The following is a 57305-nucleotide window of genomic DNA, read 5'->3' as shown; positions in this document are numbered from 1 at the left end:
ACGTGCGATCTGTATCAAAAAGACTAAAGCACAGGCAATGAGAGGAGGAGCAGACATGAATGCGACTGATCTTTTGATTCTGAATTTCGAGGAAGTCAGACGCCGCAGCATCAAGGTGTGGAGGGCGATCCCGGAAGACAAGCTGGATTGGAAGCCCGACAACAAAGCGTTTACTTGCGGGGAAATGATCCGGCACGTCATCGAGGGCGAGTTTTTGTACCATCAGATTTTGATTCAAAGAGGCAGCTCCGCTCTGTCTGCTCTGCCGAATCCGTATGACACCAAGCCGTTCACCTCGATTGAGGAAGAGTTGGCTTTTGCTAAGCCGTATCGGGACGAGTTTCTCGCCTTTGTCAAAGAGTTGGACAAAAGCGACCTGGAGAGCATCCGCATCGACCGTTCCGATGTCGGGTACGTCAGGACATTGGGCGACATGCTGCTCCGGATTGCGTACCATGAATCGGTTCATACCGGGCAGTTGCTCGATTACATGAGGACGATGGGAATCGAACGTCCGAACATTTGGGATTGAGTAGAACGGAAGAAGCTTGGGGGAATAATGCAAAAGAGCCAGCGTTCTCTGCATCGGGTGGAGACGCTGGCTCTTTTGCGTTTTTTGCGCACGGCTTTTCAGCTATACATGGTGGATGGCGTAGTTGGGAACGCTCAGGCAGAAAGGCAGCAAGAAAGCATTACGTAACCAACGAAGTATGAGAGTGGTATACTTTTCGAGTTGTGGCTATCGTTCAAAGCACGGTTCTTTTCCAGAGAATCGCGCTTCTTTTTATGCGGAATTTTGCAATAAATACAGGGGCATTTAACCCCGTTCGATCAAGAAAAGTCAAGGAAAAAAATGATTGGAAATAACTTGAACTGAAATGAATTGTATGAGATACTTGTACTAACAAAGAGAACAAACGTTCCTGTCTATCTTTTAGGGGAAGCAAACTATCTTATTTCCAAAAATGGAATCAGGCAAGGAGTGAGAGTATGCAAAAACAAGCGATAGGCCGTATCGGCTGCATAGGCGAGAGTTCTCATTGCCGAGTGCGCAGAGGACGGTCAGGAGAGTGCAAAGCGGTACTCACGAGCCAGTTCCCTGTGCTCTCCCCGAAGAAGAATCTCGTTTTGGCAGGCGAATGGACAAGCACGAAGCTCAGCCGAGGAAGCACGATCAGAGAGCGCCTATTGATTCAAAGTAAGGATGGGCAGCGATGATGTCGATGGATTATGTCCAGGTGCTCGCTGTGGTCGTTTGTTTTCTCGTGTTGGTAGTGACATTCAAGCATGTCGATTTGCAGATTCGCATCAACAACATTTTGGATGTGCAGTTGAAGGCGAACAAGGAGAAAGAGAAGGAGGCAGAACCGAGTGAGAAAAAAATCGATCCTCCTGCCCATGAAAAGCAGCATCCGCAAGAATAGTTGAGGAGTCGGCGCTGTCCTTTGTTTCCATATCATTCCATGGGGGAAGGGGATTTTTGCAGAGATGATACAGGCAGCATTGATCGTTGCTTGCGCCCTGTTGGTCGGAGTGATCATCGGGCAGAGCATTTTAGCAGAAAAGGTACGAAAAAGATAGATAGCAGCAAAACGAAACGATGTATCTCTACAGCTTTTACGAGAGAACGAGGGGGAAAGAGAATGACGACGACAACTTTGATCAGTAAAGACATGTTGATGGAAGCGGTGTGCGAAGGTTGCCCGGCGACGTGCTGGGGGAAGCGGACGCATTGCCAGGTCCATGACCAGCATATCGGCAAAATTGAATCGTGCCCGGAGTGGGACAGATATTTGCAGCAGCAGCAAGCAAAGCCAGCACGGCCGATTCAGAAAGAGGCGAGTAAACAACGGGAAGTCCGCTTTGATTTGCACGAGTTGGCTCCAGCCCTCTCTGTTTTGCAAAAGACGGAAGAAGAAATTCGCGATTACAGCTACATGCAAATCGAGATTGTCCGCATTCAGCGCTATTTGCGGGAAGCCGGGGAAGGCATGGTCAGCCAGTACGGATTGGATTCGGCCATGCCAAAAGGCCAAGGCTCCCACAGCGACAAAACACACGCGGAAGTCGTTCGCCGGGAACGGAAACAGAAGCGGCTGCAAAATTTGCAGGACAAAATCGAGCGGATCAACAGAGCGGTAGAAACGATTCGCAGCGAACAGGAGCGACTGATTGTGGAAGCGCTGCTGGATGGGGAGAAAAACAATTTGATCGCCAAAGCGATCGGGGTGTCCCGCCAACGCTACTACGAGATTAAGCGGAGTGCTGTGCTGAAAATGGCGTGGGCGATGTACGGGGATGAAATGCAGCAGACGGGATGAAAAAGCGAAAAGTGAATACGCAGAAGATGCGAGAAGCTCGATTTTGGCGCGACATGCCAGGATCGGGCTTTTTTTTTTGGAGCTGGAATGAAGTAGCTGGAATCGTTGAAAGAGCTGGAACGATCTTCGAGCGGCTTTTTCCAAAAGGGCGGGCGAATCACTGGCTAACAAGGCTGACAAGAGCTGACACTCCCTGACACTTACGTGAAAAATCCATTTTGATCCGCGCAAAAGGTTATAATGGACTCAAGCGAATCAAGTAAGAGACACAAGAAGCCATCTGGTCAATTGCCGGGTGGCTTTTCCTGTTCGCTAATCCGACGAAGGAGGGAGCTGGCATGTGACAAACAGCAGGCAAGCAGTGCAACCAAGGGAGGTGGGAGGATGGAGGATCGCGAGTTGTCCGTTCTTTCCGAACTGATCGGGGAAGCTTATCCGCAGCTGGCAACGGTCGTCAACGTCGACGACTGGATGGCTCAGCGTTTTTCCGCACCGGCCGCGTTTTTGCTGACGCAAGGCATCGGGGAGACGGGCAGGAGCCATGCTTCCTATCAAGTGCAGTCAGAGGCGTGGATCGTGCTGCATTATCCGAAAACAGCTGGCGTGTACCAGAGGCTGTCGGACGAGCCGCTGCGCCAGCTTTTGCGCAAGTCGCAGTACAGCTATCGCGGTACGGCGTCGGATTTGTCCATCGACATCGACAGCTCGACATTGCGAATCTGGCGGGATAAGCGGGATCGCACGGAAATTGCGTTTCGGTTTACGTACGTCGTCACGGTGCCGAAAGCGGCGGAAGCGACCATCAACGAATTTGAGATTGAGGAGGGACGTTCCTAGTGGCAAAAAAAGAGCAGCAACCTGATGTTGTGAAAACAAAACAGGAGTGGATTTTGAGCGCCGCCTATCTGGAAGCCGAACGGTTCGAGGTAGCAGGCGCTCTTTTTATGGCGGCAGACAACGAGCAGCTGTCGGAAGGGCAAGTAAAAAATCGATTGACCAAATACAAAGGCGGGGTGTAAGCATGACAATTCAACGTGAACGGCCGGGCGTAACGGTCGAACTGATCGCAAAGGCAAAAGAACGAGTAGTACCAAAGAGCGGTGTTGTTCTGGTTCCGTACCAGGCAGAGTGGGGAGCGCCGGATGAACTGGTGAAGCTGGGCAGCTACGAGGAGCGCATGGCGCAAACGTTTGGCAAAGCGGATACGGTCGAACTGGCGGCAGAAGGCGGGGCAACCGTCCTGGCGTATCGCATGACGAACGGAACAGCGGCGAAGGCAGCTTACGAGCAGGCGAATGCCGTGCGGATCGAGGCGCTTTATCCGGGCTTGCTGGGCAACGACTTGCGCGTCGTCATCGTCGCTTCTACTTCCGAGCCGGGCAAAAAGGAGCTGCAAGTAAAAGGGCCGCTGCAAACCGAGAAGTTTTCGTTTGCGGATGCAGATGAGCTGGTGGCGAAAACAAGCCAGTCGCTTTACCTGCGCGTGAAAAAGCTGGGCGATGCGGCGATTGCCGTAGCTTCCGAAGCGAATTTGACAGGCGGCACCAGCGGGACAGCGGCACTCTCGGCAGCGGATTCCAGCAAGCTGTTCATGGCTGTTTCCGGTGCGGATTTTGACGCCATGTACTTGCCGTTCGACGATGCTTCCGTGCAGGCAGCGGCCAAGCAGTTTATGAGCGATCGCCGCAAGCTGGGCAAAAAGCTGAGCACGCTGGTCATTGGCGGCAAGGCTGCGGACGATGAAAACATGGAGAAGCATGTGGAGCGCTCTGTCGCGCAAAATGCCCGTTATGTCGTCAATTGCGCCATCGCTGGCCAGCACAACAATGGAAACACATATGGCAGCCTGCAGTGGGCGGCATGGGTAGCGGGCATGATCGCGGCGACGCCTGCGCACGAATCGTTGACGGCGGTTGTCGTGCCGCTGAAAAAAGCGCTGAAAGACTGGGGCCACACCGACATTTTGCAAGCGCTCAGCTCGGGAACCTTGGTCGCCACCCGTGACGGCGAGGTGTACATCATCGAGAGCGCCGTGAACACGTTGGCTGTTTTGGGTGCACACGAGCGGGAAGATTACGGCAAAATCCGCGTCAGCATGACGCTCGACCAGATCGTCAACGACATCAATGCAGTCGGCAAAAAGTACAAAGGCAAGCTGGGCAACAACGACCTGGGCGGTGCGGTGTTTGTGTCTGCGGTCAACACTTATTTGACCGTGCGCGAGCAGCAAGGCGCGATTGAGACAGGCTGGACGTTTACAGACAAAAAGAACGGAAACGGCGATCGCCGCGGCTTCCTGCTGTCGGCCAAGCCATTGGATGCGATCGAATACTTTGACATTGACTGGGAGGTGCTGTAATTGGCTATTGCACGCGATATCAAACTGAAAAATTGCCAAGTTTACGATGAAAATGGAGATCCGATCTACGGAACACTGGAGGGCAAAATGGTCCTCAAGGTCGAGTACGGCGACACCAACCGTCTGCAAAAAGGGAAAATCCAGACGGTCAATGACTGGCATGTAGAGGTCACGCTGAAAATTACGGCTACCAACGCCGCTTTGAAATACTACTGCGTCGAGCAATTGACCCAGGGCAAAACGCCTGTGCTGCCGTTTTTGATTGGAGAGACGCTGGACAAGGAAGCGGGCAACTCCGAGCGCGTCCGCATTTCCAACATCGTGTTGAATCCGGAAGAAATCACGCTGTGGGAAGCGAAGGCAGACGGCAACGATCACGCTACCTACGACCTGAAAGGGATGTCCATCGACAAGCCGGACTACCTGGATGAATTGCCAGCTTACATCGAATAGGAGGAAGAGACATGAGCAAACTGCAAAAATATTTGGCAAAAGCGAATGAACAAGCGCCGCGCAAAGAGGTGGTTGTCGTCATCGACGGCGACGAGTGGAAAGTACGCCAACTGAACCTGTCCGAGCTGCGCGAATGCGAGCGCATGGCAGACAAGGGAGAAAAAACGGACTGGTTCCTCTATAACGATGCCCGAATCGTCAAGGCGACCGAGCATGAGTTTCCGTGGAACCAGGAAGAGCTGAAAAAGGCGTACAAGGCCGGAACGAAGTACGAGCTGGTGGAGAAAATTTTCCGCGACAATCCTGAGGGATACAGCAAGCTGCTCCAGGCAGTGCGCGATGTAAACGCAGGCCAGTCGGAAGAAGAGGCCATTGAAGAAGCAAAAAACTGATCCGATCTGACGGAGAGGCTTGGCACATGTGCCGCGCTTTTTTAAGAGGCCGGGGCCGTCCGTCGGATCTGTTGGAGTACGATGTGGACGCGTACAAGCAAAAGCTGTTCGTGATGGCTTGCCAGATGGTCGAGCTGGAGGATGAGGAAAGGGCCGGGTGAAGGGGCTTGGCTTTTTCTGATCCCGCTTTAGGATATAAAAGGAAGTTGGATGACAGTTAAGACAGGAGGTGAAATGAATGGCAACAGATGCTGCTAGATTGAAAGACACGCGTTCGGAAATGAAGCGCATGCTGCACGAAATGGGCGCGATGACCAAGGAAGTAGGCCGAGCAGGACGGGAAATGCAGAGCATGACCAATAAGCTCTCCGCAGGACTTAGTCGAATGAAGAGCGACGTTCAGAAAGTCAGGGCCAGCATGGATGAGCTGAACAAAGTGAAGCCTAAAGTCAAATTTGTAGACATTGCCCCCAAGTTTGACGACATGAAAAAGGAGTGGGCCAACTTAGGGGGACTCTGGAATGGTGTTGCTTTTGGCACATCGATGGATGGAGTCAAAACGGAAGCCAAGGCTGCGGGGCAAGAGCGGGCTATTTATGCAGGCAGTGGAAAAAGCGCTGCGGAAATGAGAGTTTTCGAAGAGATGGCCGCGAAATTGACAAGGCTCAATCCTTATCTGACCGAACCCGCGGCGATGGCTCTGATTGCAAAAAGCGGGAACGTCGATCCCAAAATGGTGGAAGAGGCAGCAAGACTGGCTGTCACGACTCGTCTTGCCGGGGAAGAAAGTGTAAGAATGATGACAGCGATTGGCGCCGCAACACAGGCTGATGCCAAACCTGAACAACTGGCGAATGCGCTTCAGTATATGAACAATGCGGGAGCAGGCAATCTTAGCCTCAAGCTGGTAGATTCCCTCGCGCAATTCAACACAGCGAATGGCAAAATGCTGAATACCCCAGAGAAACTGGCTGCCGTGGTCGGAGAAATCAGCCAGCTGTCCCTGAATAGCAAGGAGTTTGGCGCCCTGTTGATCAAGGGTCAGGAATATAACGCCAATGGTGGACTTGTACAGCTTCTTGCATCCAAATACGAAAAGCAAATTCAGGAGTCTGACCCGGAAAAGAAACTAACCGACGAGCAGAAAAAAGCCATGGCACAACAAAGAGCCGAGGAAGATTCCAAAAGGCTTGCTATAGGGCTGGCTTCTACAGACAAAGACGAGCAGCGAATCGCATTGGGAAAAATGATGATGCTGATTGCTGCCTCTTCGAACGCGGCGGAACAGCAAAAAGCCATGGCCAGTCTGGGCGGCGATTCGGGAAATATTGTGGAGAAGACGGTCAAGATTGCCTCCGGCGATATGAAGCCAGAGATGAATAACGAGGTAGATAAAGCATATGCAGCTTCATCCCAGGCCGACCCGTTTTTTGCTACGCTTCAGGCTCAGGCAGAGGCGAAGCATGAGGCGATGGACGCGATCGGAAAAGTAACTAGCGATTTGTCGGGTGTCACTGCGCTGGTCTCCAAAACAGCTGCACTTTTCACCGGCTGGTTCAACAGTTGGGATGAGACGGTAAGGAAAGGTGCCGTATATACGGTAACGGCTGTGACCGTCATTTTGACAGTCGGTGCCCTTGCAACAAACATCTGGACGAAAACGAAAGCTTTTTTCACTACGGTAGGGGGGCTTATAGCCAGAATAGGCAAAAAAGGAAAAGCAGCGGAGGAAGAAAAACCGCTCAATCCGGATGCAGGAGGAAAACGAGAGTGCTGCTGCTGTTGCTGCTGCGACGGTTCTGGCGTAGGTGGTAAAAAGGGGAATAAATCCAACAAAAACAATAAGGGTAACAAAAAAAATAACAGCAATAAAAACAGGAACGGGTCGAACAAGTCTGCTGCTGGTAATGAAGCGAACAAGCAGACGGGAGGCAACCGCAATGCAACCGCAGTTGGTGCAGTCGCAGTCGCAGGCGCAGCTCCTCTTGGCATCAGTGCAGCTGTGCCAGGTGCTTCTCCTCTAGACATGATGCCTGAACTGCCGGACATGACTGAACTGGATAGTGGCGGCCGAGAGAAAGCGGATAAAACCGAAAAAGCCGGAGGAAAAGGCTCCTGGAAAAAGATCGCGAAGGCAGGATTGAGAAGGGTACCGCTCGTTGGAACCTTGCTCGGTGTTGCGACAATCGCCGGATCGGAAAATAAAGTGGATACGGCAGCACAAGTAGGTGCAGAAGCGCTTGGTGGATGGGGAGGCGCAGCTGCTGGCGCGGCGATGGGAGCTGCTGTAGGCTCCATTGTTCCGGGACTTGGGACAGCAATCGGAGGAGCGATCGGCGGCATCATTGGTGGCTTCGGAGGTTCTATGGCGGGAGGCGCGATCTATGACACAGCAAAAAATTGGTGGCAGAACAGGTCGCTTGCGAAAGAAGGAGATACAGCACAAAAGCAGCAGCTTTTCGGAAAGGAGCGGCGCAGGACACGCGCACCTCAAGCAGCGCCGCAAAGGTCAACTGCCCCTGCCTATTCACCAGCAGGAAATCCGAATGCAAAAACACAGAGCGTCTCCTTGACGATCCCACAACTGACAATTTCTTTGCAGGCGGACGGTGTGCTGCAAGATATTCCGACGATGCTGAAAATGCTCAATGATCCAACTGTCAGCCAAAGAATCAGAGCGATCATCGAGAGGGCACTGTTGGACGCGCTGGAGACAAGAGGAGGAGTGGTGACATGATTCGCATGCAAGGCAAATACACACTGACATTCCCGGTCACTCCAGCCGAAATCCAATTTCGCGGCTACGGTAACGATGTCGAAGGCACCACGTCGATCACGTTGCTCGCCGCCAATCGCATCTCGGCCAGACGTCCGAAATCGATCAGTTTCGATTTCTTTTTGCCGGGAGACATTACAGCTCCTTACATCGAGGTCAAAGGCTACCAAGGTCCGAGATCGTGGCTTGCCGGATTGGAGCGGTTGACAGGATCAGAGGTGCTGCTGACGATCGACGAGTTGAATCTCGCCTGGAATGTGCTGATCGGGCCGTGCGATGGCAAGTTTCAGGGGAAAAACGTCGATTTTCACGGCTCGATTGAGCTGCCGCTGTTTGTAAAAGACGAATTTATTACCTGGAGCAACCAGACGCAGCTTCTCTCCCCTGGCGCCGTCATCTCGCGGCAGCAGCCGGTTCGTCCCAATACGAGCGGCAAGGTAGCGAAAAAGACGAAGAAGCAGAAGGCGATGACTCAGTCTGCTGGCAGCAGCCGGGCTGAGGACATGCGCATGCGGATTCAAAAAAAGCTGGAAGACGCACACGGATTTTAACGGAGATGATGAGATGAAAGTCATATATGGGAAGGAACAGACTCGATATGACCTTTCCCCGGCTGTCACAGAGCTGTCCTGGTCATCGTCCCGCGGGCAAATCGCCGGGCAGTTGAGTGTGCAAATCAAGGAAGCCCCGCCCCTGCAAGCGGCGGGCTTTTTGATGCTCTTTTCCGGCGATCAGCTAAAAGAAGCGCAGCAAATCTTCCACGGTCCGCTTGTCCGCCTCGATCGCGACGATCGGACTGGGGATTTGTCCGCGACAGCTTACGAGCTTGGCTGGTATTTGCAAAAAAACGAAGTCTCCCGCATCAAGCTGGACGGCGATGCCGGAACGGAGCTGGCGCGAGTCATCAAGGCGGCGGGCGTGAACATAAGCTGCCCGCCTTTTGGCTTCACGACCAAAGAGCGCATTGCTCCCCAATCATATACGGCTCTGTTCACATCGCTGACCGAGCAAGCGTACGAGAAAACAGGCGCCCGCTATTTCGTGCAGTACCAGCGCGACAAGCTGACCGTTTTGCCGGAGGGAGCAAACCCGATCGTTCCGCTGTTCAAGGCAAGCTTGCTTTCAACAAGCTCCACAGGCGAGAGCATCGAGGATGTGTACACGGTGGTGACAGCAGAGCGCTACCAGGACGACAAGGTGGCGAGCAGTGCGACGAAAGCGAACGAGAGCCTCGTCAAGCAAATTGGCCGCATGCAAAAGGTCATCGACGCCGGGGAGGACAAAAATGTTGCCGCTTTGGCAGCGAAGCAGCTTGCCGAGCTGTCCAAAATCCCGCTGACAAGGTCGATCTCGGTCCGTCATGAGGACGAGCAGGCGGCAAGGCTTCGCGCAGGCTGGCTGATCAAGATCATGGAAAAGAACAATCAGACCATTACCGATTGGATCGTCACCAGTTGCAACGCTCACTGGAAAGGCGGGCAATACACAATGGATCTGCAACTGGAAAGGAGGACGTAACCATGCAATCCGTCATTGCAAAGCTCAGGGGATATACACAGGACGGGCTGGTGAACACCCGAGGGGAGTTCGGACAGCTTTTGTCGCTCACGCCGTTGTCCGTCAAGCTCGACGAAGACCCAACGCCTTTGGAGCCGGATGAAATTGTCGCCTTGCGCTCTGCGGAGTTGCGCCAGGAGGACGTAGGGAAAAAGGTTGCCCTGCTTTCCTGCACGAACGATCAATACCTCCTGCTCGGGGTGGTGGAATGATGTTTCCCCAGTTGACGGGCACGGAAGACATTTTGACGGCGCAAACGGACGAGCCGATTCCTTGGACGTATCAGTTCGATTGGGAGACGAAGCAGTTGAAGCAAGGGCCAGATGGCCGCTATTTGCGCACGAGAACATATGCAGAATACTTGCAGGAGACGGTGCACAAAATTCTCCACACCCGCCGCTTTCGCTACGCGATTTACTCGGAGCGGTACGGGGTGGACTTTTTGGCGGAAAAAGGCCGGATGCGCTCCGGTTTGTCATTGCCGACGATCAAGGCGCAGACGGAGGAAGCGCTGGAGGCACACAGCGAGATTGAGCGCGCTGTCGTGCAGGACATTCGCTTTGCGGGCGGCCGGGTCATTTTGCAACTGGAGATAGAAGGAACAAGAGGCACAACCCGATTGGAGGTGGATGCATGGCAACGATAGACAGACCTGAAATGCCGATTTTGCGGGAGACGCCCGAACAGATTTACCAGCGGATCGCGAACCGGATGGCTGTGCTCGCGCAGAAGCGCGGGGAGACGCCGCCGGCTACGGGAGAGGGGGAAATCCACTACGATTTGGCCTACCCGATTGCCGAAGAGCTTAGCGAGCAGCAGCAGCTTTTGGAGTACGGCTTTTTGCAAGCCTTTCTTCCTTGGGCAGACGGTGAATATTTGGACGCGTCAGGCGTCTTTTTTGGCCTCCCTCGCAATGAGGGAGAAACTGACGATGCCTATCGTAAACGTTTGCTGGATCGAGCGCGCTCCGAAGAAGGCGACGGCCGCCGCCAGGACTATGAGCGCTGGGCGCGAAACGTTGACGGCGTAGGCGGAGCAGTTGCTGTGGAGAAGGCGTGGCACGATCTGTCGATTGATCTGTACATCACGGATGCGAGCGGTCAGCCTGCCACGGAAGAGCTGGCGAATACTGTGCGTACCAAGCTGGAAGACAAAAGGCGGGCTTTGCACGAACTGCGGGTGCTGCCAGCCAAGGTTTATCCCGTTTCGATTGCAGTGAAGCTGGCGCTGCGCCCCGATGCTGAGCAGGCGAAGATCGAGGAACAGATTGCTGCCCAGGTGAAAACGTATTTGAAAGGGCGTTCGCAGATCGTGTACCAGCAGATCGGGGCGCTCTTTTTCGTGGACGGGGTCGTCGACTTTGCGGATTACACGCTGAACGGCCAGGAAGCCAATTTAACCGTGCCTGCTGACTCTGTCGCTTCGCTCGCTTTGGCGGTGACGACATGATCCCAGAACGCTACAGGCAAATGTTGCCGCCGCAATGGTACGAGAACAAGGTAGCGGAGTATCATTTCGAAGGCGCAGCAACTGCAGTCGATGCTTTTGCCGCGGAGCGGGAAGACGTTTTGCGGCAGTTCCATCCGTGGTCAGCGACCTGGGGGCTGGATGTTTGGGATTGGATTTACTTTGGTCAAAAGCAGCTGCTGGGTGTTGAGGAGCGGCGGAAGAATATACGGCAGAAGCATTGGGCGTACCTTGGCTTTACTCCAAGCGTATTGCGGGCGATTGGCTACAGTTCGTCAGCATTCAAGCAGGTACGAATGGTCGAGGATTTTGAAAAGAAAGTGATCCGGTACGTTTACCCGATTGAGGATCGATTCGATACCAAAAATGCGGTACAGGCCGTCGAGAAAATCCGGCCTGTTCATTGCAACGGGGTTGCGTTCGAGCCTGTGTCGCTGGAGAGAGTTGAACTTCGGGACGTGCTGGTTGTTGGAATTAAAGAGTACCACAAGGTCAGTGAGTTTCGTGTAGGGATGACCCCAATCAAACGATACGAGGAGGTGGTCAGATGATCACGCAAAGCTACCTACAAACTATGCGAGATGACTTGTTGGCACGGGTGACAGGCGGCGACATCTTGCTGAATAATGCTGTTTCTGTTCCGATCCATGCAGTTTCTATTGCGCAGCATCCGATTGCAGGTATTCAAGACGGGATTGCTTTGGAGGTGTCGGCGCAGCACATTGCCAGCGTTCCGGTTATCACCAGCGCAAAGCTGCGCACCAGAACTGGGGCGGTCGTCGCAGAAAAGATCGCTACTATTGAAATGAACGGTGCTCAGTTCGTGAATCTGACCTTTGTTATCGAAGTGAAAGGAGGCGTGTAGGATGCCGTACAACGCCAAGATGGACTGGAAACAAGATGACCCAGTAACCGAAGTGGACATAAACCGTTGGGAACAAGGCATAGCAGACGCGCACGCACAGATCGCCGTACTCACCGCAGACGTATCGAACCTGAAGACACGTATGAACGTGATCGAGAGCACGCTGCCGGAGAACTTTCTGTACAACCACTTCAAGGATGATCTGAGCACGATCAGCGGCATTAAAGTGATACGCGGTTACTACAACGAGGCGCAAAGCAGGCTGGAGGTATAGCTGTACAACAGTCGCTCACCCGAGCGGCTTTTTTCATGGAAAGGGGGAGGAACATGGCAACAGGATACGGTTTAAAGCTCTATAACTATCGTGTATTCTTCGAAAATAATTCATACGACCAAACGATTTATGGCTTGATTGGCGATAAAATTAGGTCGTTCAATAGAGGGACAGGCGCATTCACTGAAATTGGTGGAGCGTATACTATTTTTGACAGATTCTTTGTCTCTAATGATAGGAATTTCATTTACTTTTCAACGTCTACAGGATCTTCATATCAACTGAACAAGCTGCCGATCACTGGTGGTTCGCCACAGAACTACTCTTATGGCTATCCAAGTGTGTCCACATTACTCGGTGAGCTGGGAGGAGCTGTTTTCTGGCATCAGTCCGCATTTGATGCCTATAAGCTTTATAGCACTGTTGCAGCTACTGGTTTTACAAGCAACTACGCGTTATCTGTTGACTCTATACGGATGATTGATGGCTTATTGTTTTCGAGAGACCCGTCATCCAACAAAATATACGTGTCTACAACGGGTGATCCACAAACAAAAACCGAGACAGGCGTTTCGGGATATTTGTATTCAGTCGGCAAAAAGTCAGGATACTACTACTTGCAAACCAGTACAGGTATTTATCGCTTAGACAGCGCGGGTAAGAATCCCGTAACACTACTGTCAGAAGCATCATACAGCTTGCAGTTGTGCAGTAGCGTTATTTTTTACAGCACTTCCGACCAAAAAAACATCTATAAGATGAACTATGATGGCAGTGCCAAAACGCTCATGCACACTTTTCCTGAGTCGGTATCCACATTCACTGCTTCTATGTCCGGTGACAAGATTTACTATAATCGTAATTCTGAGAATGCATTTTATATGGTGGCATTCAACAAGCCTCCGACACTTGCGCTCACGCAGCCAACTGACAACCTTACTTTGACTGAAGGCAGCACATACAAGTTGGAAGGCAGCGTTTCTGATGCAGACGCTGGACAGGCACTGTCAGTCAAGTATTCGGTTGCTGGCGGGCCAACGCAGAGTATTGCACTTGGTAATTCGGACGGTGTAACTGCGAAGTCGTTCAGCAAAACGCTCACATACAGCCAAGGCCGTTTCTGGGATGGCTCCACAGACGTCTCGGGCCTGCTGCCAGCCGAGACAGCATCGATCCAGGTTTGGGCCAATGAAGGCGTCGATGATTCTGCCAAAGTGACACGAAACTTCACGATTCAGCAGGAAGACGGCAAGCTGTATGTCCCGGTCAACGTCGTCAACCAGGCTTATCTCGTATCGCAGATGGCTCCTCCTGTTCGGTTGAGTAATGGGTGGTTGGTTGGAGCGGCCAAGGATAATACCACTGGATATACTTATTTTTATAAATCTCTCGACAACGGAAAGACGTGGACTCAGCTTTGTTCAATAACGAGCGTGAATATATCTTCTTTGGCGGTTGCTTCAAAAGGAACTAGAGTATACGTCGTTGGAGTGCATAACCAATTAAGCACATGGTCATTTGATGCTGCTACGCAGACAAACACTGCGCTTTTAACGAAAATTGATCTTGAAATAAACCAAACAGCATACAATAACGCTCATGTTGCCATCGCTCCTGACGGCACCAAACTCTGGTGGGCAGCCAGCACGAAAAACAGCAGTTATCCGAACAGTTTCAACATCCGCGCAGGCTACATTCAGATTTTGTCGGACGGGACGTTAGGGACTCCGAGTGCGGTTAGTCAATTAACAACAGCCAATTTCACATCACTAAATTGGACTAATCCCAACCTAACGTTTAAAAAAGATGGATATCCAATTATAGCTGTCCAATTCGAAAATAATACGCCGAATTACGGGATAGGGCATATTTCATACAACGGCACAGGATGGAACAATCCATTTCAGTCTTCGATTGCCCCATTAGGTGCGTTCCTGCAATCATCACCACAAATAATTACAACTCCAAATGGTAAGATACACGTTTTATGGCAAGGTACTGATTCCAGTGACATTGTTAACCCATGGATCAGGTACAGTAGCTCGGTAGAAGGCATAATATGGCCCTCAACGCCGAAGAAGATCGTAAAAGGCCAGAATGCCAGCATCACGTCTGACAAAAACGGCAAGCTGACGATCACCTACGAAGACGGCGGCTACATCAAGCGCATCGAGTCGACAAACGAATTTGTCTCATATTCTGGCCCGTTCACAGTCGGCGCAGGCACCAAGCCAGCGACGTTCTACGACCAGTCGTTCCAGACTGATTTCTCGGTGCCGCCGACATTCTTCCAAGCGAGCGGCGCGGTCAAATACTATGGCGTCCTGAACCTGAACAAGAAGCCAGTCGTTACGCTGACTACGCCTGACAACCAGACATTGACGGAAAACGCGACTCTCTCAGTCGCGGGAAGTACACTGGACGGCGATCCAGGCAACGTGGTAACAACGTGGTACAAAATCAATAGCGGGCCAGCACGGGCGTTGCAATCCGGTATCTCTGACGGCAGCACGCCTCTTTCTTTTGCTCGCGATCTGAGGTACAGCGGCAAAAGGATGTGGGACGGCGCGGTCGATGTCGCTGGCGTCGATCTGGCGGAGAACACCGATCACACGCTGGCAGTCTGGGCCGAAGACGACAAAGGCGGCAAAAGCGCGGAAGTCACGCGCAAGTTCCGCGTGGTCTGGAACCGTCCGCCTACGATCAGCGGTCAAAACAGCGACCTTGGAACGCTTACGGAGCGGCCGACAGTCACATATTCAGCCGCAGACCCGGAAGGCAACTCCTTCACCTTCACCGAGTACCTAAACGGCCAGCAAGTCAGGTCATTCGCCGGGACAGATGGTCAGCAGAACACCTTCGAGCTGACACATGATGCATGGATCAAGCTTGATCTCGACGTGCAGCACCAGTTGAAGATCATCGCCACGGACAGCGCAGGCATTTCAGCTGAGCGCGTCTACACTTTTACCCGCACCGAGACACATCTGGAGTTCATGCTGGACTACAACAACCCGGATGTCGCTGCCTTCTTTACCGTAGACGGCATGCCGGAGCGAATCCTGTTCACGCTGGAGCGATACTTGCCGCCCGACTCTGAGATCGAGAGTGTGCTGGTCACAAATAACTATCTCGATGCTACGCCTACCTGGGAAGATGCTCGCAATGCCGTAATCGGTGGCCGCGGCTACATTTTCACAAACAAGACGAAGACAGCAGCCGACTGGGCTATTTGCGTATGGGTCACCCTTGCAAAAGGTTCTGCCACGCAGCGAGTCCACGTCTATGGATATGGGGGTGCTTTTGACTGATGAAGTTCAGCAATCAAGAGTCCATCACGGAAATTCGCAAAAAGCAGCAGGAAACGCCGGAACAAAAGATTGTCAGGCTGGAGGCGGAACTGGTCGCCGAAAAAAATGACAAGCTCACAATCATGGAGGCAACTGCTCAACTGTATGAGGAGTTGCTTCTATTGAAAGAGCAGATGGGAGGGACATCTTAGTGGCAGCAATTTACTACAGTTTGGTCAAGGCTGGCAGGCGGAAGATGGACCAAGTTCCCGCACATCTTCGAGAGGAAGTGCAGGCGATGCTCGATGCTGAAAGCAGCACTGGTTAACCTAGTCATCCGGCTCATATCTTTTCGGGGCTAGGTAGCTTTGATCGTTGCTGGCCGCCGCACATACGACAGTGTGCCAACTGGTTTGAAGCTGGCAGTAAAAGAAGACCTGGAAGCTATCAGGCTGAGTGCCGATGGAGCACCAGTAGCATAGCGCTTTTTCCCAAGCGGAGAGGGCGTTTTTCATGGGGGAGCTACTGAGTGGCTCCTTTCCGTTAGCTTCAAATTTGTCTCAATGCATAACTTTAGTTAGAGGACCAGTTATACGTTATGAGCTTATAATCACATTTGCCCGTTGTAGGTTTTTTGCTTTTTATCCGTTGATGGAACGCCGTGTGCGATGAAAGTCGCTCGCGCGGTGTAGGCTCGAACGAAACCCCTCGTGGAGAGAAGGGGATAAGTCGAGAATAGCGATACCAGCCCGGCAGTTGGCACAATCACTGCTATGAATGCGAGTATTTTGCTGATTAGCTTCAATGAAGAATTATCAGAGGATACCTTATCCATTACTGATATCGATCAGCTCATTACCCACATTAACAGTCATACTGGAGCCAACTTAAAAAAACAAAATTGGAACCAGAGTATTGAATGGGATACAACCGATCCGGAAAAGCCCATTCTCAAGGTTTACATGCGTTATAATCCTGATACTTGGCATACCGGGTTTTTCTATCAAGTAAAGTTTGTTCCCGGGGCAGTAAAGGATAAACACGAGAACATAACGTATGAAACACCATTAAGTGGTCCATTTTAAAACGCCATCAACGGCCCTCGGGTAAAACCGAGGGTATTTTTTTATCACCAAGACCGAGAGCCAGCCCCGAGCCTATCGGGGCAATTTTTACTGCACCGAGGGGAGAGAGGAAGAAGAGCGAATGGACAACTTTATCAAAACAGGAATTGCTATCGGAGGCGCAGCAGCCTCGTTTCTTTTTGGCGGCTGGTCAGCATTGCTCAGTGTGCTACTCGCATTCGTCATTTTTGATTTTGTCACTGGCCTGATTGCAGCCGGAATGGAAGGAAAGTTAAAAAGCAAGGTCGGTATGATCGGCATTGCGCGGAAGTTGTTCATTTTTTGCATGGTCGCGATTGCCCATCTGATCGACATGTCGCTTGGTGACCAAAATTTCATCCGCGACGCGACGATCTTTTTTTACCTGGCAAATGAGCTGCTAAGCATTATCGAGAACGCGGGACGGGACGCATTGGCCTGCCCGTTCCGGAATTGATTAAGCGAGCAGTAGAGGTACTAAAAGGGAGAGGGGAAGGGAAATAACATGCAAATCACAGAAATGCTACTCACGAACCCAACGGCCAGACCAGGCACAAAGATTGTCCCGAAAGGACTGGTCATCCACTGGACAGCCAACGAGAAAAAAGGCGCCGATGCGGTGGCAAACCGGAACTACTTCAACAAGCCGACGACAGAAGCCAGCGCTCACTACATCGTGGACGACCGGCAAATCATCAGGTGCTTGCCTGAGACGGAAATGGGCTATCACGTGGGGGCAAAATCGTACAAGTCAGAGGCGCTGCAAAAGCTGAGCGCGTACCCGAACGATTGCACGATTGGCATCGAGATGTGTGTCAACGCGGACGGCAGCTTTACCAAAATGTACGAGCAGACCGTAGCTTTGACAGCAGAGCTTTTAAAACGTTATGGCTGGGCTGTGGATAAGTTGTGGCGGCATTACGACATTACCGGGAAAAACTGCCCGGCCTTTTTTGTCGATGAGCGCACGGCGCAAGCTTATTTTGGCAAAAATGCGCAAGCTGCCTGGGAAAGTTTTAAACAGGATGTCCACAGGTTGCTAACAGGTTTTCCACAAAAACCACAGGCACCTGTTGATAACTGCACTGTCGAGCTGACACTGGCGACGACAGGCAAGCTGATTGCAGGAACTTCCTATGTCCCGGTCCGGCTGGTCGCGGAGGCAGCGGGAGCAACGGTCGGGTGGGAGCCGATTACCAAAACGGTAACGGTGAACGGTCACGAACTGAATTGTCTCCATGAAAATGGAACCGCTTATGCTCCGGCAAGAGAGGTGGCTGCCCTGCTAGGAATGGAAGTGAGCTGGGACGCAGCGAGGAAAACGGTAGTGCTGCGAGGATAAGCCTGAGTAACAGAAGGCGAAAAATAAGCGGCGTTGGCAGCACGACCCAACAGAGCACAAAGGAGCTGCCCAAAAAGGCGAATTAGCTAACGTCAAGCAAGCGGAAACATTGATTCATCGACGCGTATGAAAGGAAAAAGGGCGTCGCTCAGCCGAAAATTCGACTTTTGGGACAGCCCCTTTTGCTATTGAATATGGTGCAAGCAAGTGTCAGCCGATTACAATGACGATGACGTCGCTGGCGGACAAAATCGCACTCGGCTTCGCTTCCCGCTGGTTGACGCGGATGCGGCCATCCTTGATCTTTTGCACGATTTGGCTGCGGCTCCAGCCATCCAGTCGACTGGCGAGCAGCTTGTCGAGGCGATACCGCGCATCTGCGCTTTCAATCGTGATTCGGACTTCCTGCACGCCTTGCTCTTTGTAATCGAGAACAGGGACGACGGGCAAGGCGAGATTTTCTGCCATTGTCTCCTGCTCCGGTACTTCTACATGCTCCGGAAACGATTTGTATATGGCGAGCTTCTCGTTCCATGTGTGGTCCCGCTCGCATTTGTAGATGGCGAAACGATAAATGTTTTTGCCGTTGGCGTTGTGCCGGCGAATGCTGGTATCGAAAAAGGGTACGGTGCGTCCGCAGCTCCGGCAATACCGCAGCACGGGGAGAGTGCATGGCGTTTGAGTTAATACCCACGTATGTTCCATGACTAGCATGATCCTTCACCTCGTGAAAAAGGGTAAGGAACGTACCTGCTATTTGGATGTCTTGCAGACTGGCTTTTTTGAACGCAAAAAACGGAGATTCCCCATAGCGAATCTCCGTAAGAAGGACAGCCTACAGATTTCGTTACGTTCCTTTGTAATGGGAAAAAAGGGCAGACTGCACCTGGGCGAAAAAACGCGTTGTTTTTCCAGGAGCAAGGCTATCCAGTTTTTTAGGCCATTACAAAGTTGTTGTTGGCATACGTCGCACCCGTACCTTCCTATCCAAATAGTTGTAAACGATTTTACCACAAATGGTTAATGTTACCAACCCTTTATTCTCTCCACGGCACGAGATTTGGCTCGGCGTCCAAAATCGATTCGTATTGTTCTTTCCAGCCATACAGGGCGGTTGGGTCCAGCAGCTTGTAGCGGGCGTATTTTTCCTGGCGAATCTTTTCAGATGACCAGCCCAGATGCTTCACCCGGTAGTAACTGAGAAAGGAAGGCAGCTCGAAAATATTGCCGGGAAAGCGTCCGCAGTGCAAGGGCTGTTCTTTCCACAGATAGCGAAGGTTGGGGCGGTAGCGGACGATGAATGGGCGGTATACATAATGGGCGCGCCAATACGGGTCTTCACGGTAGTGGGATTCAGTCCACATATCATACAGGCGGAAGCAGCACACATCGCCATGCTGTCTGGAGAGCAGCGCATGTACACCTGTGGCAAACCCGTCTTCAAAAACTTCGTCGGCATCCATGTTGACGATCCACTCTGGCTGGTGAGAAATGGTTTCTTTCCATTGCTGTTTGCGCAGGGCGACTTCGTTGGTGAATTGCGGCGTCGGGTTTCGGACGAGGTGGAGGGGAATGCCTTTTAGCAGCTCATGGCAAATTTCGGCGCTGTCATCTGTGCTGCCGTCGTCGATAATAACGGCTTCATCGATGTACTCCCTGTGCTTGGTGAGCACGTGGGCGAGGTGTTTGTCTGCCTCGTTGTGGATGACCATGGACAAAGTAATTTTGGGACGGGACGTGGGCACAGCGGGCACGGCAAGAGAGGGGGATTTTTTGACGCGGAGCGGAGCGGAACCGTAGATTTGTTTCATCCAGACGGTCGCTTCCGCAAAGTCACTTTCCCGGTACAGATGGAACGCGGGGTAGTGGGTGTCTACGAACAAAGAGAACCCTAGCGCCACAGCCCGTATGCAAAAATGGCGATCTTCTCCCCAAAACGTGACATTGTGAATACGCGAATAGTTCACGCCGGATTCCAATGCCTTCCGGCGAATCAAGGTGCAAGCGCCGAGGCCGCCCACTTCATACAGGCCGGGAACGCGCAGCTTTCCATAAAAGGCGTACTTTCTGAGGTATTGTTCCTCGGCAGAGATGCTTTCCAGCCGATGGTTGATTTCATACTGCGTGTACTGGTCCGTAAGCCAAACCTGGGGAACTGGCAGCGTGTCTGGCGTCCAACTCGTCCAGAAAACTTCCGAGACGATGTCTTTTTCCGATGCGAGCAAAGTTTCCAGCGTAGCTGGCTGGAGCAGCAAGTCCGAGTCGAGGAGGAACAGCCCGTCGTAGCCGCCTGATTTGGCGCGCTCGATCAGTTGGTTTTTGAAGGAAGCTACCCGCCAGACCAGTTCATCTGTCCAAATATGGGTCGTCTCGTTGCAAGAGTAGGTGGAGGGTGCTTCCTGGCTGCGGATGATCTCCACTTGGCCGGAGTGCTTTTCGGCAAAATGGTGGAGGAGTCTGCTCGAAGCAGGATCGTTATTGTCATCAACAAACAGGTAGTGGACGGCCATATCGGAAGTCGAAAGCTTTTCCAGCGAAAACAAAAACATGCGCAGCACGTCCGGTTGTTGGCAAACCGGGCTTCCAATCAAAATCCGCGTTTGCGTCGTCATTTTATCACCCCTTGGTCGATGGCGTGTGGGCACATGTACGCACCATGTTGGCCGAGGTCTGGTCGTATACGTGCGCCTCTTTTGATTTGCCCAGACGCTCCATGCAACGTCCGAGATAGTGCAAGGCATGAAAGCTGCCCATCCCTTGCTGACTGAGATGCTCCCAATGCTCTTCCCCGATCTCCAGGCAACGCTCGAACGATTGGATTGCTTCGGCGTACAGCCCGTGCTCCATCAAGAAAACCCCTTTGTAAAAATGCAGGTCCACGTAATCCGGATAGAGCCGAATGGCGCATTCGATGCCGGGCCATGCCCCCCGCATGCTGCCGTGCCGGAACAAAATCTCGTATTTTAGCTTGTAAAAAAGAGACGGCGGCAACTGACTTTTGCCCAAAAAGCCTTCCAGCGCCTGATTGACGAGAATGAAGGCGTGCTCCCATTTTTGCGCGCGATAAAATTCGCTGGCCAGGTGGTAGTCGCACCACGGGTCGCGATCGGGATTTTCCCTCTCTTCCAAAAGCAGCTTCAGGTTGCGTCTGGCTTTGTTTTTCTTCGTAACAATTTCTTCTATGTAGCCATAATGGTGAAGGCGGACAGGAATCAGCGGGATCGCCCCGTCCTGCGGAACCGTTTCGGGCCATTGCAGCACTTCATGAATATCCCTTGCAAATTGAAACCCCTTTTTGTTGCGAAAAAGGCGGATTTGCGCGTTGCGGCTTGCCAGATGCAGAGAGGCCGTTTCTTTTTTCGGGCCTTGGTAATGAAGGAGCTTGAGAAACAGAACGTCCGATTTGCTTGCAATGGCCGCCTGACGCAACGCCTCCTGATCTGCTTCCTCCAATCGCTCATCCGCATCGAGCCACAACACCCATTCCCCGCGGGCTTCTTTCAATCCGATATTCCGCGCTTTGGAAAAACTGTTTTCCCACGGAGCTTCGATGACTTTCGCACCGTATTTGCGGCAAAGCTCCTGTGTGCCGTCTGTTGAACCTGTGTCGACGACAATGATCTCATCTACAACAGAATGAACGCTTCCCAGACATGCTTCGATCTGATCGGCCTCGTCTTTGACAATCATGCATAGCGAAATGAGCGGAGGTGTCATGGACGCTATCACCTTCTTTGGGTTGTTCTTTCATCACGCTTTCGATAAACCTTATTCTTTGAAAGCCAAAGTTATGTGAGGAGCGATATACATATTGGGCTTGGCCGGAAAATAGGATGTAAAAAAGATTTTGCGCCTAAGGAGGGCGATCTGCATGTTCACAGTCAGCCTGTGCATGATCGTTCGCAATGAAGAACAGACACTGGGTCGATGCTTGTCGACTGTGCGCGATTTGGTGGATGAGATCATCATTGTAGATACAGGGTCTGAAGATCAGACGCGCGAAATTGCCCGGTCATTCGGGGCGAGGCTGTTTGAGTTTGCGTGGATCGACGACTTTGCAGCAGCGCGCAACTTTGCTTTCAGCCAGGCGAGCAAAGACTATATTTTTTGGCTCGATGCCGACGATGTGTTGGAAGAAGCTGACCGGGAACGGTTTTTGGCGCTGCGGAAAATGGAGCCTTTTGAGTACGACAGTGTTTCCATGCCTTATCACCTTGCCTTTGACGATCGGGGCCAGCCTGTGAAGTTCCTGCGGCGAAATCGGCTGGTGAAGCGGCAACGCCAATTTGTCTGGCACGGCGCTGTCCACGAATATTTGGAGGTGGGAGGGGAGATTTATCACAGCGACATTGCGGTCACGCATCGCAAGGAGAAGGCGTACACCGACCGCAATTTGCAAATTTATTTGCGGCGGCAGGAGCGAAAAGAATTGTTTTCCCCCAGGGATCAGTACTACTTCGCCAACGAACTTTACGATCATGGCCGCTATCAAGAAGCGGCCGAGCAATATCAAGCCTTTTTGGATGGCGGACAGGGCTGGATCGAGGACCAGATTATGGCTTGCTATAAACAAGCGGAATGTTATGCGAACTTGCAGCAGCCGGAAAAACAGATTCAGTCCCTGGTGAGAACATTGGCTTTTGACGCGCCGCGGGCGGAATTTTGCTGCAAGGTAGGGGCTTATTTTTTGGAGAAAAAGGATATTCATAAAGCGATTTACTGGTTCCGGCAAGCGACTTTGCTTGAACGGCCACCAAACATGATGGGGATGACAGATGAACCTGCCTGGTCGTGGCTGCCTCATTTGCAGTTGTGCTACTGCTATGATCAGATCGGGGAGTACGGAAGGGCAAAAATTCACCACGAGATGTCAAAGCTGCACCATCCTACGCATCCGAGCGTTTTGCACAACGAAAGGTACTTTGCCAGCCGGGAAGAAGCGCAGCCGTCTGTGTGAGAGAATTGCTTTTTCCGGCGGCTGGAAACGGAGGTCATGAGACATGTCGTTGCCAAATGTGCCTGACATAACGCCGCGCATCACGCTGAAGCGCGAGGAAGTGTTTCATCTGTTGCTTACCTCTGTCGCCATGGAGGAAATCAGCCTGTCTCATATTATGAATGCGGAGGGGGAAAAAATTCAGCGTTTGCTGCAAAAAGAGGAGGTTTGCCTGGAAGATATGCTGCGCATTAACAAAAGCGTCGAAAGAATGCTGCGCAGCATCATCAGCAAGCAAATTTTGCTGCAATTCAAGCTGGATAATATTTTGGAAATGGAACGAAAGCCGGGCGATTCGGGAGATCCTGCCGAGGATTGTCATGAGGAATAGCTCGTTTGACCGAATGATTGCGGGTGTGGTTCATTGGACGAATCGCCAGGGAACGACAGGGGGAACAGACGGATATGAGCGGCTTTTGGCCGCTGCCTTCGCCATGGAAAAAGCCATGGCTTCTCTGGCGGAATGCCAAGCGTGTCACACCAAAGCTTTTTTGCTTGCCGCCAAAACACATCCAAAGGAAGAAGCGATCCCACTTTTATTCCAGGCGCTGAAATCGTCAAGTCTTTGGCTGGAAGCGATGATTATGTTGCATTGGATAACTTTTAGCCGGATAAAGGGGATGGCTTCTTTTTTTGCATGGCAAGATCATATGGCAGAGAAATCGGAGCAGGTTGCGGAGGTTTGCAAAAGGTCATGGACGGCTGTGTACTCGTTTGGTCTAGCGGCCATTGGCCTAGTGGAACAGATCATTTTGCATGTCATTGCTCTCCAGCAAACGTCGCCCTGTCACCGATCGTCCGAGCAGCAGCTTATTCATTTGCTCGAACAGTTGGATGATTTTTTTCGCATTTGTGTGCGGAAAGCGGATTTTTGGGGAGTGCCTTTTGCCAATCAAGGGATTGAGGGGGAAGCTGCACAGCGGGAAAAACGCTCCATGCTTGGTTCGGCTTTGCAGCAGTTGGAAAGGTATGGTTCGCCTTCGAGCGCGCTTTCTTCTGCTTTTAAAGTGAAATTGAAGGACATTGTCCTGCCATTGAAAAAGTACGGCGATCTCGGGGGGAGCGTCCGTTCCGTTATCGAGACAAATCGCCATTATCAAGCTCCTTGGTTAAACAGGGAGGTACTGCCCGCCGTGACCAAAAGCCACAAGGTTGTGGTCCAGTCCAAGAAGTGGAAGAAGAATCCGTGAGGTTGGATGGTGTTCTTTTGGCTATTGAATAAGCGGAATGGGGAGGCTGCGCTTTTCACGGGGAAGGGGGGAGAGTTTTGTCATTTCCAAATATCCCAAATATCAGCCCGACAATTACGATTACGCGCGAAGACGCCATTAACTTGTTGCTGTCTTCTTTTGCCATGGAGGAATTGGGGCTAAGCCATATCTTGAATGCGGAAGGCGAAAAAATTCAGTATGTCCTAGGAACGCTTCCTGGGGTGAGTGGACCTGCGGGAGCGACGATAGATGATTTGCTGGCGATTGACCAGAGCGTACGAGAAATGGTCGATGCGACGATCAAACAAGACATGCTCCTCCAGGCAAAGCTGCAGACGGTGTTGAGCGCCTCCACCATGCAGGGTCCAACCGGAGCAACGGGTCCAACCGGAGCAACAGGTCCAACGGGAGCGACAGGGGCGGGGAAGGGGGCGACTGGAGCTACAGGAGCTACGGGAGCAACCGGAGAGACAGGAGCAACTGGAGCCACGGGAGTAACTGGAGTCACGGGGTCAACTGGGGCCACGGGAGCAACCGGAGAGACAGGATCAACTGGAGTTACGGGGTCAACTGGAGCTACGGGAGCAACCGGAGTCACGGGGTCAATTGGAGCCACGGGGTCAACTGGAGTTACGGGGTCAACTGGAGTCACGGGAGTAACAGGAGAGACGGGGTCAACCGGAGTCACGGGGTCAACCGGAGTCACGGGAGCAACCGGAATCACGGGCAACCGGAGCAAACCGGACGGGAGCAACTGGAGCTACGGGAGTAACCGGAGCCACGGGAGCAACTGGCCACGGGAGCAACTGGAGCTACGGGAGTAGCCGGAGCCACGGAGAATCTGGAGCCACGGGAGCAACTGGAGCTACGGGAGTAACCGGAGCCACGGGAGCAACTGGAGCCACGGGTAACCGGAGCCACAGGAGCTAACCGGAGTCACGGGATCAACTGGAGCCACGGGGTCAACCGGAGTCACGGAGCGACAGGAGAGACGGAGTAACCGGAGCGACAGGAGAGACGGGAGTAACCGGAGCCACGGGGTCAACTGGAGCTACGGGATCAACCGGGGGAGTAACCGGAGCCACGGGGTCAATTGGAGCCACGGGGTCAGGTCACGGGGTCAACCGGAGTCACGGGATCAACCGGAGTTACGGGAGCCGGAGCCACGGAGTAACCGGAGCCACGGGAGCAACTGGAGTTACAAACCGGAGAGACGGGGTCAACAGGAGCCACGGGGTCAACTGGAGCTACAGGAGCAACTGGAGTTACGGGAGCACGGGAGCGACAGGAGAGGCGGGAACAACCGGAGCCACAGGGTCAACCGGGGTTAGGGAGTAACCGGAGACAGGGTCAACCGGAGTTACAACCGGAGCCACGGGGTCAACCGGAGCCACGGGAGTAACCGGAGCCACAGGGTCAACAGGAGTCACAGGAGCTACGGGAGCAACTGGAGACGGGAGCAACTGGAGCCACGGAGCAACTGGAGTTACGGGATCAACCGGAGTCAACCGGAGCCACGGGGTCAACAGCTACAGGAGCAACCGGAGTTACGGGAGCAACTGGGGTTGGAGCGACAGGAGAGCGGGAAACTGGGGTTACAGGAGCGACAGGAGAGACGGAACAACCGGAGCCACGGGGTCAACTGGAGTTACGGGAGTAACCGGGAGACAGGGACAACCGGAGTTACGGAGCAACCGGAGCCACGGGGTCAACCGGAGCCGGGAGTAACCGGAGCCACGGGGTCAACTGGAGCTACGGGATCAACTGGAGCCACGGGAGCAACTGGAGTTACGGGAGTAACCGGAGAGACAGGGACAACAGGAGAGACAGGGACAACCGGAGCTACGGGAGCAACTGGAGCCACGGGATCAACCGGGGTTACAGGGAGTAACCGGAGTTACGGGAGCAACCGGAGCCACAGGATCAACCGGGGTTACGGGAGTAACCGGAGAGACAGGGTCAACCGGAGTTACGGGAGCAACCGGAGTCACGGGGTCAACCGGAGTCACGGAGCAACCGGAATCACGGGAGCAACCGGAGCTGGGAGTAACAACTGGAGCCACTGGAGCAACTGGAGCTACGGGAGTAACCGGAGCCACGGGAGCAACTGGAGCCACGGGGTCAACTGGAGCCACGGGAGTAACCGGAGAGGGAGTAACCGGAGCCACGGAGCAACTGGAGCTACGGGAGTAACCGGAGCCACGGGAGAATCTGGAGCCACGGGAGCAACTGGAGCTACGGGAGTAACCGGAGCCACGGAGAATCTGGAGCCACCAACTGGAGCTACGGGAGCAACAGGAGCCACAGGATCAACCGGGGTCAGTAACCGGAGAGACAGGGTCAACCGGAGTTACGGGAGCAACCGGAGCCACAGGGTCAACCGGAGCCACGGGAGTAACCGGAGCCACAGGGTCAACGGGAGTCACAGGAGCTACGGGAGCAACTGGAGGACGCAACTGGAGCCACGGGAGTAACCGGAGAACGGGAGCAACTGGAGCAACCGGAGCAACTGACGACTGAGCAACCGGGGTTTGCAGGAGTAACTGGAGTCAACCGGAGAGAGCAAACCGGGGTTACAACCGGAGCCACGGGGTCAACTGGAGCCACGGGAGCAACCGGGGTTACGGAGTAACCCGGAGCCAGCAACCGAGCCACAGGATCAACCGAGGAGTAACCGGAGCCACAGGGTCAACCGGAGTTACGGAGCAACCGGGTCAGAACCGGAGCACGGAGCAACCGGAATCACGGAGCAACTGGAGCTACGGAGTAACTGGAGCCACTGGAGCAACTGGAGCTACGGGAGTAACCGGAGCCACGGGAGCAACTGGAGCCACGGGTCAACTGGAGCCACAGGCAACCGGAGAGACGGAAACCGGAGCCACGGGAGCAACTGGAGCTACGGAGTAACCGGAGCCACGGAGAATCTGGAGCCACGGGAGCAACTGGAGCTACGGGAGTAACCGGAGCCACGGGAGTCTGGACTATTGCAACTGGAGCACGGGAGCAACTGGAGCCAATCAACCGGGGTTACGGGAGTAACCGGAGAGACAGGGTCAACAGGAGCAACCGGGGGTCAACCGGAGCCACGGAACCGGAGCCACAGGGTCAACGGAGTCAAGGAGCTACAAGGAGCAACTGGAGAGACGGGGTCAACTGGAGCCACGGAGTAACCCGGAGAAAACGGGAGCAACTGGAGCTACGGGAGCAACCGGAGAGACGGAGCAACCGGGGTTACGGGAGTAACCGGAGCCACGGGGTCAACCGGAGAGACGGGAGCAACTGGGGTTACGGAGTAACCGGAGCCACGGGGTCAACTGGAGCTACGGGAGCAACCGGGGTTACGGGAGCAACTGGAACTCACGGGAGCAACCGGAGTTACGGGAGTAACCGGAGAGACAGGGAGCCACGGGAGCAACTGGAGCCATTAGGGTCAACCGGAGCCACGGGAGTAACCGGCCACCCGGGGTTACGGGAGCAACAGGAGCTACGGGGTCAACAGGAGCTGGGGCAACTGGAGCAACGGGAGGGTCAACCGGAGCCACGGGAGCAACCGGAGCCACGGGAGTAACCGGAGCCACGGGGTCAACTGGAGCTATGGGGAGACAGGGAGCAACTGGAGCCACGGGGTCAACTGGAGCTACGGGAGCCACCGGGAGTACGGGAGCCACCGGGAGGGGAGCAACTGGAGCTACGGGGGGCAACTGGAGCCACGGGAGAAACTGGAGCTACAGGAGAGACGGGAGTAACCGGAGAGACAGGGTCAACCGGAGAGACGGGAGCAACTGGAGTTACGGGAGCAACAGGAGCTACGGGGTCAACCGGAGCCACGGGAGTAAGGAGAGACGGAGCAACCGGAGTCACGGGAGCAACTGGAGAGACGGGAGCAACCGGAGTCACGGGAGCAACAGGAGAGACCGGGAGCAACCGGAGTCACGGGAGCAACAGGAGTTACCGGAGAGACGGGAGTAACCGGAGCTACAGGGTCAACTGGAGCTACGGGAGCAACTGGAGCTACGGGAGCAACCGGAGAGAGACGGGAGTAACCGGAGCTAGGGTCAACCGGAGAAGCACGGAGTTACAGCAACTGGAGCTACGGGTCAACCGGAGCCACGGGGTCAACTGGAGCCACGGAGCGACAGGAGAGACGGGAGCAACCGGAGTCACGGGAGCAAACCGGAGAGACGGAGCAACTGGAGTCACAACAGGAGAGACGGGAGCAACCGGAGTCACGGAGCAACTGGAGCCAGACGGGGGGTCAACTGGAGCCACCGGGGTCACGGGAGCAACTGGAGCTACGGGGTCAACTGGGGGCCAACTGGAGCGGGAGCAACCAGGAGACGGGAGTAACCGGGGAGAGACAGGGTCAACCGGAGAGAGATACGGGGCAACTGGAGCTACGGGAGCAACTGACCGGAGCCACGGGAGGGGTGCCACGGGAGTAACAACTGGAGCCACGGGAGCAAACTGGAGCTACGGGTCACGGAGGGAACAGCCGGAAGCCTGAGAGGGGAGCAACTGGAGCCACGGGAGCAACTCAAGCCACGGGAGCTGGAAACTGGAGTAGGAGAGACAGGAGTAACCGGAGCCACGGGGTCAACTGGAGCCACGGGAGCAGACTGGGAGTAACCGGAGCCACGGGACAACTGGAGCTACGGGAGCAACCGAGCCACGGGAGCCAATCTGGAGCCACGGGAGCAACTGGAGCTACGGGAGTAACCGGAGCCACGGGAGAATCTGGAGCCACGGGAGCAACCGGAGCTACGGGAGCAACAGGAGCCGGGATCAACTTAAAGGGAGTAACAGGAGGTCAACCGGAGTTACCAGGAGCAACTGAGCCACAGGTCAACTGGAGCCACGGGGGAGCCACAGGGTCAACGGGAGTCACAGGGCCACGGGAGCAACTGGAGGGAACCGGAGCCACGGGAGTAACCGGAGAACGGGAGCAACTGGAGCTACGGGAGCAACTGGAGCAACGGGGTAACCGGAGCCACTGGGAGAATCAACCGGAGCTACGGGAGTAACCGGGGTTACGGGAGGGGAGGGGTCAACTGGAACCGGAGCCACAGGAGCAACCGGAGTTACGGGAGTAACCGGAGACAGGGTCAACCGGAGCCACGGGAGCAACTGGAACCGAGAGCCACAGGGTCAACTGGGGAGCAACCCGGGGAGCCACAGGGGGAGCAACTGGAGCACGGAGCCAACTGGAGCAACCGGAGAGAGAACAGGGTCAACCGGGTCACGGAGCTACGGAGCAACTGGAGCCACAGGAGGAGCCACGCAACCGGAGCCACCGGGGAGCACAGGAGCCACGGGGCTACACTGGAGTACGGGAGCAACAGGAGCCACAGACGGGGAGCCAGCAACGGGAGACTGGAGCCACCGGGCGGGAGCAACTGGAGTCAACTGGAGTTCAAACTGAGCTGGGAGCAACTGGAGCTGGGAGCAACAGGGAGTAGCACCGGAGACAGGGTCAACCGGAGGACGTCAACCGGAGTCACAACCGGGAGGGGTCAACCGGAGAGCGACACGGGGTCAAGCCTGGAGCCACGGGAGCAACCGGAGTTCACGTTACCGGGAGTTAGCAGGAGTAACTGGAGCCACGGGGTCAACTGGAGAGATCAACGGGGGCAACCGGGCAACCGGAGCAACCGGAGAGCCGTCAACCGGAGACACGGGATAACCGGAGTTTCCGGGCAACCGGAGCTACGGGAGCAACAGGAGCCACAGTTGGGATCAACCGGAGGAGCAACTGGAGCTACAACTGGGAGCAACCGGAGTTACAGGGAGCAACTGGAGCCAGGGAGTAACTGGAAACGGAGCAGATACTAGCTACACCGATGAGATCAAAGGGAGTTATCAACTGGAGCTACGGGAGTAACCAGGAGCCACAGGGTCAACCGGAGCTACGGGAGCACGGAGCAGAGCTAACGGGAGTCAACCGGAGCCACGGGGTTGGAGCCACGGGAGCAACCGGAGCCACGGGTCAACCGGCCAGGAGAACAACTGGAGCCACTTCACCGGGGTTACAACCGGAGAGACCAGGGTCAACCGGAGCCACGACTGGAGTCAACCGGAGAGACGGGTCAACCGGAGCAACTGGAGTTACGGGAGCAACCGGAGAGAGCCAGGTCAACAGGAGACGGAGCTACAGAGCCGGAGAGCTCAGGGAGCACTGGAGTTGCCGGAGCGACCGGAGTAGGAGGAGCCACGGGGTTGGGTAACCGGAGAACCGGACAGGAATAAGCTAGGGAGTAACCGGAGCCACGGGGTCAACTGGAGACGGGAGTAACCGGGGTTACAGGAGCCGGGCTTGATGGAGCCACGGGGTCAACCGGAGAGACAGGGGGATCACCGGTGTAACAGTCACGGTAGCCGGGAAACTGGACTTAGGAGTAACCGGAGAGACGGGGGTCAACTGGAGCCAGGGAGTAACTGGAGAGACAGGTGTCAACCGGAGTGCAGGGAGCAACCGGAGCCACGGGGTCAACTGGAGCCACGGGAGTAACCGGAGGGAGCAACTGGAGAGCAACTGGAGTTACAGGAGCAACTGGAGCTACGGGAGCAACCGGAGAGACGGGATCAACCGGGGTTACATCAGCAACCGGAGCCTGGGGTCAACCTTTCGGATGACGGAGCAACCGGGGTTACGGGAGCAACTGGAGCCACGGGAGTAACTTCACGGGAGCAACCGGAGCTACAGGGTCAACCGGAGCCACGGGAGCGACAGGAGAGACGGATCAACCGGAGAGACAGGCTATCAGCTGGGAGTAACCGGAGCCACGGGGTCAACTGGAGCTATGGGAGTAACCGGAGCCACGGGAGCAGACGGAGTAACCGGGGTTAGGGAGTAACCCGGACAGGGTAGGAGAAAGGGTAACCCATCGGAGCCAGCAGAGACAGGAGCCACGGGGCACTGGAGTCACAGGAGCAACCGGAGACCACGGGGTCAACTGGAGCCACGGGAGCAACCGGAGAGACGGGAGCAACTGGAGTTACGGGAGCGACAGGAGAGGCAGGATCCACAGGAGCAACCGGCCACGGGAGCAACCGGAGCAAACAGGGTCAACCGGAGCCACGGGGTCAACTGGAGCTGGGAGCAACAGGAGTAACTGGAGCAACGGAGTTACGGGAGCAACAGGAGAGACGGGAGCAAGCGGAACCACGGGTCAACTGGAGCTACGGGAGGAGCCACAGCTGGAGCTACGGGAGCAGCCGGAGCCCGGGAGTAACCAGGTTGGAAGCTGCGGAGAAACGGGAGTAACCGGAGCCTCAACTGGAGAGACGGAGCAAGCGGAGCCTGGGGTCAACTGGAGCTTTGGCAGGGAGCAACTGAGGGGTTGCAAAGTAACCGGAGAGACAGGGTCAACCGGAGAAACGGGAGTAACCGGAGCCACGGGGTCAACTGGAGTCACGGGAGCAACCGGAGCCACGGGGTCAACTGGAGACACGGGAGCAACCGGAGCCACGGGGTCAACTGGAGCTACGGGAGCAACTGGAGTCACGGGAGCCACAGGAGAGACGGGAGCAACTGGAGCTACGGGATCAACCGGAGCCACGGGGTCAACCGGAGTTACGGGATCAACCGGAGCCACGGGGTCAACTGGAGCTACGGGAGCAACTGGAGCAACTGGAGCAACTGGAGTCACGGGAGCAACCGGAGCCACAGGCGCCACCGGAGAAACAGGACCCACCGGCCCAACAGGCGCCACCGGAACCGTCTTCACAAACATCAACGCGTTCGGTGCAAATACAAGCGGGGCGCTCATCGCAGTTGTATTGGGCGGCACGAACGTACCTTTGCCCAACAATCAGATCCTGAACGGTGTAACCGTCAATGGCGCCAACACCACCTTTACCGTGCCATCAGCGGGGAATTACCTCTTGTCGTATTCGATCAATACGACAGCCGCTTTGCTGGTCAGTACACGTCTTGTCATTAACGGCTCTCCATTCACTCCGTCAATCGTTGCACCAACGCTGTCCCTCTCTTCCTTCCACAACACAATCATTGCCCCGTTGGGAGCGAACTCGACGATCACGCTTCAGCTCTTCGGCCTGTTGGGAGCAGCTACGCTGTTGACTGGCGCCGGGGCCACGCTAACTATTGTCAGACTAAACTAAAGCTTTACAGGCAAAGGGACGGAACGAGCAACCGTCCCTTTGCTTTTTTATTCGAAAAAAACAGCGCACCGATTCTGTCGCCCCGTAAAAAGTTTTCTCAGCTGTTTTCTCAATAAGAATGACTTTCAAATGTAATTCAGCGTCGAACGGTGTACAATGATAGGAGTAGTAAAAATATTTAGTCAATAAATGTTGAATCGATAGTATAATATTATCGGAATTAGTATGCCGATCATTCGGAGTGGGGATAGATGGCGATGGACGACTTGGCACTATATTTGGACGAGCATGAGGATGCGGCAGTGGAAGAGTTCAGGAGACGGATTAAGGTGGCTGAGCACGATCAGTTCAACGAGATTATTCCTTTGAACGGACAAGCCATGTATCGCATGGTGGCCGGATATCTTCGTTCGAAGATTACTCATGAGGACATCAAGGATCTTGCCTATAAAGTAGCGCATGAGCGGAATCAAGCCCAAATTAACATTGGCGATTTTGTTTTTAACGTCTGCATGGGGCGTGAGCTGGTGATTGATACCTTGCAAAAAGGCCCCTTTTCTCCAAATGTTCTGCTTCCAGCACTCATTAAAATAAACGAATGCTTCGATGTCTTTCTGGTGCATGCCGTGTCCAAATATACCGAACTGAAAGACAGCGATCTGGAGGAAAAGAAGCTGTTTATTGAGCGGTCTCACAAAGACAGGCTGACGATTTTGGGACAGATGGCTTCGAGCTTTGTCCATGAATTTCGCAATCCGCTAACCTCCATTATGGGATTTTCCCGATTGCTAAAAGAAGATTACCCGAACCTGCCGTACGTGGATATTATCGAGAACGAGCTTCATCAGCTGAACTACCGTGTCTCCCAATTTTTGCTTGTATCCAAAAAGGGAGCTGTACATAAAAAAACAGAAGTCTTTAGCATAGCTCTACTGTTCGAGGAGATTTTGTCCTTCCTCTATCCAAACATCGTGGATGTCAACGCGCACATTACGTGCTCGATTGACCCTGCCCTGCTTTTGGTCGGCTACAGGGACGAGATGAGGCAAGTGTTCATCAACATCATTTCCAACGCGCTGGACGCGCTGCAACGGAAAAACGGGGAGAAAGAAGTGGCGATCAAAGGGGCCCAAACCGAAGAAATGGCCGTGATCACGATTTCCAACAATGGCGCTCCCATCCCGCCCGACCTGCTGTCAGTCATCTTCGAGCCGTTCTTTACAACGAAAGAGCTGGGAACGGGGATCGGGTTGTACGTTTGCAAGGAGATCATCGAGCGCCATGGCGGGATGATCGCATGCGAGTCGTCTGATCAGCAGACGGTCTTTTCCATGTACTTCAGACATACTTGATCAGCCAGCGCAATCAAAACGACCTGCATTTGCGACTGAGCTCATGCGCATCTCCCTGTCGAGTGGACAACGAAAAAGGCTCGAATGATACGGCGGTCGCTTCCTTGTAATCTGCGGGGGAGAGGTCGCCGAGTTTTCTGAACGCGATTTTTGTTGTAAAATTGGCTAGAGTCTGCAAGGAACATCCGGGCTTTTGTCCCGGTTACAGGCTTTTCAAGAGAGCGCTTCTCGGTTAAGATGGGCAAGAATCCCCAAAAGCAGTTTCCAGGATGGGAATGGCTCACGCTCGGCCAGCGCCAATACGTGCGCCGATGAACATGCTGACTACAGCCAGAGCTACCTTTTCTCGACATGGCAGTAACTCCTGCTAGATTCAACATTTCCCATATGCATACATGTCGACCTGGACCGCATTAACCAGGAAGAATAGAGAAAAAGCACTAAGGGCAAATGAGCGATCAAGACTGCATTCTTTTATACAATAGGTAAAATTATGAAAACAAGCTATGAAAACGACATTCCCTATTGAAATTCCGATGAAGTAGGGGGAAAATATACCTAAGGTAAACAGAGGTAGAGTGCTGAAAATAGGTTAAGATAACTAATGTCGATAGTTGGCTAATACTGTAAAATTGATCGTAGCAGCTACGTAGCACTCTATTATGGATATGTATACCAATTCAATTGTAATGCATGTTTATACCATACAAAAGGGGGATGTCTTTATGAAAAAAATAGTTTACGCATTTCTCCTCGTTGCGGCAATCGTAGGAGCAACATCTGCAAACTGGCATATTACATAACAGCGTGAATGAAGTAAGAAAACACCGCTTCTTAGTGGTGTTTTTTTACTGTATCGGAGGATGGTTCTATCATGTTGCTAGATATTATATTCATCTCTTTTGTTGTGGCATTGATACGGGGAGGCAGAATAAAAGAATTACCAAAATTTAATAAATTTTCTGTTTTTGGAATCGCTGTGCTTTTGCAGATTCTATCCGCGCTCATGCCAACGTGGGGAAGAGTTTTTGTCTCAGTTGCGTATTTGTGTCTACTCATCTTCTTCTATTCCAACAGAGAGCATGAAGATATCAGATTTTTCATGATTGGCTGGTTCTTTAATGCGATCGCAATCTGGTCGAACTTTGGGAAAATGCCCATTGACCTCGAACTTGCAAAGAAGCTGAAATACTCGGTCGATCCGATTGTAAACGGGACCGATTTCAAGCACTCGGTTTTGGATAATTCAACCAATTTGCCATTTTTGACAGACATAATGTTTATGCCGTTCCCAATTGCAAGAGTCATCAGTATTGGCGATATTTTCATTATGATAGGCGCGTTCTTGCTTGTACAACGCGTAATGGGAAAACCAATATCTCTAATCAGACTCCGCGAGGGTAAAATCCATGAAACCAACCAAGAACTTTAGTCATTTTGCTCTAGGATTACTTGTTCAATGCTTATTTCCGGTAGCCGGGCTGCTGGTGATCATTTCAATCATTACCTCTTGGGGTGTGAATGAACATTGGGGAGTCATGGCGACTTACACCATTTTGACCTTGGTCAGCTCGTTTACTCCCATTCGCACGCTAAATTCGCCTTTAACCTTGAACAATGCCGTGATATTCTCGGGAATTGTCCTGTATGGCACCTGGATCGGCGTCTGGTCAGCGCTTTTGGAGATTATCATCATTTCGTTTATATTCAAATCGAAAGTATCGAGAGCTCTCGCAAATAGTGGCCAAGTCTTGATTACGGTTTGGCTGGTCGGAACTTTGGATCAGTTTTTCCGCACCTATTATCCCGACTATTGGTTTCTGACGGATATCGGGCTGATCCTGGTCTACTGGCTGAGCAACACTCTTTTGGCCGCGGCCGGCATTTCCTATTTTAGAGAGGTGTCTTTTCAAGTCATTATAAAAAGCATGTTGCAAGGCGGCAGCATGACTTATCTCCTGCTCATGGCAGTGGGGGAGATAGGGGCGCGATTTGTAGGAGCTTACGAGGGGTATTCCTTGACGATATTGCTAGGGACGGTTTTGCTGCTTCGCTCGGTTTTCCATCAGTATTTTGCGAGTATAAGCGATCAGCAGAAAAAGATGGAAGAGATCAAAAACCTGAATGATTCGTTCTTGATCGCCCTGGCGGCATCGATCGATGCGCGCGATCCATACACGCTCGGACACTCGTTTCGCGTCGCGCACTGGGGGAGAGAAACAGCAAAATTCATGGGACTTCCGCCAAAGCAGTCGACGGAAGTTTACTATGGCGGGATCATTCACGACATTGGCAAAATCGGTATAGAAGACAACATCTTAAACAAGGAAGGCGCTCTGTCCAAAGAGGAGTTTGAACGCATCAAGGAGCATCCGGTCATCGGGTACGAGATTTTGAAAAGGACGTCGGTTTTCCCCGAGCTGCTCCCTGCCATTCGCTGGCATCATGAGCGGGTTGACGGGACAGGATATCCCGATAAGCTCAAAGGAAACGAAATCCCGCTCATAGCCCGCATACTGGCTGTCTGTGACGCTTTTGACGCCATGGTTTCTGATCGTCCTTACCGGAAAGGCATGTCCGTGGAAGAAGCCTTGAGGCGGATTCAGGAAGGAGCCGGCACCCAGTTTGATGCTGAAATCGCAGCGAATTTTGTGACCATGATCAAGAGCTTGAATGAGGAAGAGTTGCAAAAAATCATTCGGGCAAATAACCGGAACCAGGAAATCGATGTCTCCTTAACCACGTAAGCGATCAGGAGAGTCAAGTTTACATAAGATTCAAAGCAAGGCGATACGTATCATACAAAAAAAGCTATCAACTTTGATGGCTTTTTTTATTTTCCTCCACACGATGCAAATGGATGGCCCCAGCGTAGTATCCTCCTTTTTCCTGACAAAAAAAGTCCCACCCGGTCGACAGTGACTGAATCCATGACAGCATGAACCCTTTGTTTACTGTCTACCGAATGGGACAAAAAGCAAGCAAGACACACGCTTACTGTAGCCGCTCCCTTCGCGCTTTCCCGGCGAATCGGCCCAACTGCTCCAGTCCTTTGACCAGCCAGACCAACAGGAGGGAGAGCAGGAAGCTGCACCCGAAGATCAAGCCCAGGTACAAAAGCGAGTACCAGGTGTTTTGGAACACCCAGGCGACTTCGCCGTACTGCTCAAACAGAAAATCTTTGAACAGGATCAAAAAAGCGGAGTGAAACAGGAAAATAAAGTACGTCAAACCTTTGCGAAACTTGAGACGCAGATGATCGACCAATTCCAGGAAAAAGACCATCAGCACGAGAAAAGACAGCAAGGTAGCAAAGACAAAAGTCAGATGCACCGCCACGTACAGCTTGCTGGAAACGACAAAAAACATGGCGGCAGCGGTCGCGATCCCTGTAAGCAGCATCAGGATCGAGCGGTTGTTTCGCAAAAAGGACAAAATCGTCTCCCGGTACCAGTACAACAGATGGCCCATGTACAGCGTGAAAATCCAGCTGGGCAGCATGTGCCGCGTCGACAGCTCCAGCCAGCCTTTGTGCAAATAGTTGATGTAGACGTATTGCACGGCGAGCAGAAGCCAGATGACATACAAAATGTTGCGTTTGGTAATCCAGTTGCGGAAAAAGTAAGCAAACACGTAATACTGGCAAATCATGAACACAAAATAAAGATGATCGCCGGTTTTCCCCATCAGGATGTTTGTGAAATCAAGGGTCGTATGCGGCATCTCTTTTTTCAGCAAATAGTGGTACAGAATACCGGAAACCAGGTAAGGCAAGAAAATGTACAGGAGCTTGCCCGTAAAAAAGTCGCGGGGCGTCGGGCTTTTCGCCTCAAACGAGTAAGCGGTCAAATAGCCGGTGGCGATCGTCAAAAGCACAGTGCCGTAGCGACTGATCTGATTGAGAGCGACCACCCAGAACGGATCGTTGAAATACAGCACAGAAGCAGTAAAATGGCCGACCACGACCAGAAAGCTTGAGAACAACTGGACGTAAAACAGCGATTTCAAAATTTTCGAATCGGTATACATAGGCATTCTCCATTTACTTGTTCGTCGTCTGGCGAGTCGTCTGCGTCCAACCCTGCGGACAGCCAACACAATAAATTGCGAATGCGTCTATCTTAGATAATGAAATTTTGAAAGAGATTTGATCTTTGTGATCTGTGCAAGCCAATGTTTGGGAAGACAGGAAAAAAGCCACACCTGTGCGTGGCTTTCGGCCTTATTTTTGCGGCTTGTTCCGCTCCTCAATCGCTTGGCTGACCACGAAGGCCAGATCATCGTTGCCAAAGAGCGACAGGACACCGAGGATGGTGGCGTCAGGGATTTCTTCTGCTTCCTCTTTCGGCACCGTGTTTTCCAACATTTGCGCGAGCAGTGGATTTTCGCCTTGAGCGGGATAAGCGGCCCGATACAGCTCACGTGCATCAAGCCCATGGTTGACACACCATTGGGCAAAGACGAGAATCATCATTCCTTCGTCGCGCTGGTAAGCCTGGATGACTTGATCTTCCATCTCTTTTCGGTTCATAGATATGCTCCTCTAACAATCAGTCGTACACGTTATGTGCTTAATTGTAGAGAAGAGGGCGGGTGCCCGCAAGGAAAAAGAGGGGAGAGATTAGGAGTTTCGCTTGCTGTGATTGGTCAAAACCGGAAGCACCCGGGTATCTTTAATCATTTCGGAATGGCAAAAAGGGCAGCTCGGGCTCTTGTCAAAGGAAAAGTTATCTCTCATCCAGCACGTACACCCATCATTGCTGCACGTCCATACATCTGTTTCCTCTTCTTCGACCGGAACAATTGCTTTTTTCGAGAAATACACATGAACTCCTCCTTTGCAGGGCATCGTGCTTACAGTAACACCTCTATTAATGTGTGATGGAAAGTCCATGAATATACCAAGATTTTCTGCCCGACTGCATAAAAGAAAGGACATAACTGCCCAAAACGGTCGTGACCGTTTTGTTGACCGCAAGCGGTCACATCCCATTTCATGAAAAACGTCGAAACGTTTTTCACAGAAAAAAGGCAACGGAACGCATCCGCTGCCTTTTTTCTATGAAAGGATTACAGTTGATCCGGGATCAAAATTTGCCCGGTCGTTTCATGGCTGGTCACAGCGAGCAAGATCGCTTTCGACAATGTGTCGGGGTGGTAAGGCTTGATCAAGTAGCCCTTGGCCCCCAGGTCAAACGCTTTTTTCTTCTCTTCAAAAGCGCTGGAGATGACGATCGGGATCGTCTGCAGCTCGGGATTTTCCCGCATCGCTTCAATGACCTGCCAGCCGCTTTCTCCATCTTGCAAAATCAGATCGAGGACAACGGCGTCCGGACGCAGCTCCGAAATGGCGGCGAGCGCCTCTTGGGCCGTAGAACAAGGATAGACCGTAAAGCCTGAGCTGAGCAGTTCCTCACGCAAAAGCTCGGCCAGATTCATGTCGTCCTCGATAATCACGACTTTTCCGTTGGACTGGCCGGAAGGAGCGAGCGCCGCGGCTGCGTTGTTCGCCAACAGCTCGGCACGGACCGCCGGCTCCGGCAAAGGAAGGGCGACCGTAAACGTACTGCCTTTTCCAGCCTCGGAAGCAACGGTGACCTCGCCGTGGTGGATGCGCACGATCTCCTGAACGATGGCAAGCCCGAGGCCCGTACCGCCAATCTCCCGGCGATCGGAATTGTCTACGCGATAAAAACGGGTAAACAGATGAGGGAGAGCTTCCGCAGGGATGCCCAGCCCTTCATCGTGAATCTCGATCAACAGCTTTTGGTTTGCTTCACGAATAACGACGCGGATGCTTCCGCCGTCCGGTGAATACTTGACTGCATTGCTGATCAGGTTGACCAGCACCTGGCGAAGCTTGTCGCGATCTCCGCAGATGGTCGTTTGCTCCGTTTGCAGCTCAAGCTCAAACGAATGCGGCGTAGATTGGGCACGGTACATCCCAAACACTTCGCGGGCGAGGGAGTCGATCTCGACTTTTTCAAACTCATAGCTTTGGCGGCCGGATTCCATGCGCTGCAAGTCAAGAAAATCGTTGATCAAGGTCGTCAGTCTCGTCGCTTCCTGATAAATAGCCGTCATGTAGCGCTGCTGTCTTTCCGGTTTCAAGTCTTTGTGCAGCAAAAGCTCGGCAAAACCGAGCACGCTGGCGAGCGGAGTGCGCAACTCGTGGCTTACCGTGCTGACAAATTCCGATTTCATCTGGTCAATCTCGTATTCCTTCGTGATGTCCCGATAGACCAAGAGAGTGCCCCATTTGTGGGACGCGCGGTACAGATGCTCGGCATACAGCTGAATATAGCGCTTGGTAGGGGAGGTCAGTTCGAAAACAATGCTGTCCTCCTGCGGATCTTCCTCGTTCAGTGTGACCGCTTTTATATACTGGGCGAGACGTTTTGGTTCCGCCGTGCAGCTTTGCAAATGGGCGAGAAACGGGTCGATGTTGAAGTCCGCTGTTGAGTGCGAGTTATCGAAGCCGATAAGGTCGCGGAAGGTTCGGTTGACCTGTAGCGTTCCGCCGTCGAGATCGAGCAGTTGAATCCCTTCCTGCACCGAATCGAGCATGTCTTGCGTGACTTGCCGTTGCCGTTTTGTCTCCTCGAACATGGCGAGCTTGTCCAATGACAACGAGACTTGTTTGGCCAAGCCGATTGCCACCTGTTGCTCATGCTCGGAGAACTTGCGGTCAATCCGGGCAAGAATGATGCAGGCCACGACTTCTTCGTTCGAGTCCAAAACAGGCAGATACAGCTCGTATGTGCGGGAAGGGGTCATGAGGAAACCGCGCTCTCCCATGGTGCTTTCGCGATTGATGACATACGGCTGGTGCGTTTCCTTGATGCGCACGAGCGGACCGTCTTCAATCCCTTGCAAAAGCTGCTCGATTCCTTGCGGAGACACACCGAAACTGGCAACAGCCCGATCGGCATCGAGCACGAGAATGACGCCTTTGTCCGCCTCCATGCTGTCCACAGCGTTGGATACAATGCTCGACAGAAGCGTTTGCTTGTCCAATGTATTCGTGAGCGCGAGAATAAACTGGTTCTTTTTCTCCAGATGGCGCTCGTTCTCCGCCATTTTTTCCAGCGCTTCCGTCAGTTCCTCTTGCTGCATCACGAGTTCATCCTGCTGGGCTTGCAGCTCTTCGTTTTGCGCCATCAGCGCCTCTTCTTTGTTCTGGATTTGCCGCATCATGTAGTCGAGAGAGCGGGAGAGCTTGCCGATCTCATCGTCACGCTCCAGGCCGTTCAACTGCGGCGTCTCCCCAAGCGAAAAGCGGTTGGCATCGGCAGTCAGCCGCATCAACGGTCGGCCGATATCGCGCGTCGTTTTGATCGTTACCCAGATCAATACCAAAAGAGCCATCAGCACGTAAATGATGAACCACAAGCTTTGGGCAGACAGTTCCTGGAACAACTGCTGGTTTTGCATCGAAATGAGCTGCTCATTCGTTTGCTGATAGCGGGTGGCATAGCTGATCAAATTGTTGACCTCCATGTTTACCCCGCTGGACGAAAATTTGCGCAAACCTTCGTAATCACCCGACTGTGCATACCCTGACGAGGTAGGGAAGACGCGGGTGAAAAAATTGTCTACAAATGATTCGATGGATGTGGCAATTTTAAGTTCTTCGCTGCTGAGCGGAAGCTGCTTGAAAGCATGAAGCGACTGTTCCAGCTTTTTCTTTTCGAGGAACAATTCATTGTATTCATATGGGCTTAAAAAAGCATAATAGCCGCGGGCACGAAAGAAAATCTGGTTCGTATGCTCCGAGATTTGCGTAATCAGCTCCTGCTTCTGTCTGGAAGTTTGCGCGGCTGATTGAAAGTTTGTAAAGGCTTGATTGTTCAGCATCTGCACGACCAGCGCCCCGGCGACCATCAGCGAGAAAAAGAGAATCATCATGATGGCGAAGCGGCGGGTAATGCTTTCCCTTACGTATTTTCGAAATGAAGTCATGCTAGCATGTCCTCCACTTTGCGGACCAGCTCCAGCGGGCTGAACGGCTTGGGCATGAAGTCGTCCGCCCCGGCAGAGCGCATTTTTTCCTGTTCGGCATGCTGGCTTTTTGCGGACAGGATGAGCACTTTCACAGACTGTTTCTCAGGCATTTGTTTCATCTGGGTCAAGACGTCAAAGCCTGTCAGCTTGGGCATCATGTAATCGAGAATGACCAAATCGTACTGATTCTGGCCAATTTTTTGCAAGGCTTCCTCACCGTCGCAGACGATATCGAGCTGATGGCCTTCATCTTCAAGCGTATCCCCGATCAGCATGCGCAGCACTGCTTCGTCTTCGGCTAATAAGATCGTTGCCATTTTTCTTCCTCCATGTCATTCCTACATCATTCGTTTGATCAAACGTTTGATGCGCGCTTCCAGCTCTTTTATGCTGAAAGGCTTGGTCATATAGTCGTCAGCACCCAGTTGCAGGGCGCGGGCAATATCCTGTTCGCCGCTGCGTCCCGTCAGCATGAGCACCGTGTACTGCTTGCTGTTGGGCAGGGCGCGGATCAGTCTCAGGACATCAAGCCCGTCCATGTGTGGCATGATGCCGTCCAAAATGACAAGGTACGCTTCCGGACCTTGATGCCAGGACGATTCAAAAAAGGCGGCGCCTTCGTGGAACGTTCGGATGTCTGTATGAATCCATCCTTCCAGACTGGCGCGAGCGCAGTCGGCGAGCAAAGTGCGGGTCAAGGAATCGTCGTCGATAATCGCCACTTTCAGTCTCACGGTGCGCGTATCTGGATCGTCGTTGCGCTTGGCCATCTCTACCCGGCAACGCCCGTTGTTTTTCGCAGCGTATAAAGCCGTATCAGCGGCGTCTATCCAGTGCGAGAGTGGCTTTTGTCCATCCTCGATTTGCACGACTCCTGCCGAAAAGCTCAAAGAAAAGCTGCCTTCCGCCGATTCAAAAGAAAGTGCCTGAAAGTCGACCAGCAGCTGTTTGATGCGCAGCTTTGCATCTTGTCCGGACGTTCTTGGCATGAGCAGCAAAAATTCTTCCCCGCCATAGCGGAAAAAGATGTCGTACTTCCCGGAGTTTGTCTTGATGAAAGAGGCGAATCGGCTCAGGACAACATCGCCTACGAGGTGCCCGTGCGTGTCATTGACCTTTTTGAAATGATCGATGTCCATAAAGGCCAGCGAGAACGGGATTGAATTTCGCAGCGAATCGGACAGCAGCCGTTGATACGTGTCCGTAAGAGAATTGCGGTTGAACGCACCCGTCAATTCGTCGATGAACAAGATTTTATCCATCCAGCGTTTTCTGCCCAACTGCCGTTCCAGCCGAACCGTCAATTCCTCCAGGTCAAGCGGCTTGCACATGACGTCGTCCGCCCCCAGACGAAAAGCGCGCATGCGAGTGTCCCGGTCGCAATCAATGCTGATGATCGTCGTCGGGACGTATTGCTTTTTAATTTTCTCGCTGAGTGTTTGCATGACTTGAAAACCGCCTGTTTCCGGGATGTTCAAGTCGAGTATCAGGCAATCCGGGTTAAGGTCGTGGAAGTAGTCGAGTGCCTTGTGCGGATACACAGTGGCGATGACGGACCAGTTTTGCTTCTCCAAATATTCCTTGAGGTACATCAAAAGCGTCACATCATCATCTAGAATGAGCAAAAGAGGCTGGTTTTCGTAGGTGGATTCTTGCGGCAATGTGGGGTCCTCTAATAAAATCTCTTGCTCGGGCCGATGCTCGTAGCAGAGAGTGATCAGCTCTCGCAAAAAATCGCTCCACTCGTGTGTCGGCCAATCCTTCGCCTCCAGCTTGTCCAGTTGTTCCAGCAAGGATTGGGAAAGCTCGGATAAATCGTGCAAACCAATCGTTCCGGCTGTACCCTTCAGCGAGTGGACAAAACGGTATAATTCTTCATGGGAGACAGGCTCTTCCTGAGCGAGCCAGCCTTCCAGTTGTTTGTGAATTTGAAAAAGAAGGGTGTCCCTGTATTTGATCATTCCGAATTATCCCCCTGTTTTCGGGAAGGCCCTGCGCAGTCTCGAAGACTGCCGGGCCAGATCATAATAGGTATTGTACATCTAGCTAGGTGGAAGTGTACCATATTAAGAGGGGTTCTCCAACGAAAGGATTGCACTGGGAGGCAGGAAAAAAACAGGACGTGACAACTCTGTTACAAGCAGTTTACGAAAGAGAAAAGCCTTCTTCCTTCAAATATTGCGCCGCTTCCACGTAAGACTCAAAAGAAGCTTCCAGGTTCATGCCGTGGTAGACATTCCACAGGGAATCTTCTTGCTGTAAAAGCAGCGTGCGGTTTTGCTTGTCGACCCAGGTTTGTTCGACTTGTTCGCTGGCATCTGCTGCTGGTTGCTGCGGCTCGCGCTTGACGGAGAGCGACTGGATGGAAGCTTCGATTACTTGGCGCAGCTCGTCTGCGGAGAAGTCGCGAATGTTTACGTAGCCTTTGTCGTCTTTTTGGTAGCCCTTCAAAAACGCTGCGAACACAAAGCCGTTGCCGTTCGGATGCAGATGGTAAACGACTGTCTTTTTGTCGTGAAGACTTGCCTCGTAGTGAAAATTAACCCGTTTGAGCGAGACGTTGTGGCGAGACAACTCCGGGAATGATTCGATAATCGCCAGTTTTTGTTCAAAAGTAAGCATGGATTCCTCCGATGTGAATAAGGTTATCCGTCGATTATATCATAGGTGGAACAAAGAACGAAAAGGCTATACAGACAAGAGAGGAAGCGATGACGATGAACGGAAAAAATCGAAAAGATATCGTAGCAGGACTGGAAGTGGATATCGTCCTGAAGCAGGATCAGCGCACAGGGGTGCGGACGCGGGGAATCGTCAAGGACATTTTGACCAATTCCAGCACGCATCCGCACGGGATCAAGGTTCGCTTGACCAATGGCCAGGTCGGACGAGTGCAGGAGATTATTCGAAAAGGCGAGTAAACGTAAAAAACGGGATGCCAGCGAGGGCCATCCCGTTTTTTGATCGCGAGCGACAGGCAGCTTCTTCCGGAAAAGACGAGCCTGATCGATCAGCGATATGTATCGTGAGCAGGTGTAAGCACATCTTCCGTGGAATCGCGCACGAGGATGAACGGCCCGATGTTCCCGAGTCCATGCATCGATACGTTGTGATGGGCGATAATTTGCTCTGCACGCAGCACGGTGTTGTCGGTTGTGGAATGACCGTCACTGACGAGTGTGACGTCATAGCCCAAGGTGGTCGCTCGCTTGCAGGCGCTGTCTACGCAAAATTCCGTTTTGCAGCCCGTCATGACGAGATGCGTAATCCCGAGCGATTGCAGTTGTTCATGCAAATCGGTCTCGTGAAAAGCATCCGTCGCTTGTTTGAGAATCACGGTTTCCGTCGGGAGCGGGGCAAGCTCGGGGTGGATGGCGTAAGCGTCAGCGCCAAGCTCCGCGACATCTGTGTCCTGCACGTACAGGACGGGAATCGCTCTTTTCCAAGCGTCTTCCCTCAGCTTTTTGATCGTCTGAACGAGCGAGGTCTTTTGATAAACAGGGCCGATCGGGCCTTCCACAATCCCTACTTGTACGTCAATAATGAGCAGAGCTGTTTTTTGCGTCATTCACGTTCCTCCTCAAAATGCAGGGGCTACCGGGGCAGTCCCCCCGTTTCTTTCTTGGTTGTTTTCATCGATCTATGAGCATGCCGTTGCGTATTTGTTTTCATATTTCATCAGCTCCTTCGCTTATGGCAGCGGGACAGCCAGAGGCGGCTGCATCCGCTAGAACCATTGTAACACATCGCCTGTTTTATCATTCGGATTTTTTTGAACAATCGAACGGAAGGTAAAAACAGCCCCCATCCTGCTGGCTGCCAGTCAAGGAAGGGGGCTGTTTGTGTTGCATGTGTCAGAAAGCTGTCTTTACGAGTCGCTTTCTTTTTTCGGCACAAACTGAAAAATTTCATGGGATTCAAAAGAGTCGATCAGGCGCGATAGCCACAAGTAGTAATCCAGTCCGTTTTCAATCCGGCGGATACTAAGCTCCACGCGTTCTCGCAGCTCGTCCGTCAACTCCTCGGATTGCTGGAGGGCGCGCAGCTCCTGAAGCGACTTTTTCAGGCTGTGCACATTTTGCTCGCTGGCATGGCGCCACTTCACGGAAAACAAGTCGATGAAGTTTTGGTACCAGTCCAGATTGACCTCGTAGTGGTCTTTGCGAGTTCCTTTTTTCCATATCTTTTCTACCATATTTAAGTCCATCAAGGTGCGAACGCCGGTGCTCATGCTGGTCTTGCTCATTCCCAGCGCTTCTCCCATTTCATCAAGCGTCATCGACTTGTCCTGAAACAGCAGCGTGCCATACAAGAGCCCCGTCGACATGGTGATGCCGTACAAATCCATGTTGCGGGCAAGTGTTTCAATCACGCGTTCTTGAGCCTTTTCGAGGATTCTTTCCTGATTCGTATCCATTTTGAAAAAAGCAGCTCCTCTAGTCATATTACCTGACTAGAATTGTACGTTCCTTACAGCAAAATGTAAATGGAGATATCAAACAGTATATACGAGATAAACTGCGAATACAGAAAGAAAAGTACGTAAAGTTTTTTCTGAACGCTGAAAATGCCCGATTATCGAGCCTCACCCAGTTTGAGGTAAAAAAGTGGGCTGGTTACAATTGTAAGGGTAAAGAACAGTCCGGATACGGGCGTAAAAGTTGGAGGTGACCATATGCCCAAGATCAAAGTAGAGAATTTGACCAAAATCTTTGGACGACAGCCCCAACGCGCATTGCCCCTCGTGAAACAAGGGAAGGCCAAGACAGATATATTGAAGGAAACGGGTCTTACCCTTGGGGTTAATCAAGCGAGTTTTGAGGTGCACGCCGGCGAAATTTTCGTCATCATGGGGCTTTCGGGTAGCGGGAAATCGACATTGGTTCGACTCTTGAACCGACTGATCGAACCGACGGAAGGCAAAATCCTGATCGACGGTACGGATATCGTCAGGATGAACACAGAACAGCTGCAACAGGTCAGAAGAAAGAAGCTCGGGATGGTATTTCAAAAGTTTGCCCTGTTTCCGCACAGGACCGTCCTGGAAAACGCAGCATATGGCCTGGAGATTCAAGGAATGGCCAAAGCAGAGCGCGAGGCCAAGGCGAAGCAATCGCTGGAACTGGTCGGACTGGGCGGCTGGGAAGCGAGCTATCCTGACCAGCTTAGCGGAGGAATGCAGCAGCGCGTCGGTCTGGCGCGTGCACTTGCCAATGAGCCGGATGTGCTGTTGATGGACGAAGCATTCAGCGCACTTGACCCGCTCATTCGCAAGGACATGCAGGACGAACTGCTGGAGCTGCAAAGCACCATGCAAAAGACGATCATCTTCATTACGCACGATCTCGATGAGGCGCTGAAAATCGGTGACCGGATTGCCTTGATGAAAGACGGAGCGATCGTCCAGATCGGCACACCGGAAGAAATTATGACCAATCCGGCCAACGAGTACGTGGAGCGCTTCGTGGAGGACGTGGATCGTTCCAAGGTGCTCTCCGCAGAGAACGTCATGAAGCGGGCCGAGACGATTACGTTGGATAAAGGGCCGCGCGTTGCCTTGCAGTTGATGAGGGATCGCGGTGTATCCAGCTTGTATGTAGTAGACAAGAAGAAGACGCTCCTCGGCGTTTTGACCGCAGATGCGGTCAGCCAGGCAAAAGAACAGGGCCAATCGTTGGAGTGGGTGCTTCGTACCGAAGTTCCGAAGGTAGGGCCGCAAACGCTCCTGAATGAACTGTTTGACTTGGTCGCTTTTTCGGATATTCCGGTGGCAGTGACAGGCGATCATGACCGCCTCCTGGGTGTCATCGTAAAAGGTGCCGTGTTGGGCGGATTAGCGGGAAAAGTAAACCAGGAAACGCCACTGCCGGTAAATGAAGAAGGGCAGGTGGATGAATGATGGATCAATTTTTTCCGAAGCTGCCCCTCGATAGTTGGGTAGAAACGATTGTAGATGGACTGGACGAACATTTGGGCTTTTTGTTCGATTTCATTTCGACATGCATTGGCGGGACGGTCGACTTTTTCAATCTGATTTTGACCGGACTGCCGTTCTGGGTGATTATCATCTTGCTTACACTGCTGGCGTATCGGGCTGGCAAGCTGTCTATCGCTCTTTTTACTTTCATTGGACTTCTTTTGATTCAAAACTTGGGTTATTGGGAGCATTCAATGGAAACACTTGCGCTGGTGCTGACAGCCGGACTCATTTCCGTCATTATCGGGATTCCCGTGGGAATCTGGTGCGCGAAAAGTGATTCCGTGCAAAAGGTCGTAACGCCGCTGCTTGATTTCATGCAGACGATGCCCGCGTTTGTGTATTTGATTCCTGCGATCTTTTTCTTCGGACTGGGGAAAGTGCCGGGCGTAATCGCTTCCGTCATTTTCGCGATGCCGCCGACGATTCGTCTGACCAATCTGGGGATTCGCCAGGTGCCGGCGGACTTGATCGAGGCTACGGAGGCGTTTGGTTCGACTTATTGGCAAAAGCTGACGAAGGTGCAACTGCCGATCGCCAAAACGACGATCATGGCAGGGATCAACCAGAGCATCATGCTGGCGCTGTCCATGGTCGTCATCGCCTCGATGATTGGGGCGAAAGGACTGGGTGCCGACGTATACCGCGCCGTGACGCAGATCAAGATCGGGGAAGGCTTCGAAGCGGGACTTGCCATCGTCATTATGGCGATTTTGCTGGACCGCATCACGCAAGGAGTAGGAAAGAGAAAAAAAGCGTAGGAGGGGTTTTCATGAAAAAAGCAACGTGGAAAGGTTTGGCTGTCGCATTGGGACTTGGATTGGTCATGGCGGGCTGCTCAAGTGCGGGCAGCTCCGAGGGTAACGGATCAACCAGCAGCAACAACGGTTCGGCTGCATCCAACGGTGTAGGCGCCGCAGTCGATCATAAAATCATCGGGATCGACCCAGGGGCAGGCTTGATGAAAGCGACCGAGAAAGTGCTCAAAGACTACGAGCTAAAAGACTGGGAGCTGGTCGAAGGCTCCAGTGCCGCGATGACGGCAGCTTTGACCCAAGCCTATAAAGACAAGAAGCCGATTATCGTGACGGGCTGGACGCCGCACTGGATGTTTTCCAAGTTTGAAATGAAATACTTGGAGGACCCAAAAGGAGTTTACGGAAAAGATGAGCAAATTCATACGGTCGTGCGGAAAGGCTTGAAGGAAGAACAGCCAAGCGCGTACGCTTTCCTCGATAAATTTTCCTGGACGCCAGCCGACATGGAGAAAGTGATGCTGGACATCGAAGGCGGCAAAAAACCGGAAGAGGCAGCAGCAGAGTGGGTGAAAGCAAACGAAGCTACTGTGAGCAAATGGGTGGAAGGCGTACAGCCAGCCAATGGTCAAAAGCTGACGCTTGCCTATGTCGCCTGGGATTCCGAGATTGCCAGCACGAATGTGGTGAAAACTGTTCTGGAGCAAAAGCTGAACTACAAAGTTGAACTGAGCCAAGTAGAAGCTGGCCCGATGTGGGTAGGCGTATCCAACGGCGATGTGGACGGCATGGTTGCAGCTTGGCTGCCAACAACACATGCTGACTACATGGAGAAGCTCGGAAAAGACGTAGAAGACCTCGGCCCGAATCTGGAAGGAACCAAGCTGGGTCTGGCTGTTCCGACTTACATGGATATTACGTCGATTGAGGATTTGAAGAAGTAAAAAAGCGATAAAGCCAATGGCGCAACAACGAAGAAAGCCAGCGTCGCAGGGGGAGTCATTCCTGCGAGGTTGGCTTTTTTTATGTAAGAAGAAAGGTGAGTTAAAAATTTGTAATTATTAATTTATTTTTCTTTTATTTACAAAAAAAGATTACTTTTTTACTATTTAGTTGATGGTATTTTTAACCATCAATAACTTTTATTAGGGGTGAAAGAATCGTGGAAAAAGAAATTGTTCGCGGAGCAAACAAGGAAATCATTGGGGATGGAGGTATGTTAGGAATTTCGAAGTTTGGAGTTGGTTCAAATTTCAATACTATTCAATCTCTGACAGATAAAAATAAGGGGGGCCGATTGTGCGCTTCTTCCTCTTCTTCAAGTAGTGGTGCTGCCACTATCGGTAAAAATAACCGATAATTCTTATTTTGCCGGGGAAGACATCGTTTCAACATGAAGTTTATTTAAGCCAAATTCAAAATGGAGCTTATTGACAACAATAGTTACCCGCTATTTTGAATTTGGCTATCTACATAACTTTTAAAAGAGTAGAACAAAAAATAAAATGATGGTGAATTAATATGACTTCTAATTATCGGATCAACAGATTTCTGTGTCATTCCTTACAGAATGGAGATGTAGTAGTTCAAACTGCAAATGGAGTAATGAAGATTCATGATAAAGATCTCATTGATTTAATTCAATCGTGGGATCGAACTGGCAAGAAAGAAATTTCAGAGTCTGTGCTTGAACAAATTTTCAAAGAAGAAAAAGAGGAGGTTATTGGTTTTCTAGCAAGCAATGGGTTAATACGTACAGTGAAAGAAAAAATGCTCCGAATAGATTCCGTTACTATTATGACCAATGATGATTTTTTAAGGTCAATATTAATGAATACATTAGTTGAAGATTTTCAAGAGAATCTGGCAATCACGTCACTTTCAGTTGATGACATGCAGCCTTGCGAGGAAAATGAATTATCCCTTGTATTTCTAAATCCCTATAACAAAAGTTTAGGAAAAAGAATCAGGGATAGACATATGGAATCAAGCAACTCTTATTTATTGATGAGTTATATATACAACAATAAATTTTATATGGACTCGCTTTATAACCGTAATTGGGTTAATCCATGTCATTGTTGCCATATAGGTCATATTGAATCGCATATGAGAATTGGAAGTGCTGATAATTTAACTTATCAGCAAGTCATTGACATGCTGTATTCTCTGGAGGAAGACATCAAAATCGGCGTTCCTTTAACCAATAGCCAACGAGTTATTATTGCATCATGTTTGATTAAGCGTATGCAATTACTTTTTCATGATTTTACTTACTCAAAAATTCATCATGAAGATATTAATAGAGCGATGGTCATGAAACTGGATAATTTTAAAAAATATGAAGATACTTCGATTCATTGGGAGTTGTGTGATTGTTATGAATAACATAAGTGAAGATTTATTAGTAGAGCAGAGAAGAAAGAATGATTTTGCGAATCATTTACAAGCAGAAGTTCTCTCTAATAGTTTATTGGATCAAGTTGTTAAGATGCATCAGGAAGGATGCTGGATATCAGAAATAATGTATGAATATGAGGAAGAGCTACTAGAGTGGATGGAATTAGTGGAATTTACAGATATTATACCGAAGTATTACGAAAAATCATTCCAATTTCAAATTGAACAAAAAACTATTGAACGCACTAGGAGCTGCCGAACATTTAAAGAGAATTGGAACATAAATGCGGATGATTTTGGGACCATCCTTCGAGACTCATTCGGCAGATTTTCCAACACTTTAACCAAGAACTATCCTTCTGCTGGAGGCTTGTATCCGGTTTTACCGCTCGTATATGTATTTGACGAAGGTGTCTTAAAAGGGATTTCTGTTAAAGGATGCTATTTGTTTCATTCCTCGAAAAATGAACTGATTTTACTTAAAGAATACGATGAGGAACTTTTAAATTTAGTAATCAATCAAATTAACCCTTCTGACCGAAGTTTATTTTCTAAAATCGCTATTGGCTATGCCATTGATTTAAAAAGAGCTATCACCAAATACAGAAAACGAGGGTACAGATACGCATTAATTGAAATTGGCGCAATGTGTCAGAGTTTCAGGGAGACATTAAGTAGGTTTGACAGTAGCTTAGGTGAATTTTGTTTTGCGGGGTTTAATGACAATGCCTTGACTCATTTATCTGGCTTAAACGCAAGATTAGCGCCAGTAACATTAATTCAGTGGTTTGGTGAAAGAAATGATATTTGATGTGTCGAAAAGAAACTTTGGTTACAAGGACTCACTCTTCAACAATAGACCAGTTTATTTAGCGACTTCAAGAATCGGAACATTCAGGAGGGAAGACGGTGGAATAGGACCAGTAGATTGTGGCGCTATTTCTCAAAGAAAAAGAAAGTCAGTTTTAAAGGCGTTTTCTGAATCAATAGAGCGCAGAGCATTAGTAATTGGAGCTAGAGGGGACGCCATTGAGGGTTTGGCAGAATCGTTTGACATAATGAATCGTAAGGTTGCAAAGATCCCTAGACGATTTACGCAACTATGCAAGGAAGATTCTATCGTTTGTGATACCACGGGTACAGCAGCACACTTTAATAGTAAGCTGGCTCAATCAAATGCAATTAAAGAATTATTAGAGAAAAATTCAACGTTTCTTTTTTGGTATGGGAGACAAGGGAAAAAAATTGATTTATCTCAACACTATTCTATATACGTTAGTCTTTTTCAAGCAGAAGGATATCAAGTACAAGCATACGTAGAAGAGACATTTAAACCATTAAAAGTAGTATTTGTTTTTGCAAAGAATGCAAATCACATTACTCCCTTTACTTTTATGACAGGAGTAGGCTCAAGTATTTCTCTTTCGAATGCTATTCACAAGGGCTTGTCAGAAGCATATTTACTAAAAAACGTTTATGATGACTATTTTTATAGATACCAACTTGAAGGGCTTGAACCGAGTTCGTACACGGCGATTGTCCTAAAAGCCCAAACTGATAGCGAATGTCTAAAACACCTTGAACTGTTCAACAAGCTGGATACTTATCAAGAAGTGGACGAAGATATCACGCTGTCTGAAGCCGAGGTAGAAACTGATCTGATTGTGAAAAATTTACCAGTTTGGGTCAAAGAGTTGCACACTACAGTTTTATATCAAACCGTAAATAAAAATCTAATTATCATTAAAGCATATTCGCCTAATCTCTATAATCATGTTGCACTGAAAACGTATATTGATCTTGATAGAGATGTGAACAGGTATACAGTTAATTTAACTCAGGATACTTTGAATCATATACCAACGTGTCCAATATTATAAAGGAGCTTTTCCATGTATTATGTAACGAATAGTCCCAATCATGGACATGCTTTTGTGGCAAATCGAATATGGATAAACAAAGAAATATTTCAGTGCGGGTATTCCAATTGTTATGTAGATTGTGCAATACACAAAGCTGCCTATGGAAATTCAGTGAAGAATAACAGCAGGAAAGCAATGGCTGCTGCAATTGGGGAACACCTTGAAAGGCTAGCGCTTTTTGCCCCAAGGATGAAGGCAATTCAGGAAAATGGTAGCGCCAGCACAGAAGCCTTTAATTTAATAACTGGAGATACAATAAAAATACCTTTGGATTTTGTCATTTTAGAGTATGGCCATCCGATTTTTAAAGATAAAGATATGCATAGCTCTTTCAGTGATACTTGTGGAGTAGCTTCACATACTTCCAGTGCTTATGCAATAGAAGCAGCATTTTTAGAATTTATCGAAAGACAGTCGCTAATACATACATGGTTAACTAAGAAAGCAGGAAGATTACTATCATTAAAATTATTGGAAAAACAAATCGTTTGCAATATTATACAAATGAGCAAGACATATAAAGGAATTCAGGAGTTTTACTTGGTTGATATTTCAATAACGGATGACGTCCATGTCGTACTAGCTTTAGGTTTTGGAAAAGAGTCTTTCAGTATTGGGGCAGGGGCACATTGGAATCTGTTAGATGCGGTTAATCGAGCCATGAACGAGTATTTTCAATTTATGACTGGTTTTTGGGGAAGGGAGAACGAGGGGGAAAGTATAGACGGCGACTTGTATTATGACTTTTGTAACTCATTAAGCCCAGAGAAATTTCGAGAAGAATACGCATTCTTGACTGATAATAAAAGGCAGCTTGAGGAGAATATTCCCTTAACGAAAACATCTCAAATAGACACGTTCATTGAAAGAGTTCAAAGAGTGGTAAATGATCTAGATATTTCTGTTTACGCAACGTGTGTTCCTGAAACAATGGAATTCAACACAAAGGTTGTTAAAGTATTCTCACCTGATTGTTATCCGCATATGAATACGGCTTTACTTGATCCACAAAAATATCGCTTCTCCAGAAAATTTGATCGATCTATATATAAAAACTTGAACAAGCTGATTCCGTTCCCATAAGAAACACTTACATGGTTTGCTCAAGGATTCATTACGTTCAAAAATGTAAAAAAAATCAAAAAGAGAAAGGAAAAGGGACCGAATGCTTAGAAAATCATACGAATTTTTTATCGTATTTATCAAGTCGATGATCGATGAAAAAATTGCGTTAGCCTGGTCGATCCTGTTGCCTCTGTTGTTGTTTTTTTCTATCAATTACAGTTGGTTTCACGCCAAGCCGGATGTTTCGAAAGCTGTTTATTACTACGCCAGCTTTTGGGCCTTCTCTGCGGTGCTGGTAGTGTTTAACGGGATTGGGCTAAGATTAACCGATTTTCGAGAATTAGGCATCCTGAAAAGTTTTGTCTTCATCTGCGGTTCAAAAGTTCCTATTATCGTGGGACTTTTACTCAGTCAAATTGTTTTTGGGCTGGTTAGTCTTGCTTTGTTTACGCTTGTTATTTCCATCGTCTTTGATTACCCTATTTTTCTTCTGTTTTTCACGGCTGTGTGTACCTATCTAGTTGTTTTACTCCCGCTGTTTATGTTGTCGCTATCAATCGCAAGCTTGTCGGTAAGAGCGTCGTCTGCCTATACGCTTGTCAATATGCTGATTTTTCCGGCGACGTATTTGGCTATCTATCGTGGCGAGTCTACCGATTTTTTCACTACTATCCTTTACTATTTAAATCCGGTTGAATATGTGTTTCGCTTTTCCGTGTTTACCTATGATGCATTGACCAATAACCTTCACCTGAATAGTAACCACCTGTTTCTTTTGGTCATTTCGCTGGTCTACATCGCGATTGGGGTCATTGCATGGTCGAAAATAAAAATCGCTTCAACCGTAAGAAGAACCTAATCTAAAACAGGAAAGAGTGGAGAACAGATGATTGAATTAAAAAATATATCGTTTTCCTACCCGAAGAGTGAAAAGAAAGCGATCAATCAACTGAATATGAAACTGGAAGCAGATAAGGTCAATGTGGTCATTGGCCTGAATGGGGCAGGGAAAACAACGCTTTTTGATTTGCTGACGGGAGTGTTGGCGATTCAGGAGGGCGCGATTGACGGAATCCCGCAAGCGACAGAAATCGTATATCAAACGCAAAGCTTGTACTTTTCCCCCATTTTGAAAGGCAGGGACATTGCGCGACTTATTTTACATATAGCGGACAGAGCGTTCGATAAAAATCCGGAGAGGTGTTTGTCTCTGATGGATGACCGAGAAAGAGAACTGGTCAGGGAGCTTTGGAATCGGAAGTTTGGGCAAATGTCTGTTGGCGAAAGGAAGTGGCTGCTCGTCACCTTGTTTGCCGAGATTAACAAAAGCTTCTATTTGTTTGACGAGCCAACGAGTGGGGTTGACCCTTCGGCCAGATTAAAAATATTGAACAAGATTGCGGGCATAGCCAAAAAAGCCGGGCACACCGTTATGATGTCGACTCATCAATTGCAGGAGCTGGAATTTATCGATTGCAAAATTTTCATTCTTCATGCGGGGAATGTGAAGTATGCAGGCTCCTACCAGGATTTGCTGACTACGTACAATACCCCTAATCCGGACAAGGCGTTTCAGTACTGTATCGAAAGCGATGACCGCCCCATGGGAATTGCCCATTACTAACTCCATTCGCTATATAAGCAAAAGGCATTGTCGGCGGAAGAGAGACAATGCCTTTTCGCTGTTCAGGCTGAACGCAAACCGGATTTGCTGCTTAACGCTCCCAAGTCTTCGTTAGTTCAATAGCGGGCCAGACTTGCTGCTTGCGGAAGCTGGCGGGACCGATGGCTTGCGGGTCAAAAGCCTTTAGCCGCGCTGATCCCGATGAGCGCAAACTGGTCGAGCAGGGTGCGGTCGCATTCCGGGGGCGGGGTGCTGCGAAGCATCTCTGCCATCACTTGAAAAAAAGCCAAAGATGTCCACGCATCTGGTTGGGTAGCGAGGGAGAGCGACAGGGCGGGCGGCTCTTTGGCTGCGGCCAGCGGTGCTAGAGCAAACTGCTTCTCGAAGGCGACAACCTGCGGCAAGTCGGCGTCCCTCTTCACCTCCACACGGCCGATGAGCCAGACGTTACGGGTCGGGGCCGTATCACGGGCGTATGCGGCGGAGGATTTCCTTTCCAGTTCGGGCCAACGAGCAAGTAGCGTGCTGCCTCCTGCCGGGTTGAGCGGTTGGAGACGTTGCGAAACGTATTCGTGTACACGTCCAGCATTTGCATGGTAAAGTAACGGTTTTGCGGATTGGCGGGCACGCTCAGCAAGACAGGCGTTCGGGACAAGTCAAGCCAGGCGCTCATGTACAGCGTATCGGAGTTGGGCGTGACGATATCCCGGTAGGGGGGAGTCGCAAGCGAGTAGTCTGGGGAATAGTGCTATTTTTCTGCACCGTGCTGCGTTTTTATACCAAATCGAACAGCCACCTAAAAGCCGCTCTCCATGGTGGCGCCCCACTGTTCCCCCATCATTCATGGCTTCACCCGATTCATCCGTAGTTCACATGGAGAACAGCATAAGTGCAGCCAGGCTTTTGTGTGAAAAACGCCCTATAGATAATGAGGAAAAAGTAACAGAAAAACAAATCATTAACCAATTATATCCAGTTAATTTGAATCAATTTTCCCTGTAATTTCTAAATTCTCTTTGAAATAGGAAAATGATCCCGGTAAGATGAGGAGGTTCTTGAATAAACAGGATTGAGGGGTCAGGCATGAAAAGACGAAGTTGGCTATCATTTTTAGTTGTAAGCATGTTTGTGTTCGGAAGTGTCCTGCCTGCGAGTGCGGCAGGGAACTACAACGTTGTCGAGAGCGGAACGAAAGTAGAAATGGAAGGGAAGTTCTCCTTCACAGTCCCGGAAAATATGATCTTTCTCAATAAAGACGACACGATCAAAATGGAGAAAGAAAATGGCGACATCCCGACCATGAACGAAATCGGGAGCGTCCATCCGATCGAAGACAGCGAAAATTGGGCGTTGTTTATCGAATACGAAGACACCGGACATATTAGCGACGACGAGCAAAACGAAATCAATGCCGAAGAACTGCTGCAAAGCTACAAGGACGGCACCGAGGAAGCGAACAAGCAAAGACAGCCGGAGGAGCAGTTTCATGTGATCGGCTGGAATGTAAAGCCGTCCTATAACGCGGCGACGCATGAACTGGAATACTCCATGCTTGCGGAAACCGCGCAGAAAACCCAGTTTTTGAACTACAAGCTGCAAGTTTTGACGCGTACCGGCCATGTTTCTTTCATTCTTGTGACGGACGTTCCAGCGCTCGCGAAGGACAAGCAGACATTGCG

59 protein-coding genes and 5 pseudogenes (2 of these 64 only partly in view) are annotated in these 57305 nt (G+C 51.1%); 49 read left to right on the top strand and 15 right to left on the bottom strand.

Annotation, left to right across the window (positions count from 1 at the left end):
* From HP435_RS25115 to HP435_RS25000, 27 genes and pseudogenes are all read left to right on the top strand, one after another.
* Positions 1-27 carry the 3' end of a DNA-3-methyladenine glycosylase I gene (locus HP435_RS25115; protein WP_122963769.1) on the top strand. The gene continues 531 nt to the left of window position 1, outside the view, so only the last 27 of its 558 coding nucleotides appear in the window; its start codon lies off the left edge, out of view; it ends in the stop codon at positions 25-27.
* 28 nt (positions 28-55) lie between these two features.
* On the top strand, positions 56-532 hold the full coding sequence (locus tag HP435_RS25110; protein ID WP_122963770.1) for a DinB family protein: 477 nt from the start codon (positions 56-58) through the stop codon (positions 530-532).
* A gap of 27 nt (positions 533-559) precedes the next feature.
* The gene (locus tag HP435_RS25105; RefSeq protein ID WP_167470267.1) at positions 560-700 is read left to right on the top strand and encodes a hypothetical protein; all 141 of its coding nucleotides are present in this window, start codon (positions 560-562) and stop codon (positions 698-700) included.
* Positions 701-1214: 514 nt separating this feature from the next.
* On the top strand, positions 1215-1424 hold the full coding sequence (locus HP435_RS25100; RefSeq protein WP_122963772.1) for a hypothetical protein: 210 nt from the start codon (positions 1215-1217) through the stop codon (positions 1422-1424).
* Between the two features lie 219 nt (positions 1425-1643).
* Entirely contained in the window at positions 1644-2321 is a 678-nt protein-coding gene (locus HP435_RS25095; protein WP_229049757.1) for a hypothetical protein, read from the top strand.
* Positions 2322-2705: 384 nt separating this feature from the next.
* A complete protein-coding gene (locus HP435_RS25090; protein ID WP_122963775.1) occupies positions 2706-3158 on the top strand; it encodes a hypothetical protein in 453 nt (150 codons plus the stop codon).
* A complete protein-coding gene (locus HP435_RS25085; RefSeq protein WP_122963776.1) occupies positions 3158-3340 on the top strand; it encodes a hypothetical protein in 183 nt (60 codons plus the stop codon). The genes HP435_RS25090 and HP435_RS25085 overlap by 1 nt, the downstream gene beginning before the upstream one ends.
* Positions 3341-3342: 2 nt before the next feature.
* Positions 3343-4680 carry a phage tail sheath subtilisin-like domain-containing protein gene (locus HP435_RS25080; RefSeq protein ID WP_173599382.1) on the top strand — a complete coding sequence of 446 codons (1338 nt, stop codon included), beginning with the start codon at positions 3343-3345 and terminating at the stop codon, positions 4678-4680.
* Positions 4681-5133 (top strand): hypothetical protein, encoded by a 453-nt coding sequence (locus HP435_RS25075; protein WP_063231751.1) that lies wholly within the window; start codon positions 4681-4683, stop codon positions 5131-5133. It begins immediately after the preceding gene.
* Positions 5134-5144: 11 nt separating this feature from the next.
* Positions 5145-5525, top strand: a complete 381-nt coding sequence (locus HP435_RS25070) for a phage tail assembly chaperone (RefSeq protein WP_122963778.1) — start codon at positions 5145-5147, stop codon at positions 5523-5525.
* Between the two features lie 26 nt (positions 5526-5551).
* Positions 5552-5686: a hypothetical protein gene (locus HP435_RS29180; RefSeq protein WP_255679189.1), complete on the top strand. Its 135-nt coding sequence runs from the start codon at positions 5552-5554 to the stop codon at positions 5684-5686.
* A 77-nt stretch (positions 5687-5763) separates the two neighbouring features.
* The gene (locus HP435_RS25065) at positions 5764-8262 is read left to right on the top strand and encodes a hypothetical protein (RefSeq protein ID WP_173599381.1); all 2499 of its coding nucleotides are present in this window, start codon (positions 5764-5766) and stop codon (positions 8260-8262) included.
* On the top strand, positions 8259-8852 hold the full coding sequence (locus HP435_RS25060) for a hypothetical protein (RefSeq protein WP_173599380.1): 594 nt from the start codon (positions 8259-8261) through the stop codon (positions 8850-8852). Before HP435_RS25065 ends, HP435_RS25060 begins: the two co-directional genes overlap by 4 nt.
* Before the next feature lie 13 nt (positions 8853-8865).
* Positions 8866-9819 (top strand): XkdQ/YqbQ family protein, encoded by a 954-nt coding sequence (locus HP435_RS25055; protein WP_173597644.1) that lies wholly within the window; start codon positions 8866-8868, stop codon positions 9817-9819.
* A 2-nt stretch (positions 9820-9821) separates the two neighbouring features.
* A complete protein-coding gene (locus HP435_RS25050) occupies positions 9822-10070 on the top strand; it encodes a hypothetical protein (protein WP_173599379.1) in 249 nt (82 codons plus the stop codon).
* Positions 10070-10504, top strand: a complete 435-nt coding sequence (locus HP435_RS25045) for a DUF2634 domain-containing protein (protein ID WP_122963783.1) — start codon at positions 10070-10072, stop codon at positions 10502-10504. Before HP435_RS25050 ends, HP435_RS25045 begins: the two co-directional genes overlap by 1 nt.
* Positions 10492-11307, top strand: coding sequence for a baseplate J/gp47 family protein (locus tag HP435_RS25040; protein WP_173599378.1), 816 nt, complete (start codon positions 10492-10494; stop codon positions 11305-11307). Before HP435_RS25045 ends, HP435_RS25040 begins: the two co-directional genes overlap by 13 nt.
* Positions 11304-11876, top strand: coding sequence for a hypothetical protein (locus tag HP435_RS25035; protein ID WP_173599377.1), 573 nt, complete (start codon positions 11304-11306; stop codon positions 11874-11876). The genes HP435_RS25040 and HP435_RS25035 overlap by 4 nt, the downstream gene beginning before the upstream one ends.
* On the top strand, positions 11873-12190 hold the full coding sequence (locus HP435_RS25030) for a hypothetical protein (protein WP_173597639.1): 318 nt from the start codon (positions 11873-11875) through the stop codon (positions 12188-12190). The genes HP435_RS25035 and HP435_RS25030 overlap by 4 nt, the downstream gene beginning before the upstream one ends.
* Before the next feature lies 1 nt (position 12191).
* Positions 12192-12464 (top strand): hypothetical protein, encoded by a 273-nt coding sequence (locus HP435_RS25025; protein ID WP_173597638.1) that lies wholly within the window; start codon positions 12192-12194, stop codon positions 12462-12464.
* Positions 12465-12517: 53 nt separating this feature from the next.
* Entirely contained in the window at positions 12518-15775 is a 3258-nt protein-coding gene (locus tag HP435_RS25020; RefSeq protein WP_229049756.1) for a DUF5050 domain-containing protein, read from the top strand.
* Positions 15775-15966, top strand: a complete 192-nt coding sequence (locus HP435_RS25015) for a hypothetical protein (RefSeq protein WP_122963790.1) — start codon at positions 15775-15777, stop codon at positions 15964-15966. Before HP435_RS25020 ends, HP435_RS25015 begins: the two co-directional genes overlap by 1 nt.
* The gene (locus tag HP435_RS29175; protein ID WP_255679188.1) at positions 15966-16082 is read left to right on the top strand and encodes a CD1375 family protein; all 117 of its coding nucleotides are present in this window, start codon (positions 15966-15968) and stop codon (positions 16080-16082) included. Before HP435_RS25015 ends, HP435_RS29175 begins: the two co-directional genes overlap by 1 nt.
* A 40-nt stretch (positions 16083-16122) precedes the next feature.
* Positions 16123-16236 carry a CD1375 family protein gene (locus HP435_RS29170; RefSeq protein WP_255679187.1) on the top strand — a complete coding sequence of 38 codons (114 nt, stop codon included), beginning with the start codon at positions 16123-16125 and terminating at the stop codon, positions 16234-16236.
* A gap of 291 nt (positions 16237-16527) precedes the next feature.
* Entirely contained in the window at positions 16528-16839 is a 312-nt protein-coding gene (locus tag HP435_RS25010) for a hypothetical protein (RefSeq protein WP_122963791.1), read from the top strand.
* A 121-nt stretch (positions 16840-16960) separates the two neighbouring features.
* A pseudogene (locus tag HP435_RS25005) lies at positions 16961-17361 on the top strand (holin family protein).
* Position 17362: 1 nt separating this feature from the next.
* Positions 17363-18199: an N-acetylmuramoyl-L-alanine amidase gene (locus HP435_RS25000; protein ID WP_229049755.1), complete on the top strand. Its 837-nt coding sequence runs from the start codon at positions 17363-17365 to the stop codon at positions 18197-18199.
* 210 nt (positions 18200-18409) lie between these two features.
* Here the strand turns inward: HP435_RS25000 and HP435_RS24995 are convergent, their stop codons facing one another.
* The 3 genes from HP435_RS24995 to HP435_RS24985 form a co-directional block, all read right to left on the bottom strand.
* The gene (locus HP435_RS24995) at positions 18410-18913 is read right to left on the bottom strand and encodes a S4 domain-containing protein (protein WP_173600214.1); all 504 of its coding nucleotides are present in this window, start codon (positions 18911-18913) and stop codon (positions 18410-18412) included.
* A 323-nt stretch (positions 18914-19236) separates the two neighbouring features.
* On the bottom strand, positions 19237-20811 hold the full coding sequence (locus HP435_RS24990; RefSeq protein ID WP_173600213.1) for a glycosyltransferase family 2 protein: 1575 nt from the start codon (positions 20809-20811) through the stop codon (positions 19237-19239).
* A gap of 4 nt (positions 20812-20815) precedes the next feature.
* The gene (locus tag HP435_RS24985; protein ID WP_173600212.1) at positions 20816-21916 is read right to left on the bottom strand and encodes a glycosyltransferase family 2 protein; all 1101 of its coding nucleotides are present in this window, start codon (positions 21914-21916) and stop codon (positions 20816-20818) included.
* Positions 21917-22070: 154 nt separating this feature from the next.
* Between HP435_RS24985 and HP435_RS24980 the strand changes: the two genes are divergently transcribed.
* From HP435_RS24980 to HP435_RS29345, 4 genes and pseudogenes are all read left to right on the top strand, one after another.
* Positions 22071-23156, top strand: a complete 1086-nt coding sequence (locus HP435_RS24980) for a glycosyltransferase family 2 protein (RefSeq protein ID WP_173600211.1) — start codon at positions 22071-22073, stop codon at positions 23154-23156.
* A 43-nt stretch (positions 23157-23199) separates the two neighbouring features.
* Complete coding sequence (locus HP435_RS24975) at positions 23200-23526, top strand: alpha-helical endospore appendage domain-containing protein (RefSeq protein WP_173597633.1); 327 nt, start codon at positions 23200-23202, stop codon at positions 23524-23526.
* On the top strand, positions 23516-24385 hold the full coding sequence (locus HP435_RS24970; protein ID WP_173600210.1) for a hypothetical protein: 870 nt from the start codon (positions 23516-23518) through the stop codon (positions 24383-24385). Before HP435_RS24975 ends, HP435_RS24970 begins: the two co-directional genes overlap by 11 nt.
* A gap of 332 nt (positions 24386-24717) precedes the next feature.
* Positions 24718-25744, top strand: a pseudogene (locus HP435_RS29345) (hypothetical protein).
* Here the strand turns inward: HP435_RS29345 and HP435_RS29340 are convergent.
* Positions 25672-25932, bottom strand: coding sequence for a hypothetical protein (locus HP435_RS29340; protein ID WP_229049754.1), 261 nt, complete (start codon positions 25930-25932; stop codon positions 25672-25674). The pseudogene HP435_RS29345 and the gene HP435_RS29340 overlap by 73 nt on opposite strands.
* Before the next feature lie 1710 nt (positions 25933-27642).
* Between HP435_RS29340 and HP435_RS29335 the strand changes: the two are divergent.
* From HP435_RS29335 to HP435_RS24910, 6 genes and pseudogenes are all read left to right on the top strand, one after another.
* Positions 27643-28449 (top strand): annotated as a pseudogene (locus HP435_RS29335) (hypothetical protein); the annotation flags it as partial.
* 2170 nt (positions 28450-30619) lie between these two features.
* Positions 30620-31667, top strand: a pseudogene (locus HP435_RS29330) (hypothetical protein).
* The gene (locus tag HP435_RS29325) at positions 31577-32527 is read left to right on the top strand and encodes a BclA C-terminal domain-containing protein (protein WP_370641111.1); all 951 of its coding nucleotides are present in this window, start codon (positions 31577-31579) and stop codon (positions 32525-32527) included. The pseudogene HP435_RS29330 and the gene HP435_RS29325 overlap by 91 nt, the downstream one beginning before the upstream one ends.
* A 251-nt stretch (positions 32528-32778) precedes the next feature.
* Positions 32779-33879, top strand: a complete 1101-nt coding sequence (locus HP435_RS24920; protein ID WP_122966530.1) for a histidine kinase N-terminal domain-containing protein — start codon at positions 32779-32781, stop codon at positions 33877-33879.
* A gap of 874 nt (positions 33880-34753) precedes the next feature.
* Positions 34754-35311, top strand: coding sequence for a DUF5317 domain-containing protein (locus tag HP435_RS24915; RefSeq protein WP_122966531.1), 558 nt, complete (start codon positions 34754-34756; stop codon positions 35309-35311).
* Between the two features lie 85 nt (positions 35312-35396).
* Positions 35397-36626 (top strand): HD-GYP domain-containing protein, encoded by a 1230-nt coding sequence (locus HP435_RS24910; RefSeq protein ID WP_229049753.1) that lies wholly within the window; start codon positions 35397-35399, stop codon positions 36624-36626.
* Positions 36627-36873: 247 nt separating this feature from the next.
* On the opposite strand, the gene HP435_RS24905 is transcribed toward HP435_RS24910, so the two are convergent.
* From HP435_RS24905 to HP435_RS24875, 7 genes are all read right to left on the bottom strand, one after another.
* The gene (locus tag HP435_RS24905; RefSeq protein ID WP_173596618.1) at positions 36874-37908 is read right to left on the bottom strand and encodes an acyltransferase family protein; all 1035 of its coding nucleotides are present in this window, start codon (positions 37906-37908) and stop codon (positions 36874-36876) included.
* Positions 37909-38101: 193 nt separating this feature from the next.
* Positions 38102-38410, bottom strand: coding sequence for a hypothetical protein (locus tag HP435_RS24900; protein WP_122966534.1), 309 nt, complete (start codon positions 38408-38410; stop codon positions 38102-38104).
* A 90-nt stretch (positions 38411-38500) separates the two neighbouring features.
* A complete protein-coding gene (locus HP435_RS24895) occupies positions 38501-38704 on the bottom strand; it encodes a cold-shock protein (RefSeq protein ID WP_063226749.1) in 204 nt (67 codons plus the stop codon).
* Between the two features lie 245 nt (positions 38705-38949).
* Positions 38950-41841 (bottom strand): ATP-binding protein, encoded by a 2892-nt coding sequence (locus HP435_RS24890; RefSeq protein WP_173598568.1) that lies wholly within the window; start codon positions 41839-41841, stop codon positions 38950-38952.
* Complete coding sequence (locus tag HP435_RS24885) at positions 41838-42200, bottom strand: response regulator transcription factor (RefSeq protein ID WP_122966536.1); 363 nt, start codon at positions 42198-42200, stop codon at positions 41838-41840. The genes HP435_RS24890 and HP435_RS24885 overlap by 4 nt, the downstream gene beginning before the upstream one ends.
* Before the next feature lie 21 nt (positions 42201-42221).
* A complete protein-coding gene (locus HP435_RS24880) occupies positions 42222-43844 on the bottom strand; it encodes a response regulator (RefSeq protein WP_173598567.1) in 1623 nt (540 codons plus the stop codon).
* 184 nt (positions 43845-44028) lie between these two features.
* Complete coding sequence (locus tag HP435_RS24875) at positions 44029-44505, bottom strand: hypothetical protein (protein WP_122966538.1); 477 nt, start codon at positions 44503-44505, stop codon at positions 44029-44031.
* 95 nt (positions 44506-44600) lie between these two features.
* Here HP435_RS24875 and HP435_RS24870 point away from each other — a divergent pair, with 95 nt between their 5' ends.
* Positions 44601-44804, top strand: a complete 204-nt coding sequence (locus HP435_RS24870) for a YwbE family protein (RefSeq protein WP_063226754.1) — start codon at positions 44601-44603, stop codon at positions 44802-44804.
* An 89-nt stretch (positions 44805-44893) separates the two neighbouring features.
* On the opposite strand, the gene HP435_RS24865 is transcribed toward HP435_RS24870, so the two are convergent.
* Together HP435_RS24865 and HP435_RS24860 are read right to left on the bottom strand one after the other, a co-directional pair.
* Positions 44894-45451, bottom strand: coding sequence for a cysteine hydrolase family protein (locus HP435_RS24865; RefSeq protein ID WP_122966539.1), 558 nt, complete (start codon positions 45449-45451; stop codon positions 44894-44896).
* Between the two features lie 300 nt (positions 45452-45751).
* On the bottom strand, positions 45752-46300 hold the full coding sequence (locus tag HP435_RS24860; protein ID WP_063226756.1) for a GbsR/MarR family transcriptional regulator: 549 nt from the start codon (positions 46298-46300) through the stop codon (positions 45752-45754).
* Between the two features lie 258 nt (positions 46301-46558).
* Between HP435_RS24860 and proV the strand changes: the two genes are divergently transcribed.
* The 10 genes from proV (at position 46559) to HP435_RS24810 (ending at position 55626) form a co-directional block, all read left to right on the top strand.
* The gene (gene proV, locus HP435_RS24855) at positions 46559-47782 is read left to right on the top strand and encodes a glycine betaine/L-proline ABC transporter ATP-binding protein ProV (RefSeq protein WP_122966540.1); all 1224 of its coding nucleotides are present in this window, start codon (positions 46559-46561) and stop codon (positions 47780-47782) included.
* Positions 47782-48621 carry an ABC transporter permease gene (locus HP435_RS24850; protein ID WP_122966541.1) on the top strand — a complete coding sequence of 280 codons (840 nt, stop codon included), beginning with the start codon at positions 47782-47784 and terminating at the stop codon, positions 48619-48621. Before proV ends, HP435_RS24850 begins: the two co-directional genes overlap by 1 nt.
* Positions 48622-48632: 11 nt before the next feature.
* Complete coding sequence (locus HP435_RS24845; protein ID WP_122966542.1) at positions 48633-49559, top strand: glycine betaine ABC transporter substrate-binding protein; 927 nt, start codon at positions 48633-48635, stop codon at positions 49557-49559.
* Positions 49560-49777: 218 nt separating this feature from the next.
* Positions 49778-49975, top strand: coding sequence for a hypothetical protein (locus HP435_RS24840; RefSeq protein ID WP_129552174.1), 198 nt, complete (start codon positions 49778-49780; stop codon positions 49973-49975).
* A gap of 161 nt (positions 49976-50136) precedes the next feature.
* On the top strand, positions 50137-51003 hold the full coding sequence (locus tag HP435_RS24835) for an McbB family protein (protein WP_122966543.1): 867 nt from the start codon (positions 50137-50139) through the stop codon (positions 51001-51003).
* Positions 50996-51826, top strand: coding sequence for a nitroreductase family protein (locus HP435_RS24830; protein ID WP_167470389.1), 831 nt, complete (start codon positions 50996-50998; stop codon positions 51824-51826). Before HP435_RS24835 ends, HP435_RS24830 begins: the two co-directional genes overlap by 8 nt.
* Complete coding sequence (locus HP435_RS24825; protein WP_122966545.1) at positions 51816-52895, top strand: YcaO-like family protein; 1080 nt, start codon at positions 51816-51818, stop codon at positions 52893-52895. Before HP435_RS24830 ends, HP435_RS24825 begins: the two co-directional genes overlap by 11 nt.
* 12 nt (positions 52896-52907) lie before the next feature.
* Complete coding sequence (locus HP435_RS24820; RefSeq protein WP_122966546.1) at positions 52908-54020, top strand: YcaO-like family protein; 1113 nt, start codon at positions 52908-52910, stop codon at positions 54018-54020.
* Positions 54021-54102: 82 nt separating this feature from the next.
* Positions 54103-54861: an ABC transporter permease gene (locus HP435_RS24815; protein ID WP_122966547.1), complete on the top strand. Its 759-nt coding sequence runs from the start codon at positions 54103-54105 to the stop codon at positions 54859-54861.
* 27 nt (positions 54862-54888) lie between these two features.
* A complete protein-coding gene (locus HP435_RS24810; protein WP_122966548.1) occupies positions 54889-55626 on the top strand; it encodes an ATP-binding cassette domain-containing protein in 738 nt (245 codons plus the stop codon).
* Positions 55627-55799: 173 nt separating this feature from the next.
* Here the strand turns inward: HP435_RS24810 and HP435_RS24805 are convergent, their stop codons facing one another.
* Positions 55800-56030, bottom strand: coding sequence for a hypothetical protein (locus HP435_RS24805; protein ID WP_229049997.1), 231 nt, complete (start codon positions 56028-56030; stop codon positions 55800-55802).
* 15 nt (positions 56031-56045) lie between these two features.
* A pseudogene (locus tag HP435_RS24800) lies at positions 56046-56299 on the bottom strand (DUF1254 domain-containing protein); the annotation flags it as partial.
* A 410-nt stretch (positions 56300-56709) separates the two neighbouring features.
* On the opposite strand from HP435_RS24800, the gene HP435_RS24795 reads away from it, so the two are divergent.
* A protein-coding gene (locus HP435_RS24795) for a DUF2167 domain-containing protein (RefSeq protein ID WP_229049752.1) crosses the window boundary here: on the top strand, positions 56710-57305 show its 5' portion. Its footprint extends 295 nt past the window's final position; 596 of the gene's 891 nt are visible here — the first part of the coding sequence; it begins with the start codon at positions 56710-56712; its stop codon lies off the right edge, out of view.

The sequence above is a fragment of the Brevibacillus sp. HD3.3A genome (assembly GCF_013284375.2).
Classification (GTDB): domain Bacteria; phylum Bacillota; class Bacilli; order Brevibacillales; family Brevibacillaceae; genus Brevibacillus; species Brevibacillus parabrevis.
Note: the sequence above shows the minus strand (reverse complement) of the source record. Positions and strands in the feature narration are given on the sequence as shown.

Coding starts and splice junctions, on each gene's coding strand:
- HP435_RS24915 (WP_122966531.1), top strand. CDS start 34,754: ATGTTGCTAGATATTATATTCATCTCTTTTGTTGTGGCATTGATACGG.
- HP435_RS24880 (WP_173598567.1), bottom strand. CDS start 43,844: ATGATCAAATACAGGGACACCCTTCTTTTTCAAATTCACAAACAACTG.
- HP435_RS25070 (WP_122963778.1), top strand. CDS start 5,145: ATGAGCAAACTGCAAAAATATTTGGCAAAAGCGAATGAACAAGCGCCG.
- HP435_RS25080 (WP_173599382.1), top strand. CDS start 3,343: ATGACAATTCAACGTGAACGGCCGGGCGTAACGGTCGAACTGATCGCA.
- HP435_RS24990 (WP_173600213.1), bottom strand. CDS start 20,811: ATGACGACGCAAACGCGGATTTTGATTGGAAGCCCGGTTTGCCAACAA.
- HP435_RS25110 (WP_122963770.1), top strand. CDS start 56: ATGAATGCGACTGATCTTTTGATTCTGAATTTCGAGGAAGTCAGACGC.
- HP435_RS24860 (WP_063226756.1), bottom strand. CDS start 46,300: ATGGATACGAATCAGGAAAGAATCCTCGAAAAGGCTCAAGAACGCGTG.
- HP435_RS24970 (WP_173600210.1), top strand. CDS start 23,516: ATGAGGAATAGCTCGTTTGACCGAATGATTGCGGGTGTGGTTCATTGG.
- HP435_RS24975 (WP_173597633.1), top strand. CDS start 23,200: ATGTCGTTGCCAAATGTGCCTGACATAACGCCGCGCATCACGCTGAAG.
- HP435_RS24845 (WP_122966542.1), top strand. CDS start 48,633: ATGAAAAAAGCAACGTGGAAAGGTTTGGCTGTCGCATTGGGACTTGGA.
- HP435_RS24820 (WP_122966546.1), top strand. CDS start 52,908: ATGTATTATGTAACGAATAGTCCCAATCATGGACATGCTTTTGTGGCA.
- HP435_RS25105 (WP_167470267.1), top strand. CDS start 560: ATGCAAAAGAGCCAGCGTTCTCTGCATCGGGTGGAGACGCTGGCTCTT.
- proV (WP_122966540.1), top strand. CDS start 46,559: ATGCCCAAGATCAAAGTAGAGAATTTGACCAAAATCTTTGGACGACAG.
- HP435_RS24985 (WP_173600212.1), bottom strand. CDS start 21,916: ATGACACCTCCGCTCATTTCGCTATGCATGATTGTCAAAGACGAGGCC.
- HP435_RS24865 (WP_122966539.1), bottom strand. CDS start 45,451: ATGACGCAAAAAACAGCTCTGCTCATTATTGACGTACAAGTAGGGATT.
- HP435_RS24870 (WP_063226754.1), top strand. CDS start 44,601: ATGAACGGAAAAAATCGAAAAGATATCGTAGCAGGACTGGAAGTGGAT.
- HP435_RS24875 (WP_122966538.1), bottom strand. CDS start 44,505: ATGCTTACTTTTGAACAAAAACTGGCGATTATCGAATCATTCCCGGAG.
- HP435_RS25090 (WP_122963775.1), top strand. CDS start 2,706: ATGGAGGATCGCGAGTTGTCCGTTCTTTCCGAACTGATCGGGGAAGCT.
- HP435_RS25020 (WP_229049756.1), top strand. CDS start 12,518: ATGGCAACAGGATACGGTTTAAAGCTCTATAACTATCGTGTATTCTTC.
- HP435_RS25055 (WP_173597644.1), top strand. CDS start 8,866: ATGAAAGTCATATATGGGAAGGAACAGACTCGATATGACCTTTCCCCG.
- HP435_RS24830 (WP_167470389.1), top strand. CDS start 50,996: ATGAATAACATAAGTGAAGATTTATTAGTAGAGCAGAGAAGAAAGAAT.
- HP435_RS25045 (WP_122963783.1), top strand. CDS start 10,070: ATGTTTCCCCAGTTGACGGGCACGGAAGACATTTTGACGGCGCAAACG.
- HP435_RS25010 (WP_122963791.1), top strand. CDS start 16,528: ATGAATGCGAGTATTTTGCTGATTAGCTTCAATGAAGAATTATCAGAG.
- HP435_RS25095 (WP_229049757.1), top strand. CDS start 1,644: ATGACGACGACAACTTTGATCAGTAAAGACATGTTGATGGAAGCGGTG.
- HP435_RS24850 (WP_122966541.1), top strand. CDS start 47,782: ATGGATCAATTTTTTCCGAAGCTGCCCCTCGATAGTTGGGTAGAAACG.
- HP435_RS25060 (WP_173599380.1), top strand. CDS start 8,259: ATGATTCGCATGCAAGGCAAATACACACTGACATTCCCGGTCACTCCA.
- HP435_RS25000 (WP_229049755.1), top strand. CDS start 17,363: ATGCAAATCACAGAAATGCTACTCACGAACCCAACGGCCAGACCAGGC.
- HP435_RS24885 (WP_122966536.1), bottom strand. CDS start 42,200: ATGGCAACGATCTTATTAGCCGAAGACGAAGCAGTGCTGCGCATGCTG.
- HP435_RS24995 (WP_173600214.1), bottom strand. CDS start 18,913: ATGCTAGTCATGGAACATACGTGGGTATTAACTCAAACGCCATGCACT.
- HP435_RS24980 (WP_173600211.1), top strand. CDS start 22,071: ATGTTCACAGTCAGCCTGTGCATGATCGTTCGCAATGAAGAACAGACA.
- HP435_RS25025 (WP_173597638.1), top strand. CDS start 12,192: ATGCCGTACAACGCCAAGATGGACTGGAAACAAGATGACCCAGTAACC.
- HP435_RS24825 (WP_122966545.1), top strand. CDS start 51,816: ATGATATTTGATGTGTCGAAAAGAAACTTTGGTTACAAGGACTCACTC.
- HP435_RS24890 (WP_173598568.1), bottom strand. CDS start 41,841: ATGACTTCATTTCGAAAATACGTAAGGGAAAGCATTACCCGCCGCTTC.
- HP435_RS25040 (WP_173599378.1), top strand. CDS start 10,492: ATGGCAACGATAGACAGACCTGAAATGCCGATTTTGCGGGAGACGCCC.
- HP435_RS24905 (WP_173596618.1), bottom strand. CDS start 37,908: ATGTATACCGATTCGAAAATTTTGAAATCGCTGTTTTACGTCCAGTTG.
- HP435_RS25035 (WP_173599377.1), top strand. CDS start 11,304: ATGATCCCAGAACGCTACAGGCAAATGTTGCCGCCGCAATGGTACGAG.
- HP435_RS25030 (WP_173597639.1), top strand. CDS start 11,873: ATGATCACGCAAAGCTACCTACAAACTATGCGAGATGACTTGTTGGCA.
- HP435_RS25050 (WP_173599379.1), top strand. CDS start 9,822: ATGCAATCCGTCATTGCAAAGCTCAGGGGATATACACAGGACGGGCTG.
- HP435_RS25065 (WP_173599381.1), top strand. CDS start 5,764: ATGGCAACAGATGCTGCTAGATTGAAAGACACGCGTTCGGAAATGAAG.
- HP435_RS24815 (WP_122966547.1), top strand. CDS start 54,103: ATGCTTAGAAAATCATACGAATTTTTTATCGTATTTATCAAGTCGATG.
- HP435_RS25015 (WP_122963790.1), top strand. CDS start 15,775: ATGAAGTTCAGCAATCAAGAGTCCATCACGGAAATTCGCAAAAAGCAG.
- HP435_RS24835 (WP_122966543.1), top strand. CDS start 50,137: ATGACTTCTAATTATCGGATCAACAGATTTCTGTGTCATTCCTTACAG.
- HP435_RS25100 (WP_122963772.1), top strand. CDS start 1,215: ATGATGTCGATGGATTATGTCCAGGTGCTCGCTGTGGTCGTTTGTTTT.
- HP435_RS24810 (WP_122966548.1), top strand. CDS start 54,889: ATGATTGAATTAAAAAATATATCGTTTTCCTACCCGAAGAGTGAAAAG.
- HP435_RS24900 (WP_122966534.1), bottom strand. CDS start 38,410: ATGAACCGAAAAGAGATGGAAGATCAAGTCATCCAGGCTTACCAGCGC.
- HP435_RS24920 (WP_122966530.1), top strand. CDS start 32,779: ATGGCGATGGACGACTTGGCACTATATTTGGACGAGCATGAGGATGCG.
- HP435_RS29180 (WP_255679189.1), top strand. CDS start 5,552: ATGTGCCGCGCTTTTTTAAGAGGCCGGGGCCGTCCGTCGGATCTGTTG.